Annotated in this window: 48 protein-coding genes, 2 rRNA genes and 1 riboswitch (2 of these 51 cut by a window edge); of the genes, 21 read left to right on the top strand and 29 right to left on the bottom strand. The window is 61.8% G+C overall.

Going from position 1 to position 57671, the window contains the following annotated elements:
• Positions 1-1090: the 5' portion of an NAD(P)H-hydrate dehydratase gene (locus Aeroheme_RS04040; protein WP_411166727.1), read on the bottom strand. Its footprint begins 413 nt before the window's first position; the window shows 1090 of its 1503 coding nt (coding positions 1-1090); it begins with the start codon at positions 1088-1090; its stop codon lies off the left edge, out of view.
• Positions 1091-1222: 132 nt separating this feature from the next.
• Between Aeroheme_RS04040 and queG the strand changes: the two genes are divergently transcribed.
• Complete coding sequence (gene queG, locus Aeroheme_RS04035; RefSeq protein WP_411166726.1) at positions 1223-2377, top strand: tRNA epoxyqueuosine(34) reductase QueG; 1155 nt, start codon at positions 1223-1225, stop codon at positions 2375-2377.
• Between the two features lie 83 nt (positions 2378-2460).
• The gene (gene ppgK, locus Aeroheme_RS04030; RefSeq protein ID WP_411166725.1) at positions 2461-3204 is read left to right on the top strand and encodes a polyphosphate--glucose phosphotransferase; all 744 of its coding nucleotides are present in this window, start codon (positions 2461-2463) and stop codon (positions 3202-3204) included.
• 53 nt (positions 3205-3257) lie between these two features.
• On the opposite strand, the gene Aeroheme_RS04025 is transcribed toward ppgK, so the two are convergent.
• Positions 3258-3713 (bottom strand): hypothetical protein, encoded by a 456-nt coding sequence (locus Aeroheme_RS04025; protein ID WP_411166724.1) that lies wholly within the window; start codon positions 3711-3713, stop codon positions 3258-3260.
• Between the two features lie 482 nt (positions 3714-4195).
• Between Aeroheme_RS04025 and metN the strand changes: the two genes are divergently transcribed.
• The 4 genes from metN (at position 4196) to rfaH (ending at position 7377) form a co-directional block, all read left to right on the top strand.
• Entirely contained in the window at positions 4196-5239 is a 1044-nt protein-coding gene (gene metN / locus Aeroheme_RS04020; RefSeq protein ID WP_411166723.1) for a methionine ABC transporter ATP-binding protein MetN, read from the top strand.
• 58 nt (positions 5240-5297) lie between these two features.
• Positions 5298-5951 (top strand): methionine ABC transporter permease, encoded by a 654-nt coding sequence (locus Aeroheme_RS04015; protein ID WP_005327310.1) that lies wholly within the window; start codon positions 5298-5300, stop codon positions 5949-5951.
• A 26-nt stretch (positions 5952-5977) separates the two neighbouring features.
• Positions 5978-6778, top strand: a complete 801-nt coding sequence (gene metQ / locus Aeroheme_RS04010) for a methionine ABC transporter substrate-binding lipoprotein MetQ (protein ID WP_106885916.1) — start codon at positions 5978-5980, stop codon at positions 6776-6778.
• 98 nt (positions 6779-6876) lie between these two features.
• Positions 6877-7377: a transcription/translation regulatory transformer protein RfaH gene (gene rfaH / locus Aeroheme_RS04005; RefSeq protein ID WP_106885915.1), complete on the top strand. Its 501-nt coding sequence runs from the start codon at positions 6877-6879 to the stop codon at positions 7375-7377.
• A gap of 293 nt (positions 7378-7670) precedes the next feature.
• Here rfaH and Aeroheme_RS04000 read toward each other — a convergent pair whose 3' ends face one another.
• From Aeroheme_RS04000 to arcB, 6 genes are all read right to left on the bottom strand, one after another.
• Positions 7671-9647, bottom strand: coding sequence for a methyl-accepting chemotaxis protein (locus tag Aeroheme_RS04000; RefSeq protein ID WP_411166722.1), 1977 nt, complete (start codon positions 9645-9647; stop codon positions 7671-7673).
• 37 nt (positions 9648-9684) lie between these two features.
• Positions 9685-10896: an EAL domain-containing protein gene (locus Aeroheme_RS03995; protein ID WP_163155708.1), complete on the bottom strand. Its 1212-nt coding sequence runs from the start codon at positions 10894-10896 to the stop codon at positions 9685-9687.
• On the bottom strand, positions 10889-15142 hold the full coding sequence (locus tag Aeroheme_RS03990) for a transporter substrate-binding domain-containing protein (RefSeq protein WP_411166721.1): 4254 nt from the start codon (positions 15140-15142) through the stop codon (positions 10889-10891). Before Aeroheme_RS03990 ends, Aeroheme_RS03995 begins: the two co-directional genes overlap by 8 nt.
• 143 nt (positions 15143-15285) lie before the next feature.
• Positions 15286-15489 (bottom strand): hypothetical protein, encoded by a 204-nt coding sequence (locus Aeroheme_RS03985; protein ID WP_139745667.1) that lies wholly within the window; start codon positions 15487-15489, stop codon positions 15286-15288.
• A gap of 291 nt (positions 15490-15780) precedes the next feature.
• Complete coding sequence (gene dgt / locus Aeroheme_RS03980) at positions 15781-17151, bottom strand: dGTPase (RefSeq protein WP_234568394.1); 1371 nt, start codon at positions 17149-17151, stop codon at positions 15781-15783.
• A 33-nt stretch (positions 17152-17184) separates the two neighbouring features.
• Complete coding sequence (arcB, locus tag Aeroheme_RS03975; RefSeq protein WP_234677898.1) at positions 17185-19497, bottom strand: aerobic respiration two-component sensor histidine kinase ArcB; 2313 nt, start codon at positions 19495-19497, stop codon at positions 17185-17187.
• Between the two features lie 201 nt (positions 19498-19698).
• Between arcB and Aeroheme_RS03970 the strand changes: the two genes are divergently transcribed.
• On the top strand, positions 19699-20697 hold the full coding sequence (locus Aeroheme_RS03970; protein ID WP_163138083.1) for a DUF2860 family protein: 999 nt from the start codon (positions 19699-19701) through the stop codon (positions 20695-20697).
• Between the two features lie 69 nt (positions 20698-20766).
• On the opposite strand, the gene Aeroheme_RS03965 is transcribed toward Aeroheme_RS03970, so the two are convergent.
• The 4 genes from Aeroheme_RS03965 to Aeroheme_RS03950 all read right to left on the bottom strand — a co-directional run bounded on the left by Aeroheme_RS03965 (position 20767) and on the right by Aeroheme_RS03950 (position 23708).
• Positions 20767-21465: a DUF3334 family protein gene (locus tag Aeroheme_RS03965; protein WP_106885909.1), complete on the bottom strand. Its 699-nt coding sequence runs from the start codon at positions 21463-21465 to the stop codon at positions 20767-20769.
• Positions 21466-21583: 118 nt separating this feature from the next.
• Positions 21584-22030 carry an HIT domain-containing protein gene (locus Aeroheme_RS03960; RefSeq protein ID WP_411166720.1) on the bottom strand — a complete coding sequence of 149 codons (447 nt, stop codon included), beginning with the start codon at positions 22028-22030 and terminating at the stop codon, positions 21584-21586.
• Between the two features lie 70 nt (positions 22031-22100).
• Positions 22101-22739, bottom strand: a complete 639-nt coding sequence (locus Aeroheme_RS03955) for a DUF2057 domain-containing protein (protein ID WP_411166719.1) — start codon at positions 22737-22739, stop codon at positions 22101-22103.
• Positions 22740-22808: 69 nt separating this feature from the next.
• Positions 22809-23708 carry a LysR family transcriptional regulator gene (locus tag Aeroheme_RS03950; protein WP_411166718.1) on the bottom strand — a complete coding sequence of 300 codons (900 nt, stop codon included), beginning with the start codon at positions 23706-23708 and terminating at the stop codon, positions 22809-22811.
• 98 nt (positions 23709-23806) lie between these two features.
• Between Aeroheme_RS03950 and Aeroheme_RS03945 the strand changes: the two genes are divergently transcribed.
• Positions 23807-24409, top strand: a complete 603-nt coding sequence (locus Aeroheme_RS03945) for a short chain dehydrogenase (protein ID WP_234691023.1) — start codon at positions 23807-23809, stop codon at positions 24407-24409.
• 128 nt (positions 24410-24537) lie between these two features.
• On the opposite strand, the gene Aeroheme_RS03940 is transcribed toward Aeroheme_RS03945, so the two are convergent.
• The 3 genes from Aeroheme_RS03940 to dapA form a co-directional block, all read right to left on the bottom strand.
• Positions 24538-25641, bottom strand: a complete 1104-nt coding sequence (locus Aeroheme_RS03940) for a phosphoribosylaminoimidazolesuccinocarboxamide synthase (protein WP_411166717.1) — start codon at positions 25639-25641, stop codon at positions 24538-24540.
• Between the two features lie 169 nt (positions 25642-25810).
• Positions 25811-26935 (bottom strand): outer membrane protein assembly factor BamC, encoded by a 1125-nt coding sequence (gene bamC / locus Aeroheme_RS03935; protein WP_106885903.1) that lies wholly within the window; start codon positions 26933-26935, stop codon positions 25811-25813.
• Positions 26928-27815: a 4-hydroxy-tetrahydrodipicolinate synthase gene (dapA, locus tag Aeroheme_RS03930; RefSeq protein ID WP_106885902.1), complete on the bottom strand. Its 888-nt coding sequence runs from the start codon at positions 27813-27815 to the stop codon at positions 26928-26930. Before dapA ends, bamC begins: the two co-directional genes overlap by 8 nt.
• Positions 27816-28014: 199 nt before the next feature.
• Between dapA and Aeroheme_RS03925 the strand changes: the two genes are divergently transcribed.
• From Aeroheme_RS03925 to Aeroheme_RS03915, 3 genes are all read left to right on the top strand, one after another.
• Positions 28015-28548 (top strand): glycine cleavage system protein R, encoded by a 534-nt coding sequence (locus Aeroheme_RS03925; protein ID WP_025328154.1) that lies wholly within the window; start codon positions 28015-28017, stop codon positions 28546-28548.
• 23 nt (positions 28549-28571) lie between these two features.
• Positions 28572-29036, top strand: coding sequence for a thioredoxin-dependent thiol peroxidase (bcp, locus tag Aeroheme_RS03920; RefSeq protein WP_106885901.1), 465 nt, complete (start codon positions 28572-28574; stop codon positions 29034-29036).
• 216 nt (positions 29037-29252) lie between these two features.
• Positions 29253-29753: a YfbU family protein gene (locus Aeroheme_RS03915; RefSeq protein ID WP_404839434.1), complete on the top strand. Its 501-nt coding sequence runs from the start codon at positions 29253-29255 to the stop codon at positions 29751-29753.
• Between the two features lie 45 nt (positions 29754-29798).
• Here Aeroheme_RS03915 and yfbV read toward each other — a convergent pair whose 3' ends face one another.
• Positions 29799-30239: a terminus macrodomain insulation protein YfbV gene (gene yfbV, locus Aeroheme_RS03910; protein WP_025328157.1), complete on the bottom strand. Its 441-nt coding sequence runs from the start codon at positions 30237-30239 to the stop codon at positions 29799-29801.
• Between the two features lie 302 nt (positions 30240-30541).
• On the opposite strand from yfbV, the gene Aeroheme_RS03905 reads away from it, so the two are divergent.
• Together Aeroheme_RS03905 and pta are read left to right on the top strand one after the other, a co-directional pair.
• Positions 30542-31744: an acetate kinase gene (locus Aeroheme_RS03905; protein ID WP_025328158.1), complete on the top strand. Its 1203-nt coding sequence runs from the start codon at positions 30542-30544 to the stop codon at positions 31742-31744.
• 70 nt (positions 31745-31814) lie between these two features.
• Positions 31815-33968, top strand: a complete 2154-nt coding sequence (pta, locus tag Aeroheme_RS03900) for a phosphate acetyltransferase (protein ID WP_025328159.1) — start codon at positions 31815-31817, stop codon at positions 33966-33968.
• Between the two features lie 402 nt (positions 33969-34370).
• Here pta and ilvN read toward each other — a convergent pair whose 3' ends face one another.
• From ilvN to Aeroheme_RS03870, 6 genes are all read right to left on the bottom strand, one after another.
• Complete coding sequence (gene ilvN / locus Aeroheme_RS03895; protein WP_025328160.1) at positions 34371-34865, bottom strand: acetolactate synthase small subunit; 495 nt, start codon at positions 34863-34865, stop codon at positions 34371-34373.
• A complete protein-coding gene (locus Aeroheme_RS03890) occupies positions 34865-36583 on the bottom strand; it encodes an acetolactate synthase 3 large subunit (RefSeq protein ID WP_111912261.1) in 1719 nt (572 codons plus the stop codon). Before Aeroheme_RS03890 ends, ilvN begins: the two co-directional genes overlap by 1 nt.
• Before the next feature lie 388 nt (positions 36584-36971).
• On the bottom strand, positions 36972-37124 hold the full coding sequence (locus Aeroheme_RS03885) for a hypothetical protein (protein ID WP_163155678.1): 153 nt from the start codon (positions 37122-37124) through the stop codon (positions 36972-36974).
• Positions 37125-37159: 35 nt separating this feature from the next.
• Complete coding sequence (locus tag Aeroheme_RS03880) at positions 37160-38269, bottom strand: MJ1255/VC2487 family glycosyltransferase (RefSeq protein ID WP_411166716.1); 1110 nt, start codon at positions 38267-38269, stop codon at positions 37160-37162.
• Positions 38266-38769 carry a phosphatase PAP2 family protein gene (locus Aeroheme_RS03875; protein ID WP_290030323.1) on the bottom strand — a complete coding sequence of 168 codons (504 nt, stop codon included), beginning with the start codon at positions 38767-38769 and terminating at the stop codon, positions 38266-38268. The genes Aeroheme_RS03880 and Aeroheme_RS03875 overlap by 4 nt, the downstream gene beginning before the upstream one ends.
• Positions 38770-38908: 139 nt before the next feature.
• Entirely contained in the window at positions 38909-39532 is a 624-nt protein-coding gene (locus Aeroheme_RS03870; RefSeq protein WP_005323843.1) for a TetR/AcrR family transcriptional regulator, read from the bottom strand.
• Between the two features lie 406 nt (positions 39533-39938).
• Here Aeroheme_RS03870 and leuA point away from each other — a divergent pair, with 406 nt between their 5' ends.
• The 5 genes from leuA to Aeroheme_RS03845 all read left to right on the top strand — a co-directional run bounded on the left by leuA (position 39939) and on the right by Aeroheme_RS03845 (position 45856).
• Positions 39939-41501, top strand: coding sequence for a 2-isopropylmalate synthase (gene leuA, locus Aeroheme_RS03865; protein ID WP_163149579.1), 1563 nt, complete (start codon positions 39939-39941; stop codon positions 41499-41501).
• Positions 41502-41633: 132 nt separating this feature from the next.
• Entirely contained in the window at positions 41634-42719 is a 1086-nt protein-coding gene (gene leuB, locus Aeroheme_RS03860; RefSeq protein WP_234568405.1) for a 3-isopropylmalate dehydrogenase, read from the top strand.
• Positions 42720-42751: 32 nt separating this feature from the next.
• Positions 42752-44149, top strand: a complete 1398-nt coding sequence (leuC, locus tag Aeroheme_RS03855) for a 3-isopropylmalate dehydratase large subunit (RefSeq protein WP_411166715.1) — start codon at positions 42752-42754, stop codon at positions 44147-44149.
• A gap of 12 nt (positions 44150-44161) precedes the next feature.
• Complete coding sequence (gene leuD, locus Aeroheme_RS03850) at positions 44162-44761, top strand: 3-isopropylmalate dehydratase small subunit (protein WP_168235761.1); 600 nt, start codon at positions 44162-44164, stop codon at positions 44759-44761.
• Between the two features lie 165 nt (positions 44762-44926).
• Positions 44927-45856 carry a transglutaminase domain-containing protein gene (locus Aeroheme_RS03845; protein ID WP_411166714.1) on the top strand — a complete coding sequence of 310 codons (930 nt, stop codon included), beginning with the start codon at positions 44927-44929 and terminating at the stop codon, positions 45854-45856.
• A 104-nt stretch (positions 45857-45960) separates the two neighbouring features.
• Here Aeroheme_RS03845 and Aeroheme_RS03840 read toward each other — a convergent pair whose 3' ends face one another.
• Positions 45961-46251, bottom strand: coding sequence for a PilZ domain-containing protein (locus Aeroheme_RS03840; protein WP_111912247.1), 291 nt, complete (start codon positions 46249-46251; stop codon positions 45961-45963).
• A 91-nt stretch (positions 46252-46342) separates the two neighbouring features.
• Positions 46343-46433, top strand: a riboswitch (TPP riboswitch).
• Positions 46434-46533: 100 nt separating this feature from the next.
• Here Aeroheme_RS03840 and thiB point away from each other — a divergent pair.
• The 3 genes from thiB (at position 46534) to thiQ (ending at position 49892) form a co-directional block, all read left to right on the top strand.
• Positions 46534-47514, top strand: a complete 981-nt coding sequence (gene thiB, locus Aeroheme_RS03835) for a thiamine ABC transporter substrate binding subunit (protein ID WP_411166713.1) — start codon at positions 46534-46536, stop codon at positions 47512-47514.
• Positions 47490-49118: a thiamine/thiamine pyrophosphate ABC transporter permease gene (thiP, locus tag Aeroheme_RS03830; protein WP_205599023.1), complete on the top strand. Its 1629-nt coding sequence runs from the start codon at positions 47490-47492 to the stop codon at positions 49116-49118. Before thiB ends, thiP begins: the two co-directional genes overlap by 25 nt.
• 69 nt (positions 49119-49187) lie before the next feature.
• Positions 49188-49892, top strand: a complete 705-nt coding sequence (gene thiQ / locus Aeroheme_RS03825) for a thiamine ABC transporter ATP-binding protein (RefSeq protein WP_411166712.1) — start codon at positions 49188-49190, stop codon at positions 49890-49892.
• Positions 49893-49960: 68 nt separating this feature from the next.
• Here thiQ and Aeroheme_RS03820 read toward each other — a convergent pair whose 3' ends face one another.
• The 6 genes from Aeroheme_RS03820 to Aeroheme_RS03795 all read right to left on the bottom strand — a co-directional run.
• Positions 49961-51331, bottom strand: a complete 1371-nt coding sequence (locus tag Aeroheme_RS03820; RefSeq protein ID WP_106885887.1) for a PhoH family protein — start codon at positions 51329-51331, stop codon at positions 49961-49963.
• A gap of 219 nt (positions 51332-51550) precedes the next feature.
• The gene (locus Aeroheme_RS03815; RefSeq protein ID WP_368169462.1) at positions 51551-52222 is read right to left on the bottom strand and encodes an NrdJb; all 672 of its coding nucleotides are present in this window, start codon (positions 52220-52222) and stop codon (positions 51551-51553) included.
• 9 nt (positions 52223-52231) lie between these two features.
• Complete coding sequence (locus Aeroheme_RS03810; RefSeq protein WP_411166711.1) at positions 52232-54379, bottom strand: adenosylcobalamin-dependent ribonucleoside-diphosphate reductase; 2148 nt, start codon at positions 54377-54379, stop codon at positions 52232-52234.
• 207 nt (positions 54380-54586) lie between these two features.
• Positions 54587-55036: a pullulanase gene (locus tag Aeroheme_RS03805; RefSeq protein ID WP_106885884.1), complete on the bottom strand. Its 450-nt coding sequence runs from the start codon at positions 55034-55036 to the stop codon at positions 54587-54589.
• 287 nt (positions 55037-55323) lie between these two features.
• Positions 55324-55438, bottom strand: a 5S ribosomal RNA gene (gene rrf / locus Aeroheme_RS03800).
• Positions 55439-55563: 125 nt separating this feature from the next.
• Positions 55564-57671: ribosomal RNA gene (locus Aeroheme_RS03795) — 23S ribosomal RNA — on the bottom strand (it continues 782 nt past the right edge of the window).

The raw sequence follows: 57671 nt of genomic DNA, 5'->3' as shown, positions 1-57671 counted from the left end.
GTGCCTGCGCCAGCCAATTCAATCCATCGGCGTCCAATACCAAGGGCAGACTGGCACTGAGGTAGTGTTCGAACTGGGCCCTTCCCCACTCATCCTGACCGAGCCCGGGCCCCAGAACCCGCACCGTGGCCCACCCCTCGTAACTCCCGGCCGGGCATCCCATCAGCTCGGGCTGCACCAGGCTGGCGGGGGGAGAGTCCGGGTGCTGGCACAGTCGCACCAGACCCGCCCCCGCCCGCAGGCAGGCCTGCCCCGCCAGCAGTATGGCCCCCTGCATCCCCAGGTTGCCCCCCACCAGCAGCACCTTGCCGTGCTTGCCCTTGTGGGCCGAGCGGGAACGGGGAGTCAGCAGGTTCTTTATACGGGGATAATCCAGGCGCTCGGCGGCGGGCACCAGGTCGGCCTCAGGCACCACCCCGAGGGGATCCCAGTCGAGCTGGCCGACGCCGTCCACCCCGTCGGCGGTGAGCATGCCCTGCTTGATGCCGATGAAGCTGAGGGTGCGGGTAGCACGTACCAGGGCCCCCATGGCGCGGCCGGTGTCGGCATTGAGCCCGGAGGGGAGATCCACCGCCAGAACCGGAGCATTCAAGCCATTGATTGTTGCGACGATCTTTGTCATTGGCGAGGAGAGGGGGAGCTGGACACCGGTGCCGAGCAGTGCATCTATCACCAGATCCGGCGGAGGGAGCTGCGCCCCCTCGAGCGCATCGGCCATCATCACCTCTCCCCCCGCCGCCAGCCACTCGTCGGCGGCCCGCCTGGCGTCCCCTCTGAGCAGGCCTGGCGCCCGGGCGGCTATCACCAGGGGCTCGAGGCCGAGTCGGCGGGCGAGGCGGGCCAGCACATAGCCATCCCCCCCGTTGTTGCCCGGGCCGACGAAGATCCACCAGTGGTGACTCTGGGGCCAGTGATGGCGGGCATAGCTGCACAGGGCGGCGCCGGCCCGCTCCATCAGGGCGTAGAGGGCTTGCCCCTCACGCTCGGCCCAGCACTGCTCCATCTTGCGGATCTGTTCGGCCCGCCACAGGGGCTGTGCTAGACTGATGCCTTGTTTTTTGCCGATAGCGTCCTCGATAACCTGTACCATGATGGCTCCCCACCTTCATCATCCACTGGCCCGACTCCTGGCCTGGCATATGGCGTGCCATGACGGCGCACGGCCCTCGTCACCCTCAGTGCTGCGGGCGCCATGCCGCTGCCAGCAGGCAGGTGAGACACAATGACGGCCGCCGAACTCGCGCAACTGGCCCACGATATCAAGCTCTGGGCACGGGAGCTAGGATTTGACCAGGTCGGCATCACGGACACGGATCTCGCCCTCGAGGAGCCCAGATTGCAGGCCTGGCTGGATGCGGGTCATCACGGCACCATGGACTACATGGCGCGCCACGGCATGATGCGGGCCCGGCCCCAGGAGCTGCTGCCGGGCACCCTGCGGGTGCTGTCGGTGCGGATGAACTATCTCCCCTTCGAGGCGGGCTTTGCCGCCACGCTGAAGGACCCCACCCTGGGCTACATCAGCCGCTATGCCCTGGGGCGCGACTACCACAAGGTGCTGCGCAACCGGCTCAAGCAGCTGGGGGAGCGTATCGAGCAGCGCTGCCAGGCGCTGTTGCCATCCACGCAGGAAACCACGGGGGAGTGGCGCCCCTTCGTCGATTCGGCCCCCATACTGGAGCGCCCCCTGGCGGCCAAGGCTGGGCTGGGCTGGGTGGGCAAGCACTCGCTGCTGCTCAACGAGTCGGCCGGCTCCTTCTTCTTTCTCGGGGAGCTGCTGGTCAGCCTGCCGCTCCCCGTCGATGCCCCGGTGGAAAAAGAGCAGTGCGGCAAGTGCGTGGCCTGCATCAACATCTGCCCCACCGGCGCCATCATAGCCCCCTATGTAGTGGATGGGCGGCGCTGCATCTCCTATCTCACCATAGAGAACGACGGCCCCATCCCGGAAGAGTTCAGGCCGCTGATGGGCAACCGCATCTATGGCTGTGACGACTGCCAGCTCATCTGCCCCTGGAACCGTTATGCGGATGCGAGCCCAGAGCCCGACTTCAGCCCCCGCCCCAATCTGCACCGCCCACCCCTGCTCGACCTCTGGCAGTGGTCGGAGGCGGCATTTTTGAAGCACACCGAAGGCAGCCCCATTCGCCGCATCGGCTATCAACGCTGGCGCCGCAACCTGGCGGTGGCGCTTGGCAACGGCCCGGCCAGCAGCGATGCCATGGCGGCCCTGCAGCAGGCGCTTCCCGGCGCCGAGCCCATGGTGGCCGAACACATCGAATGGGCGCTGGCGACCCTGGCCGCGCGCCAGGAGAAAGAGAACAAGAAGACCCGTTTGCTGATCCGCTGCATCGAAAAAGGCCTGCCGGATCACGCATAAGTGATCTGGCCCTTGCCGGATGACAGCACTTTTTTCATGCTCTGCCGACCATTGACCATAGGCACAATAAAAGGAAGATTCGGATGCAGATGTTGGGAGTAGATATTGGCGGCTCCGGGATCAAGGGCTGCCTGGTGGACACCGAGACTGGCGAACTGATTGGCGAGCGCCACCGCATTGCCACGCCGCAACCGGCCACCCCGGCCGCCGTGGCGCACACCCTCAAGGCGCTGGTCGAGCATTTCCAGTGGAAGGGGCCCATAGGGTGCGGCTTCCCCGCCACCATCCACAACGGCATCGCCAAGAATGCCTCCAACATCGACAAGAGCTGGATCGAGACAGACGCCGCCCACCTGTTCGCCGACGTGACCGGCCTGCCCTGCCACGTGCTCAACGACGCCGATGCTGCCGGGCTGGCCGAGATGCGCTTCGGCACGGGCCGGGATCGCAAGGGGGTCATCATCCTCATCACCGTCGGCACCGGCATAGGCACTGCGGTGTTCGTCAACGGCCAGCTGCTGCCGAACACCGAGCTGGGTCATCTCATGCTGGAAGGCATGGTCGCCGAGCACTACTGCTCGGATGCGGTGCGCAAGCGCGAGGATCTCTCCTGGAACCGCTGGGGCAAGCGCTTCAACAAGTACCTGGCCCGCCTCGAGTTCCTCTTCTCCCCCGATCTCTTCATCCTGGGAGGCGGCAGCGCCGCCAAGCTCGACAAGTTCATCGACCGGATAGAGACCCGGGCCCCCCTGGTGGCGGCGGCCAACCTCAACCAGGCCGGCATCATAGGGGCCGCCCTCTACGGCGCGGCCCGGCAAGAGGGCTGAGCCTACCCCAGCAAAGGAGCAAGAGGCCCTGAGCGGGCCTCTGCCATGGCGCCCTAGAGGTCGTCGAGCCGATGGGCCCCGTGCACCAGCCGGGTCAACCTGGATTGCGCCATGGACGCCAGGGAGGCTAGCAGCGCGGCCGTGTCAGGCGTGGGGCACTCCCGGGCCAGGCGCCCCAGCTCGCCAACGAGTTTCTCCTCCTGCCGCGACACCAGGGTCACTATCTCGTCGGGCCGGGCACCGGCGGGCAGTGCCAGACGCTGGCAATCGGCCAGCAGATCCACGCCAAATCCCTGATCCAGCCAGGTCTCCTTGACCCCGCTCCCCATCTGCTCCCGATAGTCGTGCAGGTGGGCCGCCGCCGCGTCCTCCCGCCCTTGCAGATAGGCCAGCAACATCCGGCTGCGCTCCCCATCCACCTGGGGGATCAGGCGCCCGTAACTGCGCCCCTGCTGCTGATGCAGTTGCTCGAGGTAAAGCATCAGGTCCTTGATCTGTTGAAATCGCATCTTGGCTTCCTCCTGCCGTCCACCTCCTGCCAGTATAAAAAAACGCCGCTCCCTGCCCGGATAAAATAGGTCGTTTTTTGTTCTACATCAAAGGGATGGGAAAGAAAAAGGAGAAAACGAGGAGGAAGGAGCAAAGAGATTATTCCCTGTCATGCTGGCAACTGACCGCCAGCGCCCAGGGATAGGTCGTGACAAAACGGGGGAATCATCGAGTTAAGGAAGATTATCCAGGTTATATTCGGACGGATGATTTCAAATCAGAATCTAATATTGAAGCTGCCGATTTACCCCTCTTCCCTTAGTCAGGAAGCGGGAATCCTTATCCATTTTTTAGACGTCTAGACGTAGAAACATGCGTTGACACAGCCATCCGGACATCTTAGCATCATCCTCCATGATGGCAGAGCAACCCAGTGAAACCTCTGCCCAATTCACCCGCCTGTAGCGCCCTGTGCTTTAAGGCTGTTAGCACGGAAGAATCCATGATTAAGTTGATCGGTCTCAACAAAGTCTACGGTAAAGGCAGTGACGCCGTGCACGCCCTGCGTGACGTGAGCCTGCATGTGCCACAAGGCAAGATTTTCGGGGTGATCGGCGCCTCCGGTGCCGGCAAGAGCACCCTTATTCGTTGCGTCAACCTGCTGGAGCGCCCCACCCAGGGCCAGGTCATCGTCGATGGTCAGGAGCTCGTGGCCCTGAGCGAGCGGGATCTGACCCAGGCTCGCCGCCAGATCGGCATGATCTTCCAGCACTTCAACCTGCTGGCCTCCCGCACCGTGTTTGCCAACATCGCCTTCCCGCTGGAGCTGGCGGGCTGGAGCAAGGCGCAGATCCAGGCGAGGGTCGAGGAACTGCTCGCCCTGGTCGGGCTGGAGGCCCGTGCCCACGCCTATCCGTCCGAGCTCTCCGGCGGCCAGAAGCAGCGCGTCGCCATCGCCCGCGCCCTGGCACCAGCCCCCAAGGTATTGCTGTGTGACGAGGCCACCTCGGCCCTCGACCCCCAGACCACCCGATCCATCCTGAGCCTGCTCAAGGAGATCAACGTCAAGCTGGGGCTCACCATCTTGCTCATCACCCACGAGATGGACGTGGTGAAGGGGATCTGTGACGAAGTGGCCATCATCAGCGACGGTCGCCTGATCGAGCAGGGGGAAGTGGCCTGGTTCTTCAGCAACGCCAAGACCCAGCTGGCCCGTGACTTCATCCACTCCACCATCCACCTGGAAGTGCCCCAGGAGTATCAGGACAGGATGAGCCGCGAGCGGGTGGCCAACAGCTATCCCCTGGTGAAGCTCGGCTTCACCGGTGCCACCGTCGATTCGCCGCTCATCTCCGAGGTGAGCCGCCGTTTCAACATCGACATCAGCATACTGAGCGCAGACATCGAATACGCCGGTGGCGTCAAGTTCGGCTTCCTGCTGGCGGAGCTGTTCGGGGATGAGGCCCAGTGCGAGGCCACCCAGCAGTTCTTCATCGACAACCACATTCAGCTGGAGGTAATGGGCTATGTCCGAAGCAATGACTAATCTGCTGCGCCCAATCCTCGGCGACTCAGCCATCGTATCCAGCTGGAGGTAATGACTCATGTCCGAAGCCATGATTAATCTGCTCATCACAGCCCTCGGCGACACCCTGATCATGGTGTTTGCCTCCGCCCTGTTCGGCTGCCTGCTCGGCCTGCCGCTGGGCGTGGCACTGCACGTGACCAAGGCCGGCCAGATCCTGGCCAACCCGCTGCTGAACAAGATCCTCGGCATAGTAGTCAACGTCGGCCGCTCGGTGCCCTTCATCATACTGCTGGTTGCCATCATTCCGCTGACCCGGCTGATCGTCGGCACCAGCATAGGCACCATAGCCGCCATAGTGCCGCTGACCGTCGGTTGCATCCCCTTCATCGCCCGTCTGGTGGAAGGTGCCCTGATGGAAGTGCCGGACGGCCTGCTCGAAGCCGCCAAGGCCATGGGTGCCAAACCCTTGCAAATCATTGCCAAGGTGCTGCTGCCCGAGGCCCTGCCCGGGATCCTCAACAGCATCATCATCACCCTGGTCACGCTGGTGAACTACTCCGCCATGGCCGGTGCCATCGGTGGTGGTGGTCTCGGTGATGTGGGTATTCGCTACGGCTACCAGCGCTTTGACCCTACCGTCATGCTGGTCACCGTGGTCATTCTGGTGGTACTGGTTCAACTCATCCAGAGCGCGGGTGAGCGCCTGGTCAAACAATGTGATCATCGTTAATCGTCGATTTCTGACAGGAGGTTTTTATGAAATTGGGCATTAAATCCGCGGCAGCTGCGCTGCTGGCAACTCTGGTACTGGTCGGCTGCGGTCAGAAGGAAGAGAGCAAGACCCTGAAAGTCGGCGCCATCGCCGGCCCCGAGACCGAACTGATCGAGACTGCGGCCAAGGTGGCGAAGGAGAAATACGGCCTGACCGTCGAGGTCGTCACCTTCTCCGACTACGTCACCCCCAACGTGGCCCTGAACGACGGCAGCGTCGACGTCAACGCCTTCCAGCACAAACCCTACCTGGATGCCCAGATCCGTGATCGCGGCTTCAAGCTGGTGCCGGTTGGCAACACCTTCGTCTACCCGATCGCCGGTTACTCCAAGAAGATCAAAGCCCTGTCCGAGCTGAAAGACGGTGCCCAGATCGCGGTACCGAACGATCCGACCAACCTGGGTCGCTCCCTGATCCTGCTGGAGAAGCAGGGCCTGCTGAAGCTGAAGGAAGGCGCCGGTCTGGAAGCGACCGTGCTGGACATCGCCAGCAACCCGCGCAACTTCAAGATCGTCGAGCTGGAAGCCGCTCAGCTGCCCCGCTCCCTGGAAGATGTTGATCTCTCTATCATCAACAACACCTTCGCCGGTCAGATTGGCCTGACCCCGACCGAAAACGGCCTCTTCGTCGAAGACAAGGAGTCCCCCTACGTCAACCTGATCGTTGCCCGCGAGAACAACAAGGACGACGAGAAGGTCAAGGAGTTCGTCCAGGCCTTCCAGACCGACGAGGTCTACAAGAAGGGAACCGAGCTGTTCAAGGGCGGCCTGGTGAAAGGTTGGTAATCACTCACTCTGTAAAAAAGGCCACGCCAAGCGTGGCCTTTTTTTTTGCCCCCGTTATCATAGCCAGAAGCACGGCAACACGAAAAAACAGAACAACAATGAAGAAATGGTATCTGGCCTACTGCAAGCCCAAGGAAGAGGCCCGCGCCCGCGCCCATCTGGCGGCGCAAGGCGTCGAATCCTATTACCCCATGGTGGAAGTGGAGAAACTGCGGCGTGGCAAACGGGTCCCGCAGCGTGAACCCATGTTCCCCAACTACCTGTTCATCTACGTGGATCTGGAAGTGGTCACCCCGGTCACCCTGAAGTCCACCCGCGGCATCAGCCGCATCATTCACTTCGGCAAGGAGTGGAGCCCCGTCAGCAGCCAGCTGATCTACCGGCTGATGAGCCGGGACGACAGCGACGAGGCGCGCGCCAGCTACGCCTGCCTGCCGACGCAGGGGGACAAGGTATTGATCGAATCAGGCCCCCTGGCCGGGTTCGAGGCCATCTACCTGGAGCCGGATGGGGAGAAGCGGGCCATCCTGCTGGTCAGTCTGCTGAATCAGGAAACCAGCAGCAGCTTCGACAATCAGGCCTTCCGGCGTCTGGACTGAGTCGGCAGCGAGAAGCGCCCATACCCCTGCTGGTCAGCCTGCTCAATCAGGAAACCAGCAGCAGCTTCGACAATCAGGCCTTCCGGCGTCTGGACTAACCATCCAGCATCTGGTCTGAGTTGGCAGCGAGAAGCGCCCCATACCCCTGCTGGTCAGCCTGCTCAACCAGGAAACCAGCAGCAGCTTCGACAACCAGGCCTTCCGGCGTCTGGACTAACCATCCAGCGTCTGGTCTGAAAAAAAACGGGGCAGGCCCATAGGCCTGCCCCGCTTTTCTGTCATCCCTGCCTTGCTCAGGCATCCAGCTCGAAGCGACTGATGGCCGCGGTCAGCTGACCCGTCTCCCGGGTCAGTCTGGCGGCGATCAGCTCCCCCTGCTGACTGTGTTCGCTGGACTGATGGCTGAGCCCGGCGATCTCCTCCACAGTGCCCGCCACCTCCTGGGCCACCCTGGACTGCTGCTCGGTCGCGGTGGCGATGGCGGCGAGCTGGCCGCACAGATCCTGCACCAGCGCCGACATGGCCGCCAGGGTCTCGGTGGCCGAGGCCACGGCGCCCCTGCCCTGCTCCACCAGCAGGGTGCCGCTGCCCACGGTATCGGCCGTCTGCCGGGTCTGCTGCTGTATGCTGGCAATGGTCTGGTTGATCTCCGCCGTCGACTGGCTGGTACGGCTGGCCAGCTGGCGCACCTCGTCCGCCACCACGGCGAACCCCCGCCCCTGCTCCCCGGCGCGCGCTGCCTCTATGGCGGCATTGAGCGCCAGCAGATTGGTCTGCTCGGCTATGGTGGCGATCACCTCGGTGACGCGGCCCACCTGCTCGCTCTGGCTGCGAAGCAGCGTCATCGCCTGATTGGCCTGGGTGATCATGGCGGCAATCTGCGCCATGGTGACGCTCATGCGGGCGAGGGCCTGCTCCCCCTGCCTGGCCTGCTGCTCGGTCTGACGCGCCGCGCCGGCCGCATCGGCGATGTTGCCCGCCACGTCCCGGGTGCTGGCGGACATCTGCTCTATGGCGGCCGCGACCGTATCCAGCCGCTGATTCTGACTCGCCAGATCGTCCACTATGGCGTTGGTGGTCTGACCCACCTCGCGGCCGGCCCCTTCCACCTGCGCCACCGCACCCTGGATCTCCCCCACCAGCTGGCGCAGCTGGCTCGACATCCGGTTGATGGAGCCGGTCAATCCGCCCAGCTCGTCCTGGCGCAGCACCGGCAGGGGCTCCCTCGGCAGGCGGCCATCGGCGACCTGCCCGGCCCGGTTCACCAGGCTGGCGATGTCACGGGTCAGGCGGCGGCTGAACAGCAGGGCCACCAGGGTGCCGAGCAAGATGACGCTGGTGGTTGCCAGCAGCAGGGTACGGTGGATGGCCTGACTGGCACCGGCCAGCTTGCCGGCTATCTTGTCCACTTCTCCCCGGGTCTGGGTCACCTGGCTCGCCAGCTGACTGGCCAGCTGGGTCAACGCTGGTTCTATGTCGGTGGCCATCAGGTGGTTGGCCTGATCCCAGTCCGGCGCCTGCCGCCTGGCGATCACCTGCCCCACCAGCTCGGCAAAGGGAGCCGACATCTCCTCAAAGAGCGTCCACAACCCCTTCTGCGCCTCGGTGAAGTTGGCCTGCTGCTGTTTCAGCTCGGCCACCCGCTGCAGATGGAACTGGTAGTAGTCCTGGTACTTGTCGCGATACTCCTTGTCCCCCGAGATGAGGAAGTCCCGCAGGGCGGAGAGGGCATTTGCCAGCCCGTTGTAGGCATCCCCCACCTGCTTGAGCAGCAGGCGGCGATCGCCGGGCAGCGCCTCCTGGGGCGTCGCCACCTCTTCGTTGGCAATGGATTGCAGCTGATCGAGGGCCGCCTCCGCCAGGGGGCCAGCCTCCAGCAGCATCAGGGTGTGGGCCGGCAGGTTATCTTCGGTATGGGCCAGGGCCCACACCTTCTCCTGAGCTCCCTTGAAACTCTTGAGGGCGCGGCTCAGGGCGGGCGTGAATCCCTGCTGCTCTATGGCATGCCAGGCCTGCTCCCACTCCTGCTTGATGCGCGCACCTTGCGCGGGATCCTTGCCGAGGATGAGGTAGGCCCGCAGGGAGGAGACGGTGGCGATCAGGGCCTTCTGGCTCGCCTCGTCCCGTTGCAGGGCGGGCAGGGCCTGGCCCAGCAAGGCCTCCTGGGAGGCTTCAATCCGGCCGAGCTGATGGTAGACAAGGGCGGAGGAGAGAATGATGAGCAGGTTGATAAAACAGAAACTCAACAACAGCTTGCTTGATATTTTCATGACCATCCTTGTGTCGCAGCGGGCATCCTGCCCTTGATTAGCGCCCGATCAATGCGGGCAATCGTTCGCGCCAGGTGTCATGCCAGACGAGCAACTCCTCGCGTGGCATGGGGCGTGCGGAGAAGAACCCCTGGCACTGATCGCACCCCAGCCTGGCCAGCAGCAGCCAGGTGGCCTCGTCCTCGACCCCCTCTGCCACCGATTTTAACCCCAACTTGCGCGCCAGTTCGATACTGGATTCGATGATGGCGAGGCGGGAGGGATCTTCATAGCAGCGATCGACGAAGGATCTGTCCAGCTTCAGCTCGGTGAACGGCAGCAGGGCGAGCTGCTGCATGGAGGAGTAGCCGGTGCCGAAGTCGTCGATGGAGAGGCCGAAGCCGTGCATCCGCAAGCGGGTCAGCACCTCCAGCGACTTGCCGAGATCCTTGACGAAGGCGCTCTCTGTCACCTCCAGGGTGATGAGCTCGGGGTTGATGCTCCAGCGCTGGCAGTGATTGAGCAGGGTATTGCACAAATCCCCCTCGATAAGCGAAGTGGTGGAGAGGTTCATCGAGAGGTTGAGGGAGAGCCCTGTCTTCTCCCACAGGTGGCCGTCGCGCAATGACTTGCCGATGATCACCTCGGTCAGCGGATCCATGAGCCCGTTGTGCTCCGCCAGCGGGATGAAGCGGGCCGGCGAGATGAGCCCATACTCGGGGTGCTGCCAGCGGGCGAGCGCCTCCATGCCGACCCACTGACCGTTTTCAAAACTCACCTTGGGCTGATACCAGGGCAGCAGCTGGTCCTGCTCCAGGGCACGGCACAGCTCATCCAGACTCAGACTGCGGCCGTCCTCCTCCTGGCTACGCGCCTGCTGGGGCTGCCAGGCGCCGATCAGCTGGGCTATCTGCTGATGACTGGCGGGTTTGTCGATGCGCCCCAGCACCTGCAGGCCGTAGGCGCGGCTCATGCGCAGCACGGCGTCGACCACATCGTCTTCCAGCGCGCTGCACAGCACTATGCCGCCGCGAAAGCCACCCAGGGAGAGTCGACGCAGCAGGGCCATGCCATCCATGCCCGGCATCCGCAGATCGCAGAACAGGATGTCGACCTGATGGTGCTGACACTGGGTCAGCGCCTCCTCTCCGTCCTGGGCTTCCAGCAGGTTGCCGTAGCCAAGCCCGCGGATCTGGTGCATCAGGGCCTTGCGCTGGAAGTTGTGATCCTCCACCACCATGATCACCAACTCATGCCGTGCACTATTCATCGAGCCATAACTCCATTTCACCTCTGATAGAGTCCATCAATGCCTGTACCGTCTGGCCCAGCTCGTCGAGTCTGTCCAGTTGCTTCAACCTGGCCGCCGCCTCCAGCTGGGCGGCCTCGGTCGCCAGGGCCTGCTGCCCGACCATGCGGGCGGCCCCCTTGATGCGATGCGCCGTCTCCACCAGCGCCTGGGTATCCTGTCTGGCCAGCGCCAGCATCATGTCTTCGCCATCCTGCCGGTTGGCCTCCAGATACTCCCTCCCCATGCTGCGCGCCACCGCCTCGTCCCCGAACAGGGTCAACCAGCTTATTCCCGGTGCCTGAACCTCTGCTTGCCGGGGAGCCATTGTCTCTTGTTGCGGGCTGGCCGCCGGTAGCCAGCGAGCCAGGGTCTGGCGCAGGGTTTCCAGGCTGTAGGGCTTGAACAGCATGTCGTTCATGCCGGCCTCCAGCATCTGCTGGCTGGCCTCCTCCGAGGTATCGGCGGTGACACCTATGATGGGCGCCTCGTCACCGGCCGCCCGCAGGGTGCGCGCCAGGGTATAGCCATCCATCACCGGCATGTGGCAGTCGGTGAGCAGCAGGGCGAACTCCTGCCCCTGCCAGGCGCGCAGCGCCTTCTCCCCATCATCCACCACCTCGGGGTCTATGCCGAGGATGGCGAGCTGGCGGGTCAGCAGCGCACGGTTGACGGGATGATCGTCCGCCACCAGCACCCTGCCCCTGAGCCGCTCTCCCTGCATCTGCATCGGCTGGCTCGGCCGCTCGCTCGACAGCTGGCGACAGGTCTCCAGCAGCAGGTCCGGGTAGATGGGAGACTGGCCTATCCGCCACCAGGCGTCACTGCCCATGCGGCCACGCAATGCCTCATGGGGGGAGAGTACTATGCCCTTGAGGGAAGATTGCTGCAAATGCTGCAACCAGCCACTGCCAAGGGCCTGCTCCAGGCGGCTCTCCTGCGCCAGCAGGTAGCCCTCAAGGGGATGACGCCACTGATCTGCGGTCAGGGGGTGAAGTGTGGCGCCGAGTTGCTCCATCACGGCTTGCAGCACCTCGTCCTCACCGAACCACCACCAACGCTGACCTGCCAGCGGCGGGGCGTCCCACCGACACTCGGCCAGGGGAATCGCGAAGGTCACAGTGGTGCCGACCCCCGCCTCGCTCTCCAGCACCAGGCTACCCCCCATCTTCAGGGTCAGCTGATGGCAGATGGCGAGCCCGAGCCCGGTGCCGCCGAAACGCCGGGTGATGTCGGACTCCACCTGCTTGAAGGGGGTGAACAGATTGACCTGCTTCTCCAGGGCTATGCCGATCCCCGTATCCCGCACCGTCAATGTCAGCCGATGGTCCTGATAGCCAACCTGGATGGCAATTTCCCCCGCCTCGGTGAACTTCACCGCATTGTTCAGCAGATTGGAGATCACCTGACCCACCCGCACCGCGTCCATGCTGGCGTGATCCGGCACCTCAGGCCCCCACGCCAGCGTCACGTTGAGCCCCTTGCCATAGGCCAGGGTGGCATGACCCCGGATGACGTCGCAGATGACTGAGGTCAACCGGCAGGGATGGGGATTGAGTTGCAGCTGCCCTGCCTCCATCTTGGAGAAGTCCAGGATGTCGTTCACCAGATAGAGCAGGTGATTGGTGGAGGTCGAGATGTTGCGCAGCATGTAACGCTGGTCGTCATCGAGGGAGCTCATCTGCAGCAGCTCCAGCATGCCGTGCATGCCGGAGATGGGGGTGCGCAACTCGTGGCTCATGGTGGCGAGGAACCGGCTGCGCACCTGGGTCGCGTCTTCCGCCACCCGTCTGGCCTCACGCAGCTCCAGCTCCTGGCGCTTGAGCTTGGTGATGTCCTGCACCACCCCGTTCAGGATGACCCCCTCCAGCCCCTCCTGTCGCACGAAGTGGCCCCGGATCTGCAGGTAGCCCGCTTGTCCCTGGCGCTTGATCTCCACCTCGAGATCCAGCGGCTGCATGGTCAGGGCATGGCGCTCCACCGTGGTCACGAAGTCATGCAGGGCTTGCCCCGTCAGCCCCAGAAGGCTGTCGTCGGTCTCCTCGGATCCCAGCATCTCCTTGAGCCCCTGGGAGGTATAGAGGAAGCTGCCGTTGCCCGGCCCCAGCCAGTGATACTGATAGACCAGCCCCGGCATGCTGTCGGTAATCTGGGTCAGCCGGGTCTGCGCCTCCTGCGCCGCGGAACGCGCCTGCCTCAGCTCGGTGACGTCCGTCAGTACGGTCAGGATCCCGAGCCGCTTGCCGTCGGGACCGACGAACAGCCGCTTGGTGTAAATCATCTGATGCTCGACTCCGTCGGCGAGCTGGATCTCGCCGCGGCCGTGGAACTCCTCGCCGCTCTCCCAGACCCTGGCATCCTCCTCGATCACCCTGGCCCGGATGGCCTCAGGCAGCCTGTCCTTGAGCAAGCTCTCATAGGAGCCGTTCAGGTTCTCGCCCCCCAGGAACATCTGTCGATATGCCAGGTTGGTCATCGCAATTTCATGGCGCTCATTGGTCAGCACCACCTGGTTGGGCAGGGCGTCCAGCATCATCTGGACGAACACCAGCTGCTCTTCGAGCCGACGCTCCGCCTCCCGCCGCTGACTGATCTGGCGGCGCAGGGTTCGGTTCCAGCCCACGAACAACAGTAGGAAGAGCAGAAAAATCCCCCCGCCCAGGGAGGACCAGAGCAACACCTTGTGCGGATCCAACCCCGTATGTATGGTCAGGGAGAGCCACTTCTTCTCCAGGGCGACCAGCTCCGCCGGGGGGATTGAGAGCAGCACCTTGGTCAGGATCTGCTGCAACATGGGATCATGCAGGTGGGCCGCCATGGCGATGGGAACCCGCAACTCGCTGCCGGAGAAGACTACCTGATAGCGATCGCTGAAGCCCCGCTGCAACGACTGCTCCAGGGTGGTCATGCTCATCAGCACATAGTCCACCTTCTGCTGATCCAAAAGCGGCAGCAGCTCGGGATCGCTTGCGACCGTCACGGGCTCGGCCCCCACCTCGCTTAGCAGGGATTTCTCCACCGAGCCCCCCACCATGCCCACCCTGTACCCTTTCAACTCCTTGGGACTGGTCAGCTCCGCCATGTCATGCCTGCCCACTATCACCCGATTCAAAGAGACGTAATTGGGCGTAAAGCGGGCAAACTGCTGGCGCTCCATGGTCGGGGTCATGGCCGGGATGACATCCAGCTTGCGAGCCTGGAACAGCTCGAGTGTCTGGGCCCAGCTCCTGGTCTGCACCAGGGTGAACTGCAGGCCGGCGCGCTGGTTCAACATCGCCAGCAGATCGGCAACCAGCCCCTTGAGCCGGCCCTTGTCGTCTATCTCGCTCATCCCGGGCCAGTCCGGGGCGACCCCATACTTGAGCACAGGGTGCTGCTGCAGCCACGCCTGCTCCGGCGCGCTGAAGACGACCTCCTTGCTGCCCTTCACCAGCTCATAGTCAACTATGCCCCCCGCCTCCAGGATGCGGCGACGCTCGCCGGGCGAGATGTCATCCAGCGCCCGCTCGAGCAGCTCCTGCAGCGGCTCGTTGCCCGGCGCCACCGCCATGGCGAGGGAGGTATCCTTCATCCAGTCCACAGTGGTGACCGCCATGCCCGCCATGGCCTGCAGGCGGCTCAACATGGGCAGCTCGGCCAGATAGGCGTCCGCCTTCCCCTCCTTGAGCATGAAGATCGCCTCATCCCGGCTGTCCACCGTCACCAGGTTCGAGATGCCAAGGCGCAGCAGCTCATCGCAGGCGCTGACACCGAAGACGCAGACCCAGCGCACCCCGTAGGCCTCCTCCAGGGAGAGGCTCTCCCGCCCTCCGGTCAACAGAACGGCGCGGGGCAGCGCCATCAGCTCTGAGGTAAACAGCATCTGCAGCTTGCGGATCGGGCTGGGGGCCACGCCGATCACCATGTCAATCTTGCCGTCCAGCAACGCCTGCTGGACCGCCGTATTGTTGGCATAGGTGCGATAACGCAGCTCGAGACCCAGGCTGCCCGCAATCTGAGAGGCAAAGGCATCCAGGGGGCCGGTGAAGTTTCCCCGGCCATCGGTATAGATATAGGGGGGCCAGGCCGTCGCCGGCATGCCGACCACCAGCTCATCGTGGGTGAAGAGCCATTGCTGCCCGGAGGGCGTTAAGGCGCTCTTGTCCAGCAGCGTCTCGACCGCAGTCGCCCCCTGGCTACAGCAGGCCAGCCAGCACAACAGGATGAGGCGATAGCAGCGGCAAAGCATAGTTAACTCCCGTATGGATAGGAGGGGGATCATAATGTGTCTGGCTAAATGTGCGACAACAAAATTGAGACAATGCTCATCAGGAAAGAAAAATGGCAGGCCGAGGCCTGCCATCCAGGAGTCGGGGGCCGGAGCCCCTCGCCTCAGGTTATTCGATTCCCGAGTCGGAAACCGGTTTGAAACTCCCGCTCACGGATGTGGGCGACCTGCACATTGTGCCCTTCCAGCCCTATGTCTTTGAGCAGGGCGGGAGAGAGATGCAGATAGCTGACGCGACGTTCCAGCCGGGTGATCCGTTTTTGAACCAGGGTTTCGACGCGGCGCAGCAGGGCGAGTTCGATAGACATAATATTCTCCAGTTGAACGTGCGGTTCTCCCGGAGAGAGGCATCACCCTGCGGGACAACCGCGGGTGATGAAAAAGCAGGTGTTACCTGTTCCCTCCACGCGGTAAATAAAGAGCACGAGTCTTCGCGCTGCCATTGCAGCGATCGAACGCAACGTTGAACATGGAATGTTGCATGATCGTCTCCTTACCGTGTGAAAGTTGAACAAGTTGCCACAGTCTAAAAAAACACCGAATTTTACGCAATATCTCCCCCACCCATATGGGTGGAGTGCGGTCAGAACCGGCCCCGGTCAAATCCCGGACAACAGCCGGAACTCCTCAAGCGCATAGGTATCCGTCATGCCGCTGACGTAGTCGAGCAACAGCCGCACCCTGTAGTACCACTCCTGCTCGGCGCGATTGTCAAAGCGCGGATCCCGGCTGGCCACCGCCAGCCGGTAGGCCTTGAGGTGGCGGGCCGACAACCGGTGGAACAGCCGCCGGGCGAAGAAGAGCTCGCTCCCGCCGTTGCCGGCCAGCAGCCGCTCGAATTGGGCGGCCGGCAGTGCCAGCAGGCAGGCGTAGGTGGAGAGCACACCGCGCAGGGCGGCATAGCCTTCCAGCTCCAGTGCCTCGACCTCGGGACGCATGAACACCTGCTCGCGGGCCACCTGCTTGAGGGTGTCGAGCACCTGCGCCGCCGGGGCCTGACCGTGCAGCAGCGCCCTGGGGTAGGCGCCGCTCAGTATGGCCTCGTGATCGCTCACATAGGTGTGGGCCGCCAGCGCCACCAGATCCCGGGTCAGCTGCTGACGAAAATGGGGGAAGAAGCCCCGCTCCGAGGCCAGCGCCTCCTCGAGCAGGGTGGCCATGTAGTCCCCCTCATCGGCACCGCGCAGCGCCGCCAGCAGCTCCCCCTGGGTGAGGATGCGCCTGTCCACCGCGTCCTCCAGATCGGCGATGCAATAGGAGATGTCGTCCGCCGCCTCCATGATATAGACCAGCGGATGCCGGCATCCCGGCGCCAGCCCCAGACTCTGGCCGAGGGCGCGGTAGAGGGGTTGCTCGCTGAAAAAGATGCCGCGCTTGCTGGTCCAGCCATGGTGCTGGCCATAGCCCTGGGGACTGTGCAGCAGGGGCTGCTGCGGGTATTTGCACAGGGCCGCCAGCTGGCCCAGGGTGAGGTTCATCTCGTGCAGGCTGTGCACCAGCCGCAGGCTCTGGGCATTGCCATCAAACACCAGCAGGTCCTGGCGCAACTCGGCCCACTGCGGGCTCGGCAGTTGTTCATGGGCGCTGGCGAACAGCTCATCCAGCGACTGTGCCAGCCACTGGCTCATCACCTGCTCGCCGAAGTGACCGAACGGCGGGTTGCCGACGTCGTGCAGCAGGCAGGCCATCTCCACCAGGTTGATGAAGGCCCCCTCGCAGACGGTGCCCGCCGGCAGGGCCGCCAGGATGCGCCGGCTGATCTGGCGACCCGTCTCCTGCACCTCCAAGGAGTGGGTGAGACGGCTGCGCACCGAGGCCTTCACATCCAGCGGGAAGACCTGGGTCTTTTGCTGCAGGCGGCGCACCGGCGCCGCCTGCACTATGCGGGCGCGATCCTGCTCGGTCGCCTCCAGCAGCTCCTCGCTGCCCCAGGGGTGAATGCGCGCCGGGGTAATCAGACTGTCATACATGGTGCGGCTCCTTGCTTGTGGCGTCCGTCAGGTTCACGACAACAACCAGCGCCGCAAGCGGGCGATGTCGCCGGGATATTCACGGCGCAGTGTCTCAATCCAGTCCTCCACGTTCTCCCACCAGGCGGGGTGATCCGGGCTCTGGATCAGCTGGGCCGTCTGCTGCAGGCGGCGCAGGCCGATGGAACCCGCCGCCCCTTTTATCTTGTGAGCCTCCTCCACCACGCCGGCCTGATCCCTGGCAATCATGTTGGAGTCCAGCACCGCCATGTAGTCCGGCATCATCTTCTCGAACAGATCCACGCTGGAGAGCAGCACCGGCTTGCCGACCGTGCTGGCGTAATCGGTGAGGAAGGGCAGGTCCAGCAGTGCATCTTGGTTGCCCGCGTCCGCCTGATCAAAGGCCTCGTCGTCCGCCAGATCCGCGAACAGGTGACCTATCACCTCCCGCACCGCCTTGGAGCCGAGCGGCTTGTTGATCACATCCTGCATGCCGTGATCCCGATAGTACTGGCGATCGCCGGTGGCGTTGGCGGTGAGCGCCACCATGGGGGGCAGGCTGTCGCCGTAACGGGCCAGCAGCTGGGCTGCCACGTCGAAGCCGGTCATGTCCGGCAGCTGGATGTCCAGCAGTATGAGGTCGAAGTCATCCGGGTTGGCCATGGCCAGCGCCTGGGTGCCGTCCCGCGCCACCTGCACCTGATGACCCAGCTTGTTGAGCAGGGCGCAGGCGACGGTGACGTTCAGCTCCACGTCCTCCACCAGCAGTATGTCGAGGGAGGGCATCTCGGGCTCAGGCGGGGTCGCCTGCGGTTCGACACAATCCACCTCCAGTTCGGCGGTGAAGCAGGAGCCTTCGCCAGGATCGCTGTCCACATAGAGCTGACCGCCCATGGCCTGCACCAGTTGGCGGGAGACGGCGAGACCGATGCCGGTGCCGGTGGCGTGCTTCTTGCCCTGCACCTGGTAGTACATGGCGAAGATCTTCTCCTGCTGGGCACGGGGAATGCCGACCCCGGTGTCTTCCACCTCGAAGTGCAGCGCCAGCTTGCCCGGTTCATCGGCGGCGTGGGCGAGGCAGCGCACCGTCACCCCCCCCTCGTCGGTAAACTTGACCGCATTGCCCACCAGGTTCCACAGCACCTGGCGCAGCCGGGTGCCGTCCGCCATCACGAACTGCGGCATGTCGCCATCCCGATCGAAATGCAGGTAGAGCCCCTTCTGCTCCGCCTGGATGCGCGACAGCATCTCCAGCTCGTCGAGGAAGGCGGGCAGATCCATGGGAGCAGGCGCTATCTCGAGGCGGCGGCGATCGAGTTTGTCCAGATCGATGATGTCATTGAAGATGTTGCCCAGGGTCACAGCACTCAGGTGGATGGTCTTGAGCTGCTGCTGCCGCTTGGCATCGAGGGGGGTGTCCATCAGCATGCGGCTCAGCCCCACTATGCCGTTGAGCGGGGTGCGCAGCTCGTGGCTGATGGTGGAGATGAAGGTGGTCTTGTCCCGGCTCGCCTTCTCCAGCTTGTCCTGATACTGCTTGCGCTCCGTGATGTCGCGGCCGAAGCCGAGCAGGCCGAGCCGCTTGCCGAACCTGTCGAAGAAGGGCACCTTGCGCAGCTCGAAGTAGGCCTTGCGGCCATCGGGGTACTCCAGCCACTGCTCATAGGTGAGGGGCTCGTTGCTGGCAAAGACCTGCTTGTCGGTCTCCACCACCTTGTTGGCTATCTCCTGCTTGTAGACATCAAACGGGGTCAGCCCGATGAGCTCGGCCTCCACCTTGCCGGTGAGCTCCTCCATGGCGCGGTTGCAGCCGGAGAACTGCTCGTCCTCGTTGCGGTAGTAGACCAGATCCGGGGAGCAGTCGATGAAGGAGCGCAGCAGGGCGGTACGCTCCCCCAGGTGCAGCTGGGCCTTCTCCCGCTGGAACACCTCGTTCTCCAGATCCTCTATGGCTTGCTGGCGCAGGGTCTCGGCCCTGTTGGTCTCGGCTATCTGGGCATTGAGGCGGCTGATGTTCTCCTGCAACTGGCTGTTGAGCTCGAGGTCGCGCTCGCGCATGTCCTGCAGCTTGCGCACCATGCGGGTCAGCCGCTGGCGGGAGTCTTCCAGCTGATCCACGACGATGGAGAGGAAATAGACGGCCCAGGGGGTCACCAGCAGGCCGAAGAAGACAGAGCGCACCAGGTCGACTATGTCCACAGTGCCGCGCAGAAACAGGGTCACCCCCATCTGGATGGAGACCGCCAGCACTATGATGGCGGTCGCCAGGAACATGCTGAAGCGCACCAGTCCCAGCTTGGTCATCAGGTCGACATAGTATTGCGCCCAGGATTTGATTTGCTTCATCTCGTTGTTTTCTCCCCGTTATTGCGCAAACAGAATACCAGTACGGCGCCCTGAACTCTTGCCCCTTGCACCTTAAATTATTGATTAACGTCACACTCCGACTGGGGTAGCATTCCCGCCTGAGTCAGTCAGCTCCGGTTCAGCAAAGGATCCCGAGCCGCACTGCCACCCTTGTCATCCCCTGTGTCAGGAGCACACCCCATGCGCAATCATGTCCTGTTGAGTCTTGGTCTGCTAGCCGCCAATGCCGCCCACGCCGATCTTGGCGAGATCCCCAGAGAGTCCGGCTGGTCCGGTTTCCTGCTCGGCGGGGTCAATGTCGTCAGCTACGAGTCCAACTTCTACGCCGGCGATGACAACCACAGTCGAATCAACGACCTCGGCTCTCCCGACAGCGAGAGCGGCCTGACGCCGCTTATCAACGCCGACATCCGCTACACCTTCGCCGACACCCGCACCCAGGTGTTCCTCGGCAACCTGATCCAGGATGCGGTGCGCTTCGACTTCACCCAGCAGCTGGGCCTGCGCCAGGAGATGGGCGACAAGGGCATAGTGGCCACCTCCCTGGTGTTCAACGCCATGCCGGTGGAGCTGTGGAGCGATCCCTTCGCCACCGGGGTAGATCGCAGCGCCACCGACGTGAAGTCGAAGGGAGTGCGCTTTGCCTGGGACAAGATCTGGGGCAGCAACTTCTACGGCACCCTCACCACCCGGGAAGTGGATCTGGACGAGGAGCGAAGCGGTCAGCAGTATGACCAGACACACGGCACCCAGTATGCCGCCATGCTGGATCGCAACGGCAAGGTGCACGACATGGCGCTCTCCTACCAGTTCCACTTCGGCGGCAACCAGTTGCTGGAGCCGGCGATCCTCTACAAGCAGGCCAGGCTGGATGGCAGTGCCGAGAGCTTCGACAACACAGGGTTGCAGCTGACTTACGCCAAGCGGGGCCCGCAATGGTCCATCGTCAGCAACCTCTATGCCGGCAAGCGCAAGTATGACGAGGCAAATCCCCTGTTCGGCCAGCGTGCCGATGCAGACGAGTTTGCCATCAACGGCACCTTCTTCTGGCATAACCTGTTCGGGGTCAAGGCCCTGGCCGCGACCTTCACGGCGGCTTATTCCGGCGCCGACTCCGACATCGACTTCTACGATACCCAGGCCACCCGCTTCAGCACCGGCCTGCTGTACAACTTCTAAGCCGAACCCTGTCGAAAACAGCGAGGCCACCCCAGGGGTGGCCTCGCTTTTATTCGCTTCCTGACGGCGTCAGATGCCGAGGGAGTCCAGCAGATCGTCGTGCTCGTTGCTCGCAGGCGCGACCGCCGAGGCCGGCTTGGTCGCCGCCAGCTTGGTCTGGGCGATCAGCGCATCGGGGTCAATCTCCTCCTGATCCCTGCCCTCGTTGTGCAGCCGAATGAACTCGGTGCCGTCCATCGCCAGCTCCAGATAGAAGATGTTGTTACTGGCGGTGAAGAAGGTGACCCTGCGGGTCTCGGGATTGTCGAGGTTGGTATCCACGCTCAGCATCACCTGCTTGTTCAGGGCCAGCATCTTGGGCTGGTTCTGGGTGATGTGGGTCTGCAGCTCGCGCCCCACCTTGCCGGTGAAGCTGCCGAGGATCTGGTTCATCAGCTCGCCCATGACGTTGCTCACCTCGTCCGAGGTGTGGGAGATGGCGAGATCCTCCTTGGAGAGCCCCATGCTGAGCATGTAGCTCTGGTAGAGCTCCATGGCCGCGGCGGCGGAGAAGTTGATCACCACCAGGCCGGAGAAGCCGCCATCAAACAGCACGAAACAGCCGATATCCGGCTTGAGGCAGGTCTTGCTGATCCGCTGCACCATGCCGGAGAAGCGCACCTGGGTCTGGGTCGCCGCGCTCAGGACGCCCGTGACCGAATTGCACAGGCTCAGCAGCACATCCTCTGTGGTCAATACGGCATCATCCTCGGATCTTGTTACTATCATGGAACCTTCCTGCTGATCGAAAAAATAGGCTTGTCTGTCTCACCGCCCATGTCATCACGCTCGCGTCCGATACGCTAACAGATTGCGTGATCCCGGTGCTGAAACCGCGAGCCGCCTCTCACTTGACCGTATTGTCAGTCAGAAACGGCTGAAATCCACCCAGGGTGGCCAACCGGGCTCGCCAGTTATCGGCCTGCTGTCGCAAATCTTGTGCCTGATAGGGAATCGCGGGGTGCGCTCCCCAGATGGGACCGGGCCAGGCGGCATCGGTGCTGAAGCGGGCGACATGGTGCAGGTGCAGCTGGGGCACCAGGTTGCCGAGCGCCGCCACGTTGATCTTGTCCGGATTGAGCGCGTGCTCCATCAGGGTGGCGACGGCGCAGGACTCCTGCATCAGCTGTTGCTGCTGCTCGGGAGGCAGATGGTGGATTTCCCGCAGCCCGGGGACCCTGGGCACCAGGATGAGCCAGGGATACTGGCTGTCTTTGGCCAGCAGTACGCGGCAAAGGGGGAGATCCCCGAGTATCTGGGTATCCGCCTGCAGGCGGGGATGCAATTCAAACATGGGGCCTCGCTGGTCAACATGGGCACGTCAGGAGATGAGTGTGCCCACGTTACTGCAACGGGGGGCAAACTTAAAGCCGGGGCACGGCCCAACCGATGAAGCGCTTGCGAAGTTCGGGGTCCGCCTGCAGGAAGAGCTGCTGCAACTGCCCCTCCAGCTCGCTGGCAGGGACTGAAGGGGCCTGGGCCGCCGTCGCCGCGGCCGTGGTCGCCGCCGCGCCGGTCGCCAGCACCGCCTTGCCCGTGCCACGGTTGTACTCTTGCAGCCTGGCGTGCCAGTCCATGCCGATCTGCATGCCGTTGACCACCAGGGCCTCCTGTTGCACCTTCAGGGGCTTGTCCCCCGCCAGCAGGCTCACGACCGGCGTCTTGGCGTAGCGCTCCATGCCTTTCTCGTCGGTGGGCACCGTGGCCTGCAGGCGCACCGACTGGCCGCGGGCCTCAAAGCGGATCACCTGGGGCTCGGAGCGGATCTGGCGATCGTTGTCGCTGCTGTTGCGACTCGGGATCACCCCCTGATAGCGCACCAGCAACTGCTGCGCCCCGTCGGCCAGCACCCCATGCTGCTCGTCCTGCACCTTGCCGTCGCTCACCGCCAGGATCTGGAAATCCCCGGGTACTTCGACCCTGACCTCGGCCTGCACCGAGCCGGCACACGACAAGCCGGCACACAGCAACATGACCCCAACCCAACCCTGATGACCCTTCATTCCCTGTCTCTCTCTGCTCGCTATGATGGGCGCAGGCTAGCAGCCAAAGATGACAGAAAAATAACGGGCTCAGAGCAGGTAGTGGGGCCGCTCGGCAAACCACTGGGCCAGCACCTGCTTGAACAGCCGTATCTTGCGTGGCACCCGGCGCTGCTGGGCATGGAGCACGTGAAGCGGGTGCAGGGCCGTCTGCCAGTCCGTCAGCACTGCCACCAGCTCGCCCCTGGCCAGACTCGTCTCCACCAGCATCAGCGGGCACTTGGCAAACCCCATGCCCGAGCGGGCCAGTTGCAGCACTGTGCTGTAGTGATTGGCCCGCACCTTGCCCTGCACCAGGATGTGGGCCTCCTCCCCTGCCTTGCGAAAATGCCAATGCTCCCAGGCCGGGTTGTGCCCCTGGAGCAGGCAGGGGCGCCCGCCCAGCTCATAGGGGGTGGCGGGGAGCCCCTCCCGGGCCAGCAGAGTTGGGCTCGCCACCACCACGTCTTTCAGCTGCCCGAGGGGCAGCGCCACCAGGTTGTCCGGCACCTGATCCATGGCGCGCAGGGCGATGTCATTCTCCCCCTGGCTCATGTCGATCATGGCGTTGGTGAAATTGAGCTCCACCTCGACCCCGGGGCAGATCTCGGCGAAGCGCGCCAGCAGCTCGCTCACCATGCGATCGCCGGTACTGACCGGGCAGGTGAAGCGCAGGCGACCGCTGTCCTCCTCGGTCAGGGCGCGGATCCCCTCCTCCGCCTCCCGGGCCAGGGCGAAGATCTCGCCGGCCTGCTGGTGAAGCACCCTCCCCGCCTCGGTCAGGCTGAGTCTGCGGGTCGTGCGCTGGAGCAGCTGGGCATTGAGGGCGGACTCCAGGGCGCTGACGTGGCGGCTCAGCATCCCCTTGCTCACCCCCAATGCATCGGCGGCGGCGGAGAAACTGCCCCGCTGCACCACCTCGTAGAAACTGCTCAGATGGGCGATCTCCATCCATTAGCTCCAATATGGAAACAATGGGTTCATCTTAAGCGCTTTTTCTCCTTTTTCATCCAGCTATCATCAACACATCCCCATCAGGAGTGACCAAGATGAAAATTGTGATTGTGGGTGCCTCCGGCACCATAGGTTCCGCCGTCAGCGAGTTGCTTGCCAGAGACCACCAGGTGATCCGGGTCGGCCACCGCCGGGGGGATGCCACCGTCGACATGACGGATGGCGCCTCCATCGCCGCCCTCTTTGCGGGCATAGGCCGGTTCGATGCCCTGCTGGTCGCCAGCGGCAGCGTCGCCTTCAACGCCCTGACCGAGATGACGGACGAGCAGTGGCAGCTGGGGCTCCAGAGCAAGCTGATGGGCCAGATCAACCTGACCCGGGCCGCCATTCCCTATCTGAACGACAAGGGCTCCATCACCCTCATCAGCGGCATACTGAGCGAGGAGCCCATCCACTGGGGGGTCAGTGCAACCACCATCAACGGCGCCATAGAGCACTTCGTGAAGGGGGCCGCCTGCGAACTGCCGAGGGGCCTGCGCATCAACGTGGTGAGCCCGACCGTGCTGGAGGAGTCCATGGGCAAATACGCCGACTTCTTCCCGGGCTTCGTGCCTGTGCCCGCCGCCAGGGTGGCGCAGGCTTACCAGAAGTCCGTGCTGGGGGTACAGACCGGCCAGATCTTCAGGGTCAATGGCTGAGGCCTCCCTCTCCCACTGCCAGACGCCAATAAAAACGGGCCCCGTCATGGGGCCCGCATGTTTGTCGGCTTGCTGCCTTCACCACCGGCAAACGTTTGTGCGCCGGCGGCAAAAAAAGGCGGTCAGCCTCAGTCGATCAGACCGTACTGCTCGCGCAGCACCTCGATGATCTCCTGCTTGGGATTGGCACTGCGCACCAGCTTGTGACCTATGACCTTCTCGGCGATCCCCACGTAGGTGTGGGAGATGTCCATCATCACCTCCGTGGGCAGCTTGTTGTCCCGGGCCAGGGCGAAGCGTTCCGGCATGCGGTTCTTGTTGAGCAGGATGTCCGGATCCGGGAAGTGGTTGAGCAGCCACTGGCGGAAGCCCTCTTTGGACTTCTCGACGATCTCGCCATTGCGCAGGGCGGCGCCGTCCCAGATGCGGGAGCTGTCGGGGGTACCCACTTCGTCCATGTAGATGAGCTTCTCGCGACCGGCGACATCCTGGACATAGCCAAACTCGAACTTGGTGTCGACGAAGATCTGATCCAGCGCGGCCAGAGCCTCGCTGATGACGTTGAAACCCTCCTTGAGCAGGGCTTCATAGCTCTCTATGTCTGCCGGGGAGCGGAAGCCGAAGGCCTGATGGTGGCGCTCTATGTCGGCACGGGAGACGTTGACGTCGTCCGCTTCCGGCACGCCGTCCAGCCCTTTCAGCACACCCTTGGTGGAGGGGGTGATGAGGATCTCGGGCAGCTTCTGATCCTTCTTGAGCCCTTCCGGCAGACGGATGCCGCAGAATTCCCGCTCGCCGTCCTTGTAGGCACGCCACATGGAGCCGGTGATGTACTGGCGGGCGATGGCCTCGATCATCACGGGGCGGGCTTTTTGCACTATCCAGACGAAGGGGTGCGGGATATCCAGGATGTGGCTGTCCGCCAATCCCTTCTCCTTGAACAGCTTGAACCAGTGGCTGGAGATGGCATTGAGTGCAGCCCCCTTGCCCGGCACGCCGTTCAAGCCATCCACACCCTGCCAGATGCAGTCGAAGGCCGAGATGCGGTCGCTGATCACCATGAGGGCGAGCGGTGTATCCGCAGGCACATCATAGCCTTTCTCTCTTATGAGCCGGGCACTGTCTGCGGGGGTCAACCAGTAGACGCTGCGCACTTTGCCGGAATGGACAGGTTTATCGGTACGGATCGGCAAATCGTCATTCACCGCCAATACTTGATCTGCAAGACTCATGGCTAATAACACTTCCTGTTGTGGGACTGACAAGACAGGCGCATCAGGCTCCTGTCTACGAGGGATTCATTCAGCTAAACAGCGCTAGGCCCCTCTGCCGGGGCAGGCTCCCAGGAGGGCCCTTGGCGCGGACTCCGCATAACAAAACAGGGGCACCAGGCCCCTGTTTCTATTCTGCTTTAGCGGCCTGATCGGCCACGCCTTTGGCAAAGGCCTCGGACAGGCTGATATACATCTGGGAGATGACACCGGATGCGACCGGCTTCTTGTCCTTGTCGAACAGGGTGATGGAGGTCTTGCCTCCGGCCATCTCGCCCAGCTGGAAGCGATACTGGTCTTCCTCCAGCTTGAACGGCTCGGCCCCCTTGGCCTGCCAGAACTCGGCATTGGGTTCGTCATACTCGACGTCGATCCAGCCCAGGGACTGCTGGGTGTCCTTGATGGTGAAACCGTAGGCCGGCAACACCTGGTTGAGGCGGCGCCAGACCTGCTCGAAGGAGCCATCGGCGATCCAGGCACTCAGCTCGTTGTTGTCCAGACCCAGCTCCAGACCCATGCCATCGGTGGACTTGTGCTGTTCGCGGGCCTTGAGCTGCTTGTCGTAGTAGAGGGAGAACTGGTTCAGTGCCCGGGTCGCATAACGCTGGGCATCGGCCGGGGTCAGCACTGTGCTGGTCTCGCCATCTATGGTCTCTTCATGATCCAGCACCCGTACCGACATGTTGACGGCGTGACGCTGCAGGTCGTTGCTGAGGGTGAACTGGTAGCGTTGACGGATGCGGAAGTCTTCGTCCTCCTCCGCCCAGCCATCGAGGGCAGCGGAGTTGTCAAACCAGCCGGTCTGCAACACGCCGGCCTGCTGATCCAGCTTCTCTGTGGTGACCTTGTGCTGGGCCAGGAAGTTCATCAGGAAGGCCCAAGTATCGCGCTCCACGCTCTGGCTGGTGCTCAGGGCATAGAAGGCCAGGGTAGGCTCGCTGGCCTTGGCCACCACCTGACTGCCAGGGACCACCGTCAGCAGCTGGGCTGGCGGACGCACGTCCACCTTGGCGCCGATGGCACCTTCGCGGCTGCTCTCCGGCAGGGCCGGAATGTCGAAATTACTGTTAAAGGCGGGGGTACTCAACCCGGCGGGCACGAGGAAGGCGCGACCTTCGAGGCGGCTCTCTTCATACTCGAAGCCACGGTTGGCCATCTTGCGATCCTGGGGTGAGCTACAGGCTGCCAACACGGCAACAGTCGCGACACTCAGCACCAGGCGCACTGCATTTCCCTTTCCATTTGCTTTAAACACTCGCCATCAACTCCGCAGTCGTCAGTGCTCGCGCCATCGCCTGTTCCCCCTCGGGGGTGAGGTCGGTCAGCGGCAGGCGCAAGGTCGCCGTCGCCATCAATCCCAGTCGGGCACAGGCCCACTTCACCGGGATGGGACTCGGTTCGCAGAACAGAGTCTGATGCAACGGCATCAATCGATTGTTGATGTCATGAGCCTGCCCGGCATCACCGGCCAGCGCAGCACGACACATGTCGGCCATCTGGGGCGCCGCAATATTGGTGGTGACCGAAATGACGCCATCGCCCCCTTGCAGCATAAAATCACATCCGCTGGCATCATCGCCACTATAAAGCGCGAAATCCGGCCCGCACAACTCGCGCAGCAGCGGGGTGCGGCTCAAATCACCCGTCGCTTCTTTCAAACCGATAATGCCGGGAACCTTGGCCAGACGAGCCACGGTCTCCGGTTTGAGATCGCAACAGGTGCGACCGGGCACATTATAGAGAATTTGAGGCAGACCACTAGCCTCGGCGATCGCACAATAGTGACGATAGAGACCTTCCTGGGTGGGTTTGTTGTAATAAGGGGTCACCGAGAGGCCCGCCACCACGCCGGTTTGGGCAAAACGCCGGGAGAGCGCGATGGCGTGGGCAGTGCTGTTGGAGCCGCAGCCTGCGATGACCGGAATGCGACCGGCGGCGAACTCGACGGTCTTTTCCACGACTGCGATATGTTCCTGCTCGCTCAGGGTGACCGACTCTCCCGTGGTGCCCACCGCGACTATGGCACTGGTGCCGGCACCGACATGATACTCCACCAGGGCTGCCAGACTGGTCCAATCGATGTCACCCGAGGCCAGCATGGGGGTAACGAGCGCAACAATACTACCGCGTAACATGGATATTTCTCCCGATTTTCAGGGGCGTAATGGTAAAGCTGCCCCTTTTGAAAAACAAGGGAGGCAAGGGAGAAGCCGTGTTACCATCCGCCACAAAACGTATGGATGCACGAGGGCAGGAGAGGGCCCGGAGCAGGGCGTCATGCCCATCAGGCGCTCGCTCTCACCGCATTCGCAATAAATGGACGAGAGACGATTTATGACTCACTACCTGGTCGTAACGGCCATCGGCACGGACAGGCCTGGCATCGTCAATGAGGTTACCCGTCACGTCAGTGGCTGCGGTTGCAACATTGTCGACAGCCGTCTTGGCATCTTCGGTAACGAATTCACTTTCATCATGCTGTTGTCCGGTGACTGGAACAGCCTGATGCAGCTTGAGATAAGCCTCCCCCTGCGCAGCCAGGAGTGGGATCTCATCACCATGATGAAGCGCACCGAGCGCCACCACTCCCTGCAATATGACATCAGTGCCAGCGCCGAGGTGCTGATCCGGGATCAGCCGGGCATCGTAAGCCAGTGCACCCAGTTCTTCAGCGATCACGGCTGGGACATTCAGGCCATGCAGACCGTCACGCTCGAGCAGCAACCCTTCAACCTGCTCAAGGCCAATTTCCAACTCAATCAGGCCAAGCAGGGAGAGGCGGCGGACTCGAAAACGGCCTTCGCCGATTTCTGTCGTGAACTGGGTGCCGAGTCATTCGAGTTCATCGTCAATCACAAATACGCCTGACGGCGTTTATCCGAGGAGACCCCATGCAACCACTACAAGTTGGTACTCAGGCCCCCGATTTTTCCCTCTCCGATCAGGATGGTCAGCAGGTCAGTCTGTCCTCCCTGCGGGGCAAGAAGGTGCTCATCTATTTCTATCCCAAGGCGATGACCCCGGGCTGCACCACCCAGGCCTGCGGCCTGCGCGACGTCAATGCCGAACTGGCCGCCCTCAATGTGGTGGTGCTCGGCATCAGTCCAGATCCGGCCAAGCGTTTGAAGAAGTTCGAGGAGCGCGACAGCCTGAACTTCCGGCTGCTGGCCGATGAGGATCACGCCGTGGCCGATGCCTTTGGCGTCTGGGGCCCGAAGAAGTTCATGGGCAAGGAGTACGACGGCATCCATCGACTGAGCTTCCTCATCGATGAGGAGGGCAAGGTGGCCCATCGCTTCGACAAGTTCAAGACCAGCGATCACCATCAGGTGGTGCTCGACCTCGTCAAGGGCTGAAGTCCGTTCAGACACGACAACAGGGCCTGCAGATGCAGGCCCTGTTCGTTTGCCCCCCTGTTCTGCCGCGCAAGCGCCGGGAATCTCCTGCCAAAAGCAGCGCCCCTATTGCGCCCTCCTCCCCGTTTTTCTCGCCAACCTCCCCTATCAGATCAAAAAATTCATCCTGGATATGGGTTAACGTGGCCCCAGATTCATTTTCCAGTGAGACAGCCCATGAACATGAGCCATACCGAACGCCTGATCCTGAGCAATCAGTACGAGATCCTGGCCAAACTCAATCCGGAGAAAGCGGCGTTTTACCAGCGGGCCAGCACCATAGTCGAGCGTGGCTACTGCCTGCAGATCCTCGAGCTGGAGAAGAGCTTCGGCCATCTGGATCTCGCCACCTGCCAGGAGGTGCTGGACACTCTGGAACTGCACCATGCGCTGGCCATCTCCTGGGGCAACCTGGACGAAGGTACCCGATCCGAGGTGAACGAGAGTCGCCTGGCCTTCAACGGCTACAGCCGCAGCCAGGAGCGGGAACTGGCGGATTATGTCTGCTTCCTGCTGGAGGTGGACAAGCGCTTCCCCGAGCTGCCGTGCCCCTGTGACGAGCTCTCCAGCGACATTGCCATGCGCGACAAGTACCAGCGCATGCTGGCGGCCTGGCGTCAGTGCCCCCGTCAGTACAAGCTATCCATCCAGGAGATCAGCAAGGTACTGGCCGCCTGAATGTGAAAAAGGCGCCTGGTGGCGCCTTTTGCTCCCCTGCCGGGGCTATTCGTAGAGGAAGGATTTGTCCAGCTGCTTGAAGGCGGCGTTGAGGGTGTCAGCCAGCTCCTCGTAACGGGGTCGGGCCACCAGCTGACGATGACCGCCCTGCTCGTTCATCTTGCCGTTGATCTCCCTGTACCAGTTGGCGAGGGAGGGCGGGAGCCGGGTATCGGCACGCTGGCCGAGCCAGTAATAGCCTTGCAGCGGCAGACTGAGCAGGAACAACACCGAGGCCATCACGGAGGGCCAGTAGTGCAGCTCGCCGAACTGGAACTGCAGCATGACGCTGAGCACGGCGAGCGCCGGAATGACCCTGAGGGCGAACTCGGTGGCCTTGATCACCCGATTCTCCGGGAACATGGAATTAAGCTCGGGACGGCGCGGCCAAAGAGTCATATAATGACGGCCTTGCTGTAATTTAGTTCCAAAAATGTTCATGCTCATACTACCTCCGAGCTCTTTTTGAACGTATTAACGGCAAAACCTCGACAATATTTGAGAGGCAATAACAAAGGTTGAGGATGACTTTGTTATTTTTCAACAATCAGGTTATCCTTTGTACGCCCAATTTTTACGCCAGTGGTTTGCTGCTGGCCTGTCAGGGACGTCAGAATTCCGGGTCTTGTATCACTATACAAGGGGCAAGCAACAGATTGCCAACCCTCATAAGGATAAGTTGATAGTTTTTGGGCGCACCGCGTCCGGCGCATCCTCCAACCCAACCCAATCTGCGATAGGATTTATTCATGAGTAAGCTGGTTCTTGTTCTTAACTGTGGCAGCTCGTCCCTGAAGTTTGCTGTCATTGACGCAACCACCGGTGATGATCTGCTGTCCGGCCTGGCCGAGTGCTTCAACCTCGACGACGCCCGCATCAAGTGGAAGCTCAACGGCGAGAAGGGCAGTGCCGATCTGGGTGCCGGTGCCGCTCACCAGGAAGCACTGGACTACATCGTCCACAAGATCCTGCCGCTCAACCCTGAACTGTCCAAGAACCTGATTGCCATCGGCCACCGCGTGGTACACGGCGGCGAGCAATTCACTTCTTCCGTGCGGATCTGCAAAGACGTGATCGCCGGTATCGAAGCCGCTATTCCTTACGCTCCGCTGCACAACCCGGCTCACCTGATCGGCATCCGTGCCGCCCTCAAGGTCTTCCCTGAGCTGGCCGAGAAGAACGTCGCCGTGTTCGACACCGCCTTCCACCAGACCATGCCGGAAGAAGCTTTCCTGTACGCCCTGCCGTACAAGCTCTACAAAGAGAACGGCATCCGTCGCTACGGCGCCCACGGCACCAGCCACTACTACATCAGCCTGGAAGCCGCCAAGCAGCTGAACAAGCCGGTCGAAGAGCTGAACATCATCAACTGCCACCTGGGCAACGGCGGCTCCGTCTGCGCCATCAAGAACGGCAAATCCGTCGACACCTCCATGGGTCTGACCCCGCTGGAAGGCCTGGTGATGGGTACCCGTTCCGGTGACATCGATCCGGCTATCATCTTCTTCCTGCACGACAAGCTGGGCATGAGCGTCGCCGAGATCAACACCATGCTGACCAAGGAATCCGGCCTGCAGGGTCTGACCGAAGTCACCTCCGACTGCCGTTTCGTTGAAGACAACTACGACAGCAAGGAAGAAGCCAAGCGCGCCATGGACGTGTACTGCTACCGTCTGGCCAAGTACATCGGCGCTTACGCCGCCGCCATGGACGGTCGTCTGGATGCCGTGGTCTTCACCGGCGGCATCGGCGAGAACTCCGCCCCGATCCGTGAGATCACCCTGAACAAGCTGGGCCTGCTGGGCTTTGACGTCGACCACGACGCCAACCTGAAGGCACGCTTCGGCAAGGGTGGCGAGATCACCAAGGCTGGCTCCACCAAGGCCCTGGTTATCCCGACCAACGAAGAGTGGGTCATCGCCCACGACGCGCTGGAACTGGTCGGCGCATAAATTAGCTGTAGAGCAAGGCCGCCCCAGGGCGGCCTTTTCCTGATCCCAAAAAATGAACAAGGGGTAATAAGTGGCACGCACTATTATGCTCATCCCGGTCGGCACTGGTGTCGGCGTAACTTCCGTGAGCCTTGGCGTCGTTCGCGCCATGGAACGTCACGGTGTCAATGTCAGCTTCTTCAAACCGGTTGCCCAGCCGCGTCCGGGTGAAACCGGTACCGAGCGCTCCACCGCCGTGATCCGCGCCGCCGCCAACATCAACCCGCCCGAGCCGTTCGCCCTCTCCTACGCCGAGAACATGATCACCTCCAGCAACACCGATATCCTGCTGGAAGAGATAGTGGCTCGCTTTGAAGAGCACGTGAAGACCAGCGGTGCCGAAGTGGTGGTGATCGAAGGCCTGGTGCCGACCGACAAGCAGCCCTTTGCCAACAAGCTGAACTACGACGTCGCCAAGGCGCTGGACGCCGACATGGTGTTCGTGACCCATCCGGGCAATGATTCCAGCCAGAAGCTGAAAGAGCGCATCGAGCTGGCCTGCTCCAACTTCGGTGGCGTCAGCAACCCGCGTATCGTGGGCTGCGTCATCAACAAGGTGGGTGCACCGGTTGATGAGCACGGCGTGACCCGCCCCGATCTGACCGAGATGTTCGAGGCCCATCACCACACCTCCGACACCGCCCACAACCTGGAAGTGCTGCAGGTGTTCGGCAAGAGCCCGCTGCGCATCCTCGGCTGCATCCCCTGGAACACCCAGCTGATCGCCCCGCGCGCCAAGGATCTCGCCAAGCACCTGGCCGCCAAGATCCTGCACAAGGGTGAGCTGGACAGCCGTCGCCTGCAGACCGTGACCTTCTGCGCCCGCTCCATCCACAACATGATCGAGCACTTCCGTCCGGGCAGCCTGCTGGTGACCTCAGGCGACCGCTCCGACGTCATCGTCTCCGCCTGCCTGTCCGCCATGAACGGCGTCAAGCTGGGTGCCCTGCTGCTGACCGGCAACTACCACCCTGAGCCGCAAGTCATCGCCCTGTGCCAACAGGCCATGGCTACCGGCCTGCCGATCATGATCACCGGCACCAACACCTGGCAGACCGCCGTCAGCCTGCAGAACTTCAACGTCGACATCCCGGAAGATGACCGCGAGCGTATCGAACTGGTGCAGGACTATGTGGCTGGCCACATCGACAAGCACTGGATCGAGTCCCTCTCTGCCAAGTCAACCCGCTCCCGTCGCCTGAGCCCGCCGGCGTTCCGCTATCAGCTGACCGAGCTGGCCCGTCAGGCCAACAAGCGCGTCGTGCTGCCGGAAGGGGAAGAGCCGCGCACCATCAAGGCTGCCGCCATCTGTGCCGAGCGTGGCATCGCCCGTCCAGTGCTGCTGGGCAACCCGGAAGAGATCCGTCGCGTCGCCGAACAGCAGGGTGTGGTGCTGACCGATCGCGTCGAGATCATCGACCCGCTGGAAGTGCGCGAGCGCTACGTGCCGCGTCTGGTCGAGCTGCGCAAGAACAAGGGCATGACCGAAGTGGTTGCCCGCGAACAGCTGGAAGACAACGTGGTGCTGGGCACCATGATGCTGGAGCGTGGCGAAGTGGACGGTCTGGTCTCCGGCGCCGTGCACACCACCGCCAACACCATCCGTCCGCCGATGCAGATCATCAAGACTGCCCCGGGTTCGTCGCTCATCTCCTCCATCTTCTTCATGCTGCTGCCTGATCAGGTGCTGGTATACGGTGACTGCGCCATCAACCCGGATCCGAGCGCCGAACAGCTGGCCGAGATCGCCATCCAGTCCGCCGACTCCGCTGCCGCCTTCGGCATAGAGCCGCGCGTCGCCATGATCTCCTACTCCACCGGTACCTCTGGCGCCGGCGCTGACGTAGAGAAAGTGCGTGAAGCGACCGAGCTGGCCAAGGCCAAGCGCCCCGACCTCATCATCGACGGCCCGCTGCAGTACGACGCGGCCATCATGGAGAACGTGGCCAAGTCCAAGGCACCGAACTCACCGGTCGCGGGTAAAGCGACTGTGTTCGTGTTCCCGGACCTGAACACCGGCAACACCACCTACAAGGCGGTACAGCGTTCCGCAGAACTGGTCTCCATCGGCCCCATGCTGCAAGGCATGCGCAAGCCGGTCAACGACCTGTCCCGTGGCGCTCTGGTAGACGACATCGTCTACACCATAGCCCTGACCGGTATCCAGGCAGCCCAGGCCGAGTAATATCGCCCACCGCTGATCCTGTGAAAAACCCGCCTTCCGGCGGGTTTTTTTATGGCTGACAGGGATCTGTTGATCGGCGAGATCAAATCCGGATCCTCGCAGGATCCGCCGGACTGGCCGCGAACGCCTCCTGGCAAGGGGTCGGCGATAAGCAAACACTCACACCCGCGCAGGGGGATTGCACAATTGCGATCCAGCCAGGATCAAATCAGAATATCCCTTTAAGATCAGCTAACTAACGCCAGACACACCGCTAATCTACAGACTTTTCCACAGCTTTTGTGGATAGTTTACCGATCATTTGAAAGAAAATGACAGCGCCAGCCAGCACCCTCCTTCCCTTGCGTCCATGAAAAAGGGCTCCGAAGAGCCCTTGAACAGCCATTTCCACATCCGACCGCATCAGGGACGCAGGGACTTGTCGGCCCGGGAGATGCCACAGACGCCGGAGCGCACCACTTCGATGATCTCGTTGGTCTGGGCGGCAGTCTTGATGAAGGCGTCCAGCTTCTCACTCGTCCCGACGAGCTGCACCGTGTACTGCTCGGGGGTGACATCGACGATCTGGCCACGGAAGATGTCCGCCAGTCGTTTCAACTCGTCGCGGGCACCACCGGCGGCGCGTGCCTTGACCAGGGCGATCTCCCGCTCTATGTGTTCCCCTTCGCTCAAGTCACACACCTTGAGCACATCCACCAGCTTGTGCAGCTGCTTCTGTATCTGTTCCAGCACCCGCTCGTCACCCATGGTGACGATTGTCATGCGGGACAGGGTGGGATCCTCGGTGGGGGCCACCGTCAGGGTCTCGATGTTGTAGCCGCGCTGGGAGAAGAGACCTACCACGCGACTCAGGGCGCCGGATTCGTTCTCCAGCAGTACTGAAATGATATGCCTCATCAGGTTCTCTCCGTCTTGCTCAGCCACATCTCGTCCATGGCACCAAACTTGATCTGCATCGGATAGACGTGCTCATCCGGGTCGACCGAGATATCCATGAACACCAGCCGATCCTTCATGGCGAAGGCCTTCTCCATGGCGCTCTCCAGCTCCGCCGGATCGCTCACCGCGATGCCGACGTGGCCATAGGCTTCCGCCAGCTTGACGAAGTCCGGCAGGGATTCCATGTAGGAGTGGCTGTGGCGGCCGCCGTAGAACATCTTCTGCCACTGCTTGACCATGCCCAGCGCGCGGTTGTTGATGGAGATGATCTTGATGGGCACCCCGTACTGCATGCAGGTGGAGAGCTCCTGAATGTTCATCTGCACCGAGCCGTCACCGGTGACGCAGCAGACCACGGCATCCGGGTTGGCAAACTGGGCCCCCATGGCGGCCGGAATGCCAAAGCCCATGGTGCCGAGGCCCCCGGAGTTGATCCACTGGCGCGGCTTGGCAAACGGATAGTAGAGGGCGGCGAACATCTGGTGCTGACCCACGTCGGAGGCGACGAAGGCCTCCCCCTTGGTCACCTTGTAGAGCGCCTCTATGACCTGCTGCGGCTTGATCAGGGTGGGGTGGGTCTCGTAGGCCAGGCAGTTGCGGGAGCGCCACTGATCGATCTGGCTCCACCAGTCCGCCAGCGCCTGCTTGTCGTTGTCGAAGCCGCACTCGCGGATCACTTCCAGCATCTGCTCCAGCACGGTTTCCACCGAGCCGACGATGGGCACATGGGCCTGTACCGTCTTGGAGATGGAGGTGGGGTCTATGTCGATGTGGACTATGGTGGCGTTGGGGCAGAACTTGCTCACATTGTTGGTGACGCGGTCATCGAAGCGGGCACCCACGGCGAAGATGAGATCCGCGTTGTGCATGCTCTTGTTTGCTTCGAAGGTGCCGTGCATCCCCAGCATGCCGATGAATTGCGGATGGGTGCCGCTGAAGGCCCCCAGTCCCATCAGGGTGGTGGTCACCGGCAGGTTCAACAGCTCTGCCAGCTTGGTCACCAGGTGATCCGCATTGGCGTTGATGGCGCCACCGCCCACGTACATGACGGGGCGGCTCGCCTCGGTCAGCAGCTTGGCGGCCCGCTTGATCTGGCCCTTGTGTCCGGCCTTGGTCGGATTGTAGGAGCGCAGGGAAACGGACTCGGGATACTGGTAGGGGAATTTCTCTTTCGGGTTCTGCACGTCCTTGGGCAAGTCCACCACCACGGGCCCCGGGCGGCCACTGGCGGCAATGTAGTAGGCCTTCTTGATGGCGTCGGGAATCTCGCTGGCCTTCTTGCACAGGAAGCTGTGCTTCACCACAGGGCGGGAGATGCCGATCATGTCGGTCTCCTGGAACGCGTCCTCCCCTATCATGCTGGTCGGCACCTGACCGGACAGGATCACCAGGGGGATCGAGTCCATGTAGGCGGTGGCGATGCCGGTGATGCAGTTGGTGGCGCCGGGACCCGAGGTCACCAGCACAGTGCCCACCTTGCCGGTGGAGCGGGCGTAACCGTCAGCCATGTGCACCGCGGCCTGCTCGTGCCGCACCAGGACATGCTCCATCTTGCCGTTTTCGAAGAGAGCGTCATAGATGTCGAGCACTGAGCCACCAGGGTAGCCGAAGACATGCTCAACTCCCTGATCTTCCAGCGCTCTAACCACCATCTGGGCGCCTGATAACATCTCCATGATAAAGCCCTCCAGGCTTTGCTCCGTTAAGCGAAAGCTACCGACAGTCCGCTGCTTCCCGGCAGCGCCGATCCGTCTCTTGTTGTTGTCTACATCCAGACCAGGCGAGTTCGGAGCCGTCGATAGTAGAAAAATAGGTTTTTTCCATCATTCACCCGAAAAGCGGGTGAAAAACCAACTTAACCCGCTTGTGAACGCTTGTCCACGGCTTTGTCTGACCATAACAGTCATAAATTTCAAACAGCTATTAACATTCAGTGACTTGGTCACCAGACCGGAAACAAAGCGGGGAGTATGGGGGGGAAACTAGCGGATCATGCTGCCAATCTGGGCAGGGATGGAAATAAATGGCCCGCCCCAGAGGGCGGGCCGTCAAAACCATCCCGTCTTAGTGCTCGTCTTCCGGCTCCACCAGCCAGATCTGCTGATCCGGATCCGCCTCTTCACAGACCGAGATGCTGACCCCCATGTCGAGCAGCTCATGCAGGGTGAGATTGTCTGCCAGGGTCATGGTGTCGCCGTTTTCATTGGTAAAGCGCATGTTGTCCGTCCTCTCCTTGATGGGATCAACTCAGTCTAGTCAAAGGCGCTGAGTTGCGATAACCAGGGACGGGCCAATGCCGGGTTGCCCGCCAGTTCGCTGAGGCGATCGCACACCTCCTCCGGGAAGAGGGTCCTGGCCCACAGACGGCGGGAGAGAAAGGCCAGCTCCTCCTTGGCACCGGCCAGCAGCCAGTCGGCCAGCTCCCCCGCCACATCGGGGTAGCGGATCCGCCCGGGTGACGGCGCCTCGAGCCAGGTTCTCAACACATTGGCATCCAGCGTCTCCATCAACTGGGCCAGCCCCATCAGCTCCAGGGTCCTGCCGTTGGTCAGCTGCTCGAACTGGCCACCCAGCGGCTTGACCAGCAGCTTCTTGCCGAGCGACAGCGCCTCCGAGGCAAGTTCAAACCCCGCATTGCTGATGACACCCCGGCAACCGGCTAGCGCTAATTTGAATCCCTCTCTGGCTGCAGGCTCGAAGCGGATGTTGCGCCATTGACTGGCCTTGCGAAGGCCGGGGTGGAAGCAGACGAAGCGCTGCTGGTTGAAGCGCGACAACAGCGCAGCTATCTGCTCTGTCTGCTCGAATGGCAGATAGACCAGGATCTGCTGGTTGTCCGGCGCCGGGGTCATGGGATCTATGATGGGGGGCAGCAGCGGCTGACCGAAGTGGAACCAGTGCAGCCCCAGAGAGCGGCTCACCGGGGCGAAGTGGCGCATCAGCTGGCGGTTGAAACCACTCTCCCCCCAGCGCGGAATGGGCCAGTCGAAGCTGGCCTGATGGCTGATGGTCAGACTGGGTTTTTGCCAGCGCCGGGCGGCATGGGCACTGAGTGGCTCAAAATCGCTGATCACCAGATCGTAATCCCGGCAGTCGAGGCCTCGCATGTCCTGCCAGAAGCGAAGGGGAGAGAGTCCCTTGAGGGTGCGCCAGCCCGAGATGCGGCCCTGATGGCTGACGAAACTGATGCCGGGGAAGGTGCGATAGTCCCCGAACTCCCCCATCTCGAAGTAGCCGTCGGCGGCGCGCCCGCTGAACAGGTAGTCGACCTCTATCCCCCTGCTCTTCAGGGCGCGCGCCAGAGTCCTGCTGCGGCTGATATGACCGTTGCCGGTCCCCTGTACCCCGAACAGTATCCTCATCCCTGGCTCCAGTTAAGGGCCCACAGGGCGCAGCCGCCCCCGAGCAGGGCGCCAGCCACCAGATCGCTCAGATAGTGCACCCCGAGCAGCAGCCGCGACGCCCCGACCAGGATGGCCCAGAGAAACAGCAGCGGCGCCCAGAGCGGGAAACTGGCCGCCAATACTGTGGCCATCAGGAAGGCGGCGGCGGAATGACCGGAGGGCAGGCTGTAGCGATCGGAGGGGGTGATGAAGACCGGCAAGCCCACGGGGCGCTGGCGCCTGAGGGCATTCTTGAGCAGCAGATAGAGCGGCAGCTCGGCGGCAAAGGCCAGCAGGGCGACTTGTACCACTTCCCGCTGCGCCTCCCCCTGCCACCAGAGCAGGGCGGCCAGCACGGCGTAGAGGGGGCCGTCACCGGTACGGGAAATGACCCGACTGATCCTGGCCTGCGGCCGGTTGTAGGGATGGAGCAGACAGACACGGCACACCCGCAGGTCCCATTGCTGGATCTTGTTCATCACGCCCCCTTCCCTTGAGTCTTGAATGCAGACTAGGGCGGCGCAGTGACACTTGGTTGAAGGAGAGATAACAGATTTGTGACATGAACCATGCAAAAAAGGGCCATGCGGCCCTTTTTCAGCTATTACCCGGGAAGACTCAGTTCAGGGAACCGCGCAGCCCGTTCTCCATCAACTGGCAGTTGTGGGCTGCCAACCGGCTCATGAAGCTCTCGTCCACCGTCAGGCCGAACACCTGCTCGTAGAGATCCTTCATCACGAAGGGCTGCCACATCATGCTGAGGAAGGAGATCTTCAGCATCTCGGGATCCAGGTTGTCACCCAGCTGACCATTGGAGCGCATGGATTCGAGCAGGGCATCGAACTGGGGCAGTTGACGCTCCAGCAGACGATTCAATACAAAATCCCGCCCCGGGCTTTTTTCGGTTGATAATGCGCTGGAGATGGCGGAAGTCAGCTCGCTGTTCGGCGCCATCACCTGATAGTAGGTATTGAGCAGATCGGTCAGGCTGCGATTGCTGCTCTCGTCATGCCAGGCCTGATCCAGCGGCTCGGCCACATCCCCCAGCACCGCCTTGTAGAGGCCCTCTTTGCTGCCGAAGTAGTAGTGGATCATCGCCAGATTGGAGCCGGCCAGCTCGGCGATCTCACGGGTCGTCACCTTGCTGTAGGGGGTGTTGAGAAAACGTTCGCGTGCGGCGGCGAGCAGCTTGTCACGAATGTCGGAACGTCCGACCGGACGGCCAGGTCTGCGCTTTTCCATGGAATACCTCAGATAATTCAGCAAGGGCTGATAAGTCGATCTGATTGTGCGGGTGATCGAGTACAGCAGGAACGACCAGATAATCAGGCATGAACCGAATATGGGACAAGGAAATTTGCACTCCTTTACAATCCGATTAAATAACACAGTGAATTGAACCTGCCCTTTCGAGTTGACACAGCATAAAAATCTCGATATTGGTAGTAGCGTTATCGACTGGAAGGATTGAGTCATCATGCATATTGCCGCTCTGCTACTACTGCTCCCCCTAATCGCGACTCCTCGCGCGGGATCCTTGTAGCCGGGCTAAGGCATAGCCGGAATTTACAAAAACCCGTGCACCCCGCACGGGTTTTTTTATGCCAATGCAGGATGCACGCACCGAACTTAGGAAGAGGGAAGTCACATGTCAGATCGAGTCATCATATTCGATACCACCTTGCGTGATGGCGAGCAGGCGCTGTCGGCCAGCTTGACGGTCAAGGAGAAGCTGCAGATTGCCCAGGCGCTGGAACGACTCGGTGTCGACATCATGGAAGTGGGCTTCCCTGTCTCTTCCCCCGGTGATTTTCAATCGGTGCAGACCATAGCCCGTCACATCAAGAACAGCCGGGTCTGTGCCCTCGCCCGCGCCCTGCCCAAGGATATCGATGCCGCCGGCGAAGCCTTGCGGGTCGCCGAGGCCTTTCGCATCCACACCTTTATCTCCACCTCCTCCATCCACGTGGAGAGCAAGCTGAAGAAAAGCTTCGAAGACGTGCTGGAGATGGGGGTCGGCGCCATCAAGCACGCCCTGCGCTACACAGATGATGTGGAGTTCTCCTGCGAGGATGCGGGTCGCACGCCGATCGATAATCTCTGCCGCATGGTGGAGGCCGCCATCAAGGCGGGCGCCCGCACCATCAACATCCCGGACACTGTGGGCTACACGGTACCGACCGAATTTTCCGGCATCATCCAGACCCTGTTCAACCGGGTGCCCAACATCGATAAGGCCATCATCTCGGTGCACTGCCACGACGATCTCGGTCTCTCGGTGGCGAACTCCATCAGTGCCGTGCAGATGGGGGCACGCCAGATAGAGTGCACCATCAACGGCATCGGCGAGCGGGCGGGCAACTGCTCCCTGGAAGAGGTGGCGATGATCCTGAAAACCCGCGCCGACCTGCTCGGGGTGCACACCAACATCCGCCACAACGAGATCCACCGCACCAGCACGCTCGTCAGCCAGCTCTGCAACATGCCGGTGCAGCCGAACAAGGCCATCGTCGGGGCCAACGCCTTCTCCCACAGCTCCGGCATTCACCAGGACGGCGTGCTCAAGGCCAAGAACACCTACGAGATCATCACCCCAGAGAGCATCGGCCTGACCCAGAACAACCTCAACATGACCTCCCGCTCCGGCCGCCACGTGATCAAGCACCGGATGGAGTCCATGGGTTACGCCGAGAGCAGCTACGACCTGGACCATCTGTACGGCAAGTTCCTCACTCTGGCCGACAAGAAGGGGCAGGTGTTCGATTACGATCTCGAGGCGCTGGCCTTCTTCAGCCAGATCCACGAGGAGCCCGAGCACTTCAAGCTGGAGTATCTGGGCGTGCAGAGCGGCAGCTCTGTGCTCGCCACCGCTTCGGTCAAGCTCAAGGTGGGCCAGGATCTGATCTGCGAAGCGGCCACCGGCAACGGTCCTGTGGATGCTGTCTATCAGTGCATCAACCGCATCACCGGCTACGAGATCCGCATCGACAAGTACGAACTCAAGGGCAAGGGTGAAGGCAAGAATGCCCTCGGCCAGGTCGACATAGTCGCCGAGTACAAGGGTCGCAAATTCCATGGCATGGGGCTGGCCACCGACATCATAGAGTCCTCGGCCCAGGCCCTGGTCCATGTCATCAACAGCATCTGGCGCGCCGATCAGGTCGCCGAGCAGATGGAACGCAATAACAACATCAAATCGGAAACCGTCTGAGCAGCGATCGACGAGCTGAACGGATGGAATGAAATCACAACATCGGGACGGAGACAGTCTGAACAGATAGAGGATCGCAGTATCGGGTCACTGGGCAGATGGAACTCAACACAACATCAGGACGGAGAGAGTATGAGCAGTTATCGGATCGCAGTATTGCCGGGGGACGGCATTGGCCCGGAAGTGATGGCAGAGGCCATCAAGGTACTGGAAAAGGTGCAGACCAAATTCGGCTTCTCCCTCGACTATGATCGCTTTGATGTCGGCGGCATCGCCATCGACAACCACGGCACCCCGCTGCCGCAAAGCACCATAGCCGGCTGCGAAGCAGCCGATGCAGTGCTGTTCGGCTCGGTCGGTGGCCCCAAGTGGGAGCACCTGCCGCCGAACGATCAACCTGAGCGCGGCGCCCTGCTGCCCCTGCGTGCCCACTTCAAACTGTTCTGCAACCTGCGTCCGGCCCGTATCTACACCGGTCTGGAGCAGTTCTCCCCCCTGCGTGCCGACATCTCGGATCGCGGCTTCGACATCGCCTGCGTGCGCGAGCTGACTGGCGGCATCTACTTCGGCCAGCCCAAGGGGCGCGAAGGGGAAGGCCCCACCGAGAAGGCATTCGACACCGAGGTCTATCACCGCTTCGAGATTGAACGCATCGCCAAGATTGCCTTCGAATCGGCCCGTGTGCGCCGCAGCAAAGTAACCTCCATCGACAAGGCCAACGTGCTCGCCTCCTCCATACTGTGGCGCGAGGTGGTGACGCAAGTCGCCAAGTCCTACCCGGACGTGGCGCTGAACCACATGTACATCGACAACGCCACCATGCAGCTCATCAAGGATCCGTCCCAGTTCGACGTGCTGCTCTGCTCCAACCTGTTCGGCGACATCCTCTCCGACGAGTGCGCCATGATCACCGGCTCCATGGGGCTGCTCCCCTCCGCCAGCCTGAACGAATCCGGCTTCGGCCTGTTCGAACCGGCCGGTGGCTCGGCCCCGGACATCGCCGGCAAGGGGATTGCGAACCCCATAGCCCAGATCCTCTCAGCCGCCCTGATGCTGCGCTACAGCCTGGGCCAGGAAGCCGCCGCCCAGGCCATAGAGCAGGCCGTGGCCCAGGCCCTGGCCGAGGGTTACTTCACCGCCGATCTGCATCAGGGTAGCGCACAGCATCCGGTGCAGAGCACCGCCGAGATGGGCAGCCAGATAGCTGCACGGATCTGAGCCACGCAGCACATAACAAGGAATACAGAGCAATGTCCAAGACCCTCTATCAGAAAGTGTTCGACGCCCACGTGGTCCGGGAAGTGGAAGGGGAAACCCCCCTCATCTACATCGACCGCCATCTGGTGCATGAAGTGACCAGCCCGCAGGCGTTCGACGGCCTGCGCACCATGAAGCGCCCGCTGCGCCGCCCGGATCTGACCTGGGCCACCATGGATCACAACGTCTCCACCACCACCAAGGACATCGCCGCCTCCGGCGAGATGGCCAGAATCCAGATGGAAACCCTGGCAGCCAACTGCAAGGAGTTCGGAGTCCGGCTCTACGATCTGAACCACAAATACCAGGGCATAGTCCACGTGATGGGGCCTGAGCTCGGCATCACATTGCCCGGCACCACCATAGTCTGCGGCGACTCCCACACCGCCACCCACGGCGCCTTCGGCTCGCTGGCGTTTGGCATCGGCACCTCGGAAGTGGAACACGTGATGGCGACCCAGACCCTGAAGCAGGGCCGGGCCAAGACCATGCGTATCTCGGTCAACGGCAAGCTGGCCGAGGGCATCAGCGCCAAGGACGTGGTGCTGGCCATCATAGGCAAGGTCGGCGCTGCCGGCGGTACAGGTTACGTGGTGGAGTTCGCTGGCGATGCCATCAGGGGTCTCTCCATGGAAGGGCGCATGACGGTGTGCAACATGGCCATCGAGCTCGGCGCCAAGGCGGGGATGATAGCCCCGGATCAGACCACCATCGACTACATCCAGGGCAAGGTATTCGCCCCCACAGGCGAGTCACTGGCGCAGGCCATCGCCTACTGGCAGACCCTCAAGAGCGATGCAGATGCTACCTTCGATGCCGAGGTGGTGCTCAACGCCGCCGATATCGCGCCTCAGGTGACCTGGGGCACCAACCCGGGCCAGGTGATCGCCGTCAATGAACCCATTCCGGCACCGGAATCCTTCAGCGATCTGATGGAGCAGCAGTCCGCCCGCAAGGCGCTCGCCTACATGGACTTGCAGCCAGGCCAGAAGCTCTGTGATGTCGCCATCGACAAGGTGTTCATCGGGTCGTGCACCAACAGCCGCATCGAGGATCTGCGTGCCGCCGCCGCCATTGCCCGTGGCCGCAAGGTCGCCGCCGGGGTGCAAGCCCTGGTGGTGCCGGGCTCCGAGCAGGTGAAGGCTCAGGCCGAGGCCGAGGGGCTGGACAAGATCTTCCTCGAGGCGGGCTTTGAGTGGCGCCTGCCCGGCTGCTCCATGTGTCTGGCCATGAACAACGACCGGCTGCAACCCGGGGAGCGCTGCGCCTCCACCAGCAACCGCAACTTCGAAGGGCGCCAGGGCCGTGCCGGCCGCACCCATCTGGTGAGCCCGGCCATGGCCGCCGCCGCCGCCGTCACCGGTCGCTTTGCCGACATTCGCGCACTGTAAGAGGGAGTTAACATGACAGGTTTCAAGCAACACAAGGGGATCGTCGTCCCCCTCGACAGCGCCAACGTCGACACCGACGCCATCATTCCCAAGCAGTTCCTGCAGAAGGTAAACCGCATCGGTTTTGGCAAGCACCTGTTCCACGACTGGCGCTTCCTTGACGATGCAGGCCAGCAGCCCAACCCGGAGTTCGTGCTGAACCAGCCGCAATTCGCCGGTGCCAGCATACTGCTGGCCCGGGAGAACTTCGGCTGTGGCTCGAGCCGCGAGCACGCCCCCTGGGCGCTGGCGGATTACGGCTTCAAGACCATCATTGCCCCGAGCTTTGCCGACATCTTCTACGGCAACGCCATCAACAACGGCATGGTGCCGGTACGCCTGAAAGAAGAAGAGGTCGAGGCCCTGTTCCAGCTGGTCGCGGCCCATCCGGGCACCCAGATCGAAGTGGATCTGGAGGCGAACCAGGTGCGCGCGGGTGCGCTCACTTTCGGTTTCGAGATCGACGAGTTCCGCCGCTACTGCCTGCTCAACGGGCTGGATGCCATAGGCCTGACCCTGCAGCACGAGGCCGCCATCAGCGCCTTCGAGGCGAAGCAGCCGAGCTGGATCTAAGTACACTCAAACCCAGCATCGGCGTCTTCGAGACAACCCAAGGCAGCCAAGCTGGATCTGACGCGCCAGCGGCAAGAAAACGAGTAGAATCCACAGGGAGCCCAGGCTCCCTGTTTTATTCTCAGTCCCGCCCAGGCACAGTGGGCTCACCGACAGGAAAGGATGATGAAGACGACCCGCTCCCTCTCCCTGCTGCTTGGCATGCTGCTCGCCCTCCCGGCCAGCGCCGGGCAGACCTACTTCAACAGCAACGGCGGTCAGCTCAACGTCGGCTGGCAGGACAGGGAAGGCCAACCCCAGCAACTCAGCTACCAGCTGGAGGCGGGCAAGCTGCCGCCGCTCATCGCCTATCGCCCGGCCAGGATGCAGGAGGAGGTGCTGCAGACCTTGCTGCAGCAGGCTGCCCTTGAGTTCCCCGAGGTGCAATTCTCCCTCGCTCGCCCCAGCCTCGCCCTCAGCCTCAAGAGCCGCAACGCCGACAAGGCCAGGGAAGCCTCCCTCTGGGTCAAGCCGGAGCAGGCCAGGCTGGAGGCTGAGTGGCTCAAGCAGCACTACTTCCAGCCCTTCACCCCGCCCGACGGCACTCCCGCCATCAAGCAGGATCATGTGCGCATCGCCCTGGAGAGCCGCGCCGAACTGGCGCCCCTGGCCGAGCAGCTCAAGCAGGAGGGAGCCACAGAGACAGAGGCGCGCCAGAAGACGGTGGCGCACATGCTCGACTTCATCCAGGCCATCCCCTATCAGCTGCTCGACAGCCAGTCGGGGCGCTCGGGCAAGAGCTTTCTGAGCCCCCGCCAGGTGCTGGAGCAGAACCGGGGGGATTGTGACAGCAAGGTCACCCTGATGGCGGCCCTGCTGGCCCAGCGCTTTCCCGAGCTGAAGCAGGCCATGGTGTTCGTGCCGGGCCATGCCCTGCTGGGGGTGGCACTGCCGGCCGGCCCGGGTCAGGCGACCCTGAGCTGGCAAGGGGAAAGCTATCTGCTGCTGGAACCGACCGGCCCCGCCCAGCTTCCCATGGGCAAGCTCGCCCCCACCAGCAAGACGCTGGTCGACAGCAAGCAGTTGAGCGTCCAACCCGTGCTGGCCAGCAACTGAGCTGCCCCCAGGGCGGCAGCCCGGGCGGGAAGACAAGGCTGGCCCGGGCCGAAAATGCATCGACCAGCCGGTGGCTGGTCGATGGAACAGGGTAGTGTGCGGGCTCAGGTCAGCGGCAGGAACTCCAGCGCCAGCAAGAGCCCGCCCTCCTCCTCCAGCACCCGCACTATGCGGGCCTGGGCTTCGAAGGGGGGCAGCAGGTTGCTGCTGGTGGCCAGGCTCACCCTGATGGGGTGAGCCAGATCGAAGCCATGCTCATTCACCTCGACCCCCATGCCATTGGCGCTGAGATCCCGGCAGACTCCCTCAAGCACCTGCTGGCGCTGGAACAGGGTGACGGGGGCGTTGATGACCATGCGCTGGAAGGCACGTCTTTCCTTGGTGCTGGTGATCACTGGGGGCATCCTCCTTGGTGGTGGCTCGCACTACGCGGCCCGTGAAACATAGTGCTGGCCTCCCCCAAAGAAGGCCAATACAATGCGGTTCGTTGCTCAAACGGGGTGCGGTTTACCGCTGAGATTATACCCGTGAACCTGATCCAGATAATGCTGGCGGAGGAATTTGAGGCATGGCGCGCGTTTTTTGTGCCCTCATCCGCTGGCCCTCACCACAGGAGATGTGCCATTGATGAGCAGACCGCTGCCCATGGCACCTCAGTACCCACAGGAGTGCCATTGATGAAGACCCTGCTGCTGCTCACGACCGGCCTGCTCTCTGCCCAGGCATTTGCCGCCGAGACCCTCACCGTCTACACCTACGATTCGTTTGCAGCCGAATGGGGCCCGGGTCCCAAGATCAAGCAGGCCTTCGAAAAGGAGTGCGGCTGCACCCTCAACCTGGTTGCCCTGGAAGACGGCGTCGCCATCCTCAACCGGCTTCGGCTGGAAGGCCAGCACAGCAAGGCAGACCTGGTGCTGGGGCTAGACGATGCCCTGGTCAGCGAGGCCAAGCAGAGCGGCCTGTTTGTCCCCCATCACACCAGGCTAGACGCCCTCAAGATGCCGGGTGGCTGGCAGGATGACACCTTCGTCCCCTATGACTACGGCTACTTCGCCTTCGTCTACGACAAGGACAAACTCAAGCAGCCCCCCAAGAGCCTGAAAGAGCTGGTGGAACGCCAGGATCTCAAGGTGATCTATCAGGATCCCCGCACCTCCACCCCGGGCCAGGGGCTGATGCTGTGGATGAAGTCCGTCTACGGCGACCAGGCCCCCGCCGCCTGGGCACAGCTGGCCAAGAAGACGGTCACCGTCACAAAGGGCTGGTCCGAGGCCTATGGCATGTTCCTCGACGGCGAGGCGGACATGGTGCTCTCCTATACCACTTCCCCCGCCTATCACCTGATCGCCGAGAACAAGCCCCAGTATCAGGCGGCCGCCTTCGCAGAGGGGCATTACCGTCAGGTGGAAGTGGCCGCCAAGCTGAAAAGCGCCACCCAGGACAAGCTGGCGGACCAGTTCCTGCAATTCATGATAAGCCCTGCCTTCCAGCAGGAGATCCCCGCCGGCAACTGGATGTACCCTGTGATCGACCAGCCGCTGCCTAAGGGCTTCGAGCAGATGATCACCGTGGCCAGACCGCTCACCTTCAGCACCGATGAAGTGGCCGCCAATCGCAAGAGCTGGATCCGCGAATGGCTGCAAGCCGTCACCCAGTGAACGCAGGTTCTCGTCCCCTCTGGTGGCTGCCGGGCAGTGCGGCCACTCTGCTGATCTTGCTGTTGTCCCTCGGGCCGCTCGCGGCCCTGCTGTGGCAGGCGGGCACCTTGTCTCCCCGCACCCTGCTGGCCGATCCTTATCTACGCCATGTGCTGGGCTTCAGCCTGGGGCAGGCCCTGCTCTCCACCCTGCTGAGTCTGGGGCTCGCCATTCCGGTGGCCCGTGCCCTGGCGCGGCGCCGCTTCCCCGGCCGAGCCCTGCTGCTCAAGCTGTTCGGCCTCTCCCTGGTGCTACCCGTCATCATCGCCATCTTCGGCATGGTCGCGGTACACGGTCGCCAGGGCTGGTTGCCACAGCTGCTGCGCGGCCTGGGGCTGGATCCTGGCAACTACCTGTACGGCCTGTTCGGCATACTGCTGGCTCATGTGTTCTTCAACATGCCGCTGGCGGCGCGCCTCATGCTGCAGAGCATAGAGAGCGTCCCTGAGACCTCCTGGCGCCTCGCCAGCCAGCTCGGCATGCGCTCATCCCACATCTTCCTGCTGCTGGAGTGGCCGCTCATCCGCGGCATACTGCCGGGACTCGCCAGCCTCATCTTCATGCTCTGCTTCACCAGCTTCACCACAGTGCTGGCGCTGGGCGGCGGCCCCAAGTCCACCACCCTGGAAGTCGCCGTCTATCAGGCACTGCGCTTTGATTTCGATCTCGCCACCGCGGGCGGCCTGGCGCTGGTACAGCTGCTGCTGACCGTCGCCCTGCTCCTGCTGCAACACAGGCTGCAGACCACCCCTGCCAGCCGCCTCACCAGCCGCCGCCCCTGCCTGCGGCCGGATCGCCATCAGCCGGGGACAGGCCTGGTGGACGCCGTGGCGCTCTGCACCGGGCTCGCCATCTTCCTGCCGCCGCTGCTGGCCATAGTCGTGGCCGGTTTCAACCCCGGCCTGCTGACGGCGCTGGCATCCCCCGGACTGTGGCAGGCGGGCGGTCAATCCCTGGCCATCGCCCTGGCTGCCGGATCGCTGGCGACCCTGCTCGGCGCCGGTCTGCTGCTCACCAGCCGCCACCTGAGGGTGCGCGGGCGCAAGCGGCGGGCCGCCGCCCTGTGGGAGGCCAGCGGCTCCATGATCCTGATGATCCCGGCTGTGGTGCTGAGTACAGGGCTCTTCATCATGTTCATGCCCTTTGCCGACGTCTTTGCCCTGGGCCCCTGGCTGGTGGTGCTAGTCAACGCCCTGATGGCGCTGCCCTATGTGCTGCGCACCCTCAGCGCCCCCATGCAGCTGGTGGTGCGTCAGTACGACCGGCTGGCGGACAGCCTGGGGGTGCGCGGTCTGCATCGCCTGCGACTGGTGGAGTGGCCCCTGCTGCGCCGCCCGCTGGCGCTGGCCATGGCGCTCTCCATGATATTGTCCCTCGGGGATCTCGGCGCCATCGCCATGTTCGGCAGCCAGGCCCTCACCACCCTGCCCTGGCTGCTCTATCAGCAGCTCGGCAGCTACCGGCTGACCGAGGCGGCCGCCACAGCCCTGCTGCTGCTCACGCTCTGTTTCTCCCTGTTCTGGCTGGTTGAGCGGGGTCTTGGAGGAAAAAATGGCGAGCATTGAGGTACATACCCTTCGCTACCGTTTCTGCGGCTGTTCTGGCTGGTCGAAAGGACACTTTGAGAGGAAAAAATGCTGAACATCGATGAGCTGATCACCAGCTACCCGGATTGGCGCGTCAGCTTCAGCGCGACCCTGCCCAGGGGGGAGATCACCGCCCTGATAGGGCCGAGCGGCGCCGGCAAGTCCACCCTGCTCGGGATGATCGCCGGTTTCGTGCCGGTGGAGTCCGGCCGTCTCAGCTTCGATGGCGTCGATCTGCTGCCGCTTGGCCCCGCCGAGCGGCCGGTGACCACCCTGTTTCAGGATCACAACCTCTTCCTGCACCTCTCGGTGTTCGACAACATCGCCATTGGCCTGCACCCGGGCCTGCGCCTGAGCCCGGCCCAGCGCCAACAGGTGAAGCAGGGCGCAAAGCGGGTCGGTCTTGGCGACATGCTGACCCGCCTGCCGGAGCAGCTCTCCGGTGGCCAGCAACAGCGGGTGGGGCTGGCCCGCGCCCTGGTGCGGGGAAAACCCCTGCTGCTGCTGGATGAGCCCTTCTCGGCCCTGGATCCCGCACTGCGCCGGGAGATGCTGGCCGAAGTGGCCCGCCTCGCCTGCGAACAGGGGATCACTGTGCTCATGGTGTCCCACAACCCTGAGGATGCCCAGCTCATCGCCGATCAGGTGTTGTTCGTGGATGAAGGCCGCATCGCTCTGCAGGGCAAACCCGACATACTGCAAGACAGCGAGCACCCTGGGCTGCTGCGCTATCTTGGCCGTACGCAAGGGTAATGACGGCAAGGGATCAAAAAAGGGGAAGCCTGCTGGCTTCCCCTTTCTCATGCAGAGATTGCGTTAAATCAGAGATTTTCCTCGGCGAACGAAGCCAGTCGGCTGCGCACAACCCCGTTCAGGAAGATGTTGGCACTGCCGTCGAAGTCCTTGAAACGCTCGACTATGTAAGTCAGACCCGAGGTCACCGGGCTCAGGTAGTTGGAGTCGATCTGGGCCAGGTTGCCGGAGCAGACGATCTTGGTCCCCTCGCCGCAGCGGGTGATGATGGTCTTGATCTGGGACGCGGTCAGGTTCTGGCACTCGTCCAGCAGCACGAAGGTGTTCTGGATGCTGCGCCCGCGCATGAAGTTGACGGATTTGAACTGGATGTTGGCCTTCTCCATGATGTAGCTCAGCGACCCGCTCATGTTCTCGTCCTGCTTGTGCAGCACCTCCAGGGTGTCGGTCACAGCCGCCAGCCAGGGCATCATCTTCTCCTCCTCGGTGCCGGGCAGGAAGCCGATGCTCTCGGCAATTTCCGGGGTATTGCGGGTGACTATGACCTTCTCGTAGATCCCCTTCTCGATCACCAGCTCCAGGGCCGCCGCCATGGCCAGCAAGGTCTTGCCGCAGCCCGCCGGGCCGGTCAGGATCACCAGATCGATGTGCGGATCCAGCAGGGCATCAAGCGCCATGCCCTGATAGATGTTCTTGGGATGCACCCCCCAGGCCTTGCGTGACATCAGTCGCTCGCGGCCCAGATCTTTCAGGCGGATCTTGTTGCCATCGTGGCTCAGCACCCTGGCTGCGAAGAAGTTCTCCTCGTCCAGCAGGTACTGGTTGACGTGCACCCCCTCCAGCAGGTTCGAGTCGATCACGTGAACTGTGTCGCGACCATGGGTCTCGCTGTCGCACTCGCCCACCCGCTCCCAGAAGCTGCCGGGCACCACCTGGAAGCCCTTGGCCAGCAGCCGGATGTCGTCGATCAGCTGGTCGCTGCGATAATCCTCCACATGGGCAAGGCCAGCCCCCTTGGCCTTGAGGCGCATGTTGATGTCCTTGGTCACCAGCACCACCTGGCGTTTCATCTCGTGCTTTTGCAGGTAGAGGGCCGCGTTGATGATGCGGTTGTCCGCCTCCTTGTCGGTGAACACCTCGGCATCCTGAGGCAGATGGTGATCGCTGAAGATGGAGATATGACCGCTCGCCTCGCCCGCCAGCGCCACCCCCTGCACTATCTGTTCGGGGTTGGCGTCGCGAAACACATCTTCCAGCGCGCGGATGGCAACCCTGGCATCACGGCTGACGTCTTTCTGGCGATCCTTGATGTTGTCGAGCTCTTCGAGCACCGTCATGGGGATGAGCACGTCGTGCTCTTTGAAGGAGTAAATGGCGAGGGGTTCGTGAAGCAGAACGTTGGTATCCAGGATAAACAGCTTTCGGTCCGTGTTGTCCATAAGCATCCTCCTTGGCACTGAAGGTGCCACGTGTGTGAATCTCAGATGTCATTGAAACCACACGGCCGTGACAGTTTTATTACCCCCAACGCTACGCCCGATTTTACCGCTGCGCAACAAATCGCTTGCAAGGCAGTCTCGTTCGAACATAAAAGCAGCAATGAAAAGACCGGCACTCTGGCCGGTCGTTTTTCACTTCTGTCTGTCAGGCCGCGCCTGTCAGCCGCACTTGGAATCGCCGCAGTTGAGGCAGGTCATGCAGCCATCCTTCTGCACCAGCGCCTTGGTGTGGCACTTGTAGCAGAGCGCCGCACTGGCCGGGAAGCCGCTGCCTGACTGCTCGGTGTCAGCCTGCATCTGTGCCTGCTTCTCGGCCAGAAACGCCTGCTGGTGCTCATCCAGCCCGGTGGCCTTGAGCATGCCTATCTCGGTGAGATGGGTCTCGATCACGTTGCCAATTTCGGCGATGAGCGACGGCACATACTTGCCCTTGTTCCAGTAACCGCCTTTGGGATCGAACACGGATCTCAGCTCCTCCACCAGGAAGGTGACATCCCCGCCCTTGCGAAACACCGCGGAGATGATGCGGGTCAGCGCCACTATCCACTGGTAGTGTTCCAGGCTCTTGGAGTTGATGAAGATCTCGAACGGACGGCGCGTCTCGTGGACTGTGCCCTCGTTGAGAATGATGTCGTTGATGGTGATGAACAGCGAGTGCTCGGAGACATGCTCCGGCGTCTTCAGCTTGTAGGTGGTGCCCATCAGCCGTTCCGGACGCAGCACAGTCTCGTGCATGTGCACCACGTCATCCTCGGGGGCCGGTGATTCTTGCGGCTCATCCCGGGTTTTCACCTTGTAGGCGACGATTTTCCTGTCGATCTTCTTGACCATAATCTGTTCTCAGAATTTGCCGTAATAGCCTTCTTTCAAGGCGTCATAGAGGTTGGCGGCGGTGTGCAGCTCGCCATCGTATTCGATCTCTTCGTTCCCCTTCACCGTGATGACGGAGCCATCCTCCAGAGTGAACTCGTACTGAGTGTTCTCCAGATCCTTCTCCTTCACCAGCACCCCCTGGAAGGCCTCGGGATTGAAGCGGAAGGTGGTGCAGCCCTTGAGCCCGGAGTCCGAGGCATACATGTAGATGTCCTTGAACTGCTCGAACGGGAAGTCGGTCGGTACGTTGGCCGTCTTGGAGATGGACGAATCTATCCAGCGCTGGGCCGCCGCCTGGATGTCCACGTGCTGGGCCGGACTGATGTCGTCGGCTGTGATGAAGTAATCCGGCAGACGGCAGGCATCATCTTCGGTGTAAGGCATGGCAGCGGCGTTGATGAGCTCCCGGTAGGCCAGCAGCTCGAAGGAGTAGACATCCACGCTCTCCTTGCTCTTCTTGCCCGCCTTGATGACGTTGCGGCTGTAGTGATGGGCGAAACTCGGCTCTATGCCGTTGCTGGCGTTGTTGGCCAGCGACAGAGATATGGTGCCGGTCGGCGCTATGCTGCTGTGGTGGGTGAAACGACCACCGGTTTCGGCCAGCGCGGCCACCAGGGCGGGATCCACCTCGGCCACCTGTTGCATGTAGCGGCTGTAGCGCGCATGCAGCACCTTGCCCTTGAGCCTGTCGCCGACCTTGATGCCATCGGCCGCCATCTCGGGGCGCAGCCGCAGCATCTTGCCGGTCACCTCGAACTCCTGTTCCATGATGGGAGCCGGGCCCTTCTCCTTGGCCAGACGCAGGGACTCCTGCCAGCCGGTCATGGCCAGCTCCTGGGAGACCTGCTCGGTGAAGGCGACAGAAGCCGCAGAGCCATATTTTATCTGCAGCATGGTGAGGGTCGAGCCCAGACCAAGGAAGCCCATGCCGTGACGGCGCTTGGCGGTGATCTCCTCGCGCTGCCTGGGTAACGGCAGCTGGTTGATCTCTACCACGTTGTCCAGCATGCGGGTGAAGATGGCCACTACCTTGCGAAACGCCTGCCAATCGAAAGCCGCTTTTTCAGTAAAAGGGTCACGCACAAATTTGGTCAGATTGACCGACCCCAGCAGGCAGGCGCCGTAGGGGGGCAAGGGCTGCTCGCCACAGGGGTTGGTGGCGCGGATCTCCTCGCAGAACCAGTTGTTGTTCATCTGATTGACCTTGTCGATCAGGATGAAACCGGGCTCCGCATAGTCATAGGTGGAGGTCATGATGACGTTCCACAGCTTGCGCGCGGGCAGGGTCTTGTAGACCTTGCAAGCCACCTGGCCCAGCTCGTTGATCACCACCCCCTCCTTGTTCGGCCAGTCGGCCCAGAGCACCTGAGCGGGATCGTCCAGCGCAATGCCATCCTGCTCCACCTCTTTGGCGGTGTAGGGGAAGATGAGTCGCCAGGGAGCATCCTCCTTCACCGCCTTGACGAACTCTTCGGTGATGAGCAGGGAGAGGTTGAACTGGCGCAGGCGACCATCTTCCCGCTTGGCCTGGATGAACTCGATCACGTCGGGATGCCGGATATCCATGGTGCCCATCTGGGCGCCACGGCGACCGCCCGCCGACGAGACGGTGAAACACATCTTGTCGTAGATATCCATGAAGGAGAGCGGGCCCGAGGTATAGGCCCCGGCACCTGAGACGAAGGCACCGCGCGGACGCAGGGTCGAGAAGTCATAGCCGATGCCGCAACCCGCTTTCAGGGTCAGGCCGGCCTCGTGCACCTTGCCGAGAATGTCATCCATCGAGTCCTCGATGGTGCCGGACACTGTGCAGTTGATGGTCGAGGTGGCCGGCTTGTGCTCGAAGGCCCCGGCATTGGAGGTGATGCGACCCGCCGGGATGGCGCCATTGCGCAGCGCCCACAGGAAGGGCTCATACCAGGCATCGGGCTCGCTCTCCTGCGCCGCCAGCGCACGGGCGACCCGCTGATAAGTCTCGTCTATGGTGCCGTCGATAGGCGTCCCATCCTTGCTCTTGAGGCGATACTTGCTGTCCCAGATCTCGAGGGAGGTTTCCTGCATGGGGATGAGGGCAGAGCCGGTTCCACTCTCCAGCACAGGGTTGGATTTAGCCATTTTCAAGCCACCTTATGTGAATGCAACAACGTCATGACAGAGTCAAAAACACAACCAATAGGCTTCATATCAACCAGATAACACTACATATAGTATCTCTCTCACGGGGCGCAGATTCTATCCTAAAAAAATGCCCCGGCCAGCAGATATTTGGGCCAGGGCATTTAACCGGTTCATTTCCCGATGAATTTAACGGGAGAGGGAATCTCAGGGCTTCTTGACGTACACGCTCGGCGTCTCACCCGCCATATTCAGATAGAACTCGTAGACGCCGTCGGCATCCGGCGAGAATTTCATGTCCTCATACTTGGAGCAGGGGTTGACCGGCACAGGCTCTCCGCCCAGCACGGCGACACCGTCACTCGGGCTCTTGTAACCGAAGTTGGTGCCACAGCTCCAGCCGGTATCGGCGAACTTGAACTTGTAGGGAGCCCACTCTTTCTTGAGCGTGCCCTTGGCCATGTAGAGCTTGTCGGCCACTTTGACCACCTTACTCTCATCGGTCGCCATCCAGTCGTTCATTTCCCCGCGCAGGTAGATGGATTTGCCATCGAAGTCGCTGTTGTCTGCCGCCTGCTCTGCACCGCCATTGGATGCGCAACCGCCTAATACCAGGGTTCCCGCCGCCAGCATCATCGTTACTGTTCTTTTGAACATGTGTCCATTCCTCAGATTATTGTGATTCCTTGGCCCATCGAACCTGGGCAGACGAATTAAAGCAGAGCGGGCATCACAAGAAAGGTAGAGTCATCACATTCTGTGCTTTTTATATCCAGCACTCGGCGCCGATGGATGAATATCGAACAGAAAAGGGGCTGGTTTTTTGGGCCGGGGAGATCATGTCGTCAAACCGCGGGAGAGTTCGAGCTAAATTATCAGTCAACGCACTGATTTTCAGGCAATAAAAAACCCCGCTCGATGAGCGGGGTTTCTTCTAATTGGGTGCCTGGCAGTGTCCTACTCTCGCATGGCGAATGCCACACTACCATCGGCGCTACCGCGTTTCACTTCTGAGTTCGGCATGGGATCAGGTGGTTCCACGGCGCTATGGCCGCCAGGCAAAATCTTCAATCTCGGAAAGCTGACGTGAATAACGACTTAGCTAGTTTGCTTTGTCATTATCACTGAATTAGGTAGTAGTTCGTTCACTTGCTACAAGGCCAGAAACACTTCTTGGGTGTTGTATGGTTAAGCCTCACGGGTAATTAGTATGGGTTAGCTCAACACGTCGCCGCGCTTACACACCCCACCTATCAACGTTGTGGTCTCCAACGGCCCTTTAGGACCCTCAAGGGGTCAGGGATGACTCATCTCAGGGCTCGCTTCCCGCTTAGATGCTTTCAGCGGTTATCGATTCCGAACTTAGCTACCGGGCAGTGCCACTGGCGTGACAACCCGAACACCAGAGGTTCGTTCACTCCGGTCCTCTCGTACTAGGAGCAACTCCCTTCAATCATCCAACGCCCACGGCAGATAGGGACCGAACTGTCTCACGACGTTCTGAACCCAGCTCGCGTACCACTTTAAATGGCGAACAGCCATACCCTTGGGACCGACTTCAGCCCCAGGATGTGATGAGCCGACATCGAGGTGCCAAACACCGCCGTCGATATGAACTCTTGGGCGGTATCAGCCTGTTATCCCCGGAGTACCTTTTATCCGTTGAGCGATGGCCCTTCCATTCAGAACCACCGGATCACTATGACCTACTTTCGTACCTGCTCGACCTGTCCGTCTCGCAGTTAAGCTGGCTTATGCCATTGCACTAACCTCCTGATGTCCGACCAGGATTAGCCAACCTTCGTGCTCCTCCGTTACTCTTTGGGAGGAGACCGCCCCAGTCAAACTACCCACCAGGCACTGTCCGCGAGCCCGATTCAGGGCCCTGCGTTAGAACATCAAACATACAAGGGTGGTATTTCAAGGACGGCTCCAGCGCAACTGGCGTCACGCCTTCAAAGCCTCCCACCTATCCTACACATGTAGGTTCAATGTTCAGTGCCAAGCTGTAGTAAAGGTTCACGGGGTCTTTCCGTCTAGCCGCGGGTACACCGCATCTTCACGGCGAATTCGATTTCACTGAGTCTCGGGTGGAGACAGCATGGCCATGGTTACACCATTCGTGCAGGTCGGAACTTACCCGACAAGGAATTTCGCTACCTTAGGACCGTTATAGTTACGGCCGCCGTTTACCGGGGCTTCGATCAAGAGCTTCGCTTGCGCTAACCCCATCAATTAACCTTCCGGCACCGGGCAGGTGTCACACCCTATACGTCCACTTTCGTGTTTGCAGAGTGCTGTGTTTTTGATAAACAGTCCCAGCCATCTGGTCACTGCGACTCCCAACTGCTCCATCCGCAAGGGACTTCACTGTCAAGAGCGAACCTTCTCCCGAAGTTACGGTTCTATTTTGCCTAGTTCCTTCACCCGAGTTCTCTCAAGCGCCTTGGTATTCTCTACCCGACCACCTGTGTCGGTTTGGGGTACGATGACTTGTAATCTGAAGCTTAGAGGCTTTTCCTGGAAGCAGGGCATCAATGGCTTCACCACCGTAGTGGCTTCGTCTCGTGTCTCAGTGTTGTGTCTCCGGATTTGCCTAGAAACACCACCTACGCACTTTCACCAGGACAACCGTCGCCTGGCCCACCTAGCCTTCTCCGTCCCCCCATCGCAATTACAAGTCGTGCAGGAATATTAACCTGCTTCCCATCGATTACGCCTTTCGGCCTCACCTTAGGGGTCGACTCACCCTGCCCCGATTAACGTTGGACAGGAACCCTTGGTCTTCCGGCGAGGAGGCTTTTCACCCCCTTTATCGTTACTTACGTCAGCATTCGCACTTCTGATATCTCCAGCATACCTCTCGATACACCTTCGCAGACTTACAGAACGCTCCCCTACCACTCACACATAAGTGTGAATCCGCGGCTTCGGTGCCTGGTTTGAGCCCCGTTACATCTTCCGCGCAGGCCGACTCGACTAGTGAGCTATTACGCTTTCTTTAAATGATGGCTGCTTCTAAGCCAACATCCTAGCTGTCTGAGCCTTCCCACATCGTTTCCCACTTAACCAGAACTTTGGGACCTTAGCCGGCGGTCTGGGTTGTTTCCCTCTTCACGACGGACGTTAGCACCCGCCGTGTGTCTCCCGGATATTACTTACTGGTATTCGGAGTTTGCATGGAGTTGGTAAGTCGGGATGACCCCCTAGTCCAAACAGTGCTCTACCCCCAGTAGTATTCGTCCGAGGCGCTACCTAAATAGCTTTCGGGGAGAACCAGCTATCTCCGAGT

Source organism: Aeromonas sp. DSM 116730 (genome assembly GCF_046581335.1).
Taxonomy (GTDB): Bacteria; Pseudomonadota; Gammaproteobacteria; order Enterobacterales; family Aeromonadaceae; genus Aeromonas; species Aeromonas rivipollensis.
The sequence above is the reverse complement of the archived record's forward strand: the minus strand, read 5'-3'. Positions and strand labels throughout refer to the sequence as shown.

Bases quoted from the DNA above. Each gene is read 5' to 3' on its own strand.
- queG (WP_411166726.1), top strand. From the start codon at position 1,223: ATGACGGCCGCCGAACTCGCGCAACTGGCCCACGATATCAAGCTCTGG.
- ppgK (WP_411166725.1), top strand. From the start codon at position 2,461: ATGCAGATGTTGGGAGTAGATATTGGCGGCTCCGGGATCAAGGGCTGC.
- Aeroheme_RS04025 (WP_411166724.1), bottom strand. From the start codon at position 3,713: ATGCGATTTCAACAGATCAAGGACCTGATGCTTTACCTCGAGCAACTG.
- metN (WP_411166723.1), top strand. From the start codon at position 4,196: ATGATTAAGTTGATCGGTCTCAACAAAGTCTACGGTAAAGGCAGTGAC.
- Aeroheme_RS04015 (WP_005327310.1), top strand. From the start codon at position 5,298: ATGTCCGAAGCCATGATTAATCTGCTCATCACAGCCCTCGGCGACACC.
- metQ (WP_106885916.1), top strand. From the start codon at position 5,978: ATGAAATTGGGCATTAAATCCGCGGCAGCTGCGCTGCTGGCAACTCTG.
- rfaH (WP_106885915.1), top strand. From the start codon at position 6,877: ATGAAGAAATGGTATCTGGCCTACTGCAAGCCCAAGGAAGAGGCCCGC.
- Aeroheme_RS04000 (WP_411166722.1), bottom strand. From the start codon at position 9,647: ATGAAAATATCAAGCAAGCTGTTGTTGAGTTTCTGTTTTATCAACCTG.
- Aeroheme_RS03995 (WP_163155708.1), bottom strand. From the start codon at position 10,896: ATGAATAGTGCACGGCATGAGTTGGTGATCATGGTGGTGGAGGATCAC.
- Aeroheme_RS03990 (WP_411166721.1), bottom strand. From the start codon at position 15,142: ATGCTTTGCCGCTGCTATCGCCTCATCCTGTTGTGCTGGCTGGCCTGC.
- Aeroheme_RS03985 (WP_139745667.1), bottom strand. From the start codon at position 15,489: ATGTCTATCGAACTCGCCCTGCTGCGCCGCGTCGAAACCCTGGTTCAA.
- dgt (WP_234568394.1), bottom strand. From the start codon at position 17,151: ATGTATGACAGTCTGATTACCCCGGCGCGCATTCACCCCTGGGGCAGC.
- arcB (WP_234677898.1), bottom strand. From the start codon at position 19,497: ATGAAGCAAATCAAATCCTGGGCGCAATACTATGTCGACCTGATGACC.
- Aeroheme_RS03970 (WP_163138083.1), top strand. From the start codon at position 19,699: ATGCGCAATCATGTCCTGTTGAGTCTTGGTCTGCTAGCCGCCAATGCC.
- Aeroheme_RS03965 (WP_106885909.1), bottom strand. From the start codon at position 21,465: ATGATAGTAACAAGATCCGAGGATGATGCCGTATTGACCACAGAGGAT.
- Aeroheme_RS03960 (WP_411166720.1), bottom strand. From the start codon at position 22,030: ATGTTTGAATTGCATCCCCGCCTGCAGGCGGATACCCAGATACTCGGG.
- Aeroheme_RS03955 (WP_411166719.1), bottom strand. From the start codon at position 22,739: ATGAAGGGTCATCAGGGTTGGGTTGGGGTCATGTTGCTGTGTGCCGGC.
- Aeroheme_RS03950 (WP_411166718.1), bottom strand. From the start codon at position 23,708: ATGGAGATCGCCCATCTGAGCAGTTTCTACGAGGTGGTGCAGCGGGGC.
- Aeroheme_RS03945 (WP_234691023.1), top strand. From the start codon at position 23,807: ATGAAAATTGTGATTGTGGGTGCCTCCGGCACCATAGGTTCCGCCGTC.
- Aeroheme_RS03940 (WP_411166717.1), bottom strand. From the start codon at position 25,641: ATGAGTCTTGCAGATCAAGTATTGGCGGTGAATGACGATTTGCCGATC.
- dapA (WP_106885902.1), bottom strand. From the start codon at position 27,815: ATGTTACGCGGTAGTATTGTTGCGCTCGTTACCCCCATGCTGGCCTCG.
- Aeroheme_RS03925 (WP_025328154.1), top strand. From the start codon at position 28,015: ATGACTCACTACCTGGTCGTAACGGCCATCGGCACGGACAGGCCTGGC.
- bcp (WP_106885901.1), top strand. From the start codon at position 28,572: ATGCAACCACTACAAGTTGGTACTCAGGCCCCCGATTTTTCCCTCTCC.
- Aeroheme_RS03915 (WP_404839434.1), top strand. From the start codon at position 29,253: ATGAACATGAGCCATACCGAACGCCTGATCCTGAGCAATCAGTACGAG.
- yfbV (WP_025328157.1), bottom strand. From the start codon at position 30,239: ATGAGCATGAACATTTTTGGAACTAAATTACAGCAAGGCCGTCATTAT.
- Aeroheme_RS03905 (WP_025328158.1), top strand. From the start codon at position 30,542: ATGAGTAAGCTGGTTCTTGTTCTTAACTGTGGCAGCTCGTCCCTGAAG.
- ilvN (WP_025328160.1), bottom strand. From the start codon at position 34,865: ATGAGGCATATCATTTCAGTACTGCTGGAGAACGAATCCGGCGCCCTG.
- Aeroheme_RS03890 (WP_111912261.1), bottom strand. From the start codon at position 36,583: ATGGAGATGTTATCAGGCGCCCAGATGGTGGTTAGAGCGCTGGAAGAT.
- Aeroheme_RS03885 (WP_163155678.1), bottom strand. From the start codon at position 37,124: ATGCGCTTTACCAATGAAAACGGCGACACCATGACCCTGGCAGACAAT.
- Aeroheme_RS03880 (WP_411166716.1), bottom strand. From the start codon at position 38,269: ATGAGGATACTGTTCGGGGTACAGGGGACCGGCAACGGTCATATCAGC.
- Aeroheme_RS03875 (WP_290030323.1), bottom strand. From the start codon at position 38,769: ATGAACAAGATCCAGCAATGGGACCTGCGGGTGTGCCGTGTCTGTCTG.
- Aeroheme_RS03870 (WP_005323843.1), bottom strand. From the start codon at position 39,532: ATGGAAAAGCGCAGACCTGGCCGTCCGGTCGGACGTTCCGACATTCGT.
- leuA (WP_163149579.1), top strand. From the start codon at position 39,939: ATGTCAGATCGAGTCATCATATTCGATACCACCTTGCGTGATGGCGAG.
- leuB (WP_234568405.1), top strand. From the start codon at position 41,634: ATGAGCAGTTATCGGATCGCAGTATTGCCGGGGGACGGCATTGGCCCG.
- leuC (WP_411166715.1), top strand. From the start codon at position 42,752: ATGTCCAAGACCCTCTATCAGAAAGTGTTCGACGCCCACGTGGTCCGG.
- leuD (WP_168235761.1), top strand. From the start codon at position 44,162: ATGACAGGTTTCAAGCAACACAAGGGGATCGTCGTCCCCCTCGACAGC.
- Aeroheme_RS03845 (WP_411166714.1), top strand. From the start codon at position 44,927: ATGAAGACGACCCGCTCCCTCTCCCTGCTGCTTGGCATGCTGCTCGCC.
- thiB (WP_411166713.1), top strand. From the start codon at position 46,534: ATGAAGACCCTGCTGCTGCTCACGACCGGCCTGCTCTCTGCCCAGGCA.
- thiP (WP_205599023.1), top strand. From the start codon at position 47,490: ATGGCTGCAAGCCGTCACCCAGTGAACGCAGGTTCTCGTCCCCTCTGG.
- thiQ (WP_411166712.1), top strand. From the start codon at position 49,188: ATGCTGAACATCGATGAGCTGATCACCAGCTACCCGGATTGGCGCGTC.
- Aeroheme_RS03820 (WP_106885887.1), bottom strand. From the start codon at position 51,331: ATGGACAACACGGACCGAAAGCTGTTTATCCTGGATACCAACGTTCTG.
- Aeroheme_RS03815 (WP_368169462.1), bottom strand. From the start codon at position 52,222: ATGGTCAAGAAGATCGACAGGAAAATCGTCGCCTACAAGGTGAAAACC.
- Aeroheme_RS03810 (WP_411166711.1), bottom strand. From the start codon at position 54,379: ATGGCTAAATCCAACCCTGTGCTGGAGAGTGGAACCGGCTCTGCCCTC.
- Aeroheme_RS03805 (WP_106885884.1), bottom strand. From the start codon at position 55,036: ATGTTCAAAAGAACAGTAACGATGATGCTGGCGGCGGGAACCCTGGTA.